This window comes from Agromyces sp. NPDC058126, from assembly GCF_042884595.1.
In the GTDB taxonomy this organism is placed as follows: Bacteria; Actinomycetota; Actinomycetes; order Actinomycetales; family Microbacteriaceae; genus Agromyces.
In genome coordinates, this window is record NZ_JBHVTS010000006.1 from 1 (window position 1) to 55,162 (window position 55,162).

General features: G+C 70.8%; 54 protein-coding genes, 3 tRNA genes and 1 pseudogene (1 of these 58 cut by a window edge). 19 read left to right on the forward strand and 39 right to left on the reverse strand.

Annotation, left to right across the window (positions count from 1 at the left end):
• Positions 1–176 precede the first annotated feature (176 nt).
• The gene (locus ACFVTR_RS16770; RefSeq protein WP_387039168.1) at positions 177–1,187 is read right to left on the reverse strand and encodes an agmatine deiminase family protein; all 1,011 of its coding nucleotides are present in this window, start codon (positions 1,185–1,187) and stop codon (positions 177–179) included.
• A 339-nt stretch (positions 1,188–1,526) separates the two neighbouring features.
• Positions 1,527–1,649, reverse strand: coding sequence for a hypothetical protein (locus ACFVTR_RS16775; protein ID WP_376942031.1), 123 nt, complete (start codon positions 1,647–1,649; stop codon positions 1,527–1,529).
• A 148-nt stretch (positions 1,650–1,797) separates the two neighbouring features.
• Between ACFVTR_RS16775 and ACFVTR_RS16780 the strand changes: the two genes are divergently transcribed.
• Entirely contained in the window at positions 1,798–2,028 is a 231-nt protein-coding gene (locus tag ACFVTR_RS16780) for a hypothetical protein (protein ID WP_387039169.1), read from the forward strand.
• Between the two features lie 114 nt (positions 2,029–2,142).
• Here the strand turns inward: ACFVTR_RS16780 and ACFVTR_RS16785 are convergent, their stop codons facing one another.
• The 4 genes from ACFVTR_RS16785 to proC all read right to left on the reverse strand — a co-directional run bounded on the left by ACFVTR_RS16785 (position 2,143) and on the right by proC (position 6,152).
• Positions 2,143–3,450 (reverse strand): DUF6596 domain-containing protein, encoded by a 1,308-nt coding sequence (locus ACFVTR_RS16785; RefSeq protein WP_387039170.1) that lies wholly within the window; start codon positions 3,448–3,450, stop codon positions 2,143–2,145.
• A complete protein-coding gene (locus tag ACFVTR_RS16790) occupies positions 3,447–3,836 on the reverse strand; it encodes a YciI family protein (RefSeq protein WP_387039172.1) in 390 nt (129 codons plus the stop codon). The genes ACFVTR_RS16785 and ACFVTR_RS16790 overlap by 4 nt, the downstream gene beginning before the upstream one ends.
• A gap of 130 nt (positions 3,837–3,966) precedes the next feature.
• Complete coding sequence (locus ACFVTR_RS16795) at positions 3,967–5,292, reverse strand: beta-N-acetylhexosaminidase (protein WP_387039173.1); 1,326 nt, start codon at positions 5,290–5,292, stop codon at positions 3,967–3,969.
• Entirely contained in the window at positions 5,289–6,152 is an 864-nt protein-coding gene (proC, locus tag ACFVTR_RS16800) for a pyrroline-5-carboxylate reductase (RefSeq protein WP_387039174.1), read from the reverse strand. The genes ACFVTR_RS16795 and proC overlap by 4 nt, the downstream gene beginning before the upstream one ends.
• A gap of 81 nt (positions 6,153–6,233) precedes the next feature.
• On the opposite strand from proC, the gene ACFVTR_RS16805 reads away from it, so the two are divergent.
• Both ACFVTR_RS16805 and ACFVTR_RS16810 read left to right on the forward strand, forming a co-directional pair.
• Positions 6,234–7,196, forward strand: a complete 963-nt coding sequence (locus tag ACFVTR_RS16805) for a cation diffusion facilitator family transporter (RefSeq protein WP_387039175.1) — start codon at positions 6,234–6,236, stop codon at positions 7,194–7,196.
• A complete protein-coding gene (locus ACFVTR_RS16810; RefSeq protein WP_387039177.1) occupies positions 7,193–7,930 on the forward strand; it encodes a gamma-glutamyl-gamma-aminobutyrate hydrolase family protein in 738 nt (245 codons plus the stop codon). The genes ACFVTR_RS16805 and ACFVTR_RS16810 overlap by 4 nt, the downstream gene beginning before the upstream one ends.
• 79 nt (positions 7,931–8,009) lie before the next feature.
• Here ACFVTR_RS16810 and ACFVTR_RS16815 read toward each other — a convergent pair whose 3' ends face one another.
• Complete coding sequence (locus tag ACFVTR_RS16815; RefSeq protein WP_387039179.1) at positions 8,010–8,795, reverse strand: SDR family NAD(P)-dependent oxidoreductase; 786 nt, start codon at positions 8,793–8,795, stop codon at positions 8,010–8,012.
• Between the two features lie 117 nt (positions 8,796–8,912).
• On the opposite strand from ACFVTR_RS16815, the gene ACFVTR_RS16820 reads away from it, so the two are divergent.
• Positions 8,913–9,554, forward strand: a complete 642-nt coding sequence (locus tag ACFVTR_RS16820; RefSeq protein WP_387039181.1) for a TetR/AcrR family transcriptional regulator — start codon at positions 8,913–8,915, stop codon at positions 9,552–9,554.
• A 4-nt stretch (positions 9,555–9,558) separates the two neighbouring features.
• On the opposite strand, the gene tadA is transcribed toward ACFVTR_RS16820, so the two are convergent.
• Entirely contained in the window at positions 9,559–10,050 is a 492-nt protein-coding gene (tadA, locus tag ACFVTR_RS16825) for a tRNA adenosine(34) deaminase TadA (protein WP_387039183.1), read from the reverse strand.
• Positions 10,051–10,094: 44 nt separating this feature from the next.
• Between tadA and upp the strand changes: the two genes are divergently transcribed.
• From upp to ACFVTR_RS16850, 5 genes are all read left to right on the forward strand, one after another.
• On the forward strand, positions 10,095–10,727 hold the full coding sequence (gene upp, locus ACFVTR_RS16830) for a uracil phosphoribosyltransferase (RefSeq protein ID WP_387039185.1): 633 nt from the start codon (positions 10,095–10,097) through the stop codon (positions 10,725–10,727).
• Between the two features lie 500 nt (positions 10,728–11,227).
• Positions 11,228–12,025: a winged helix-turn-helix domain-containing protein gene (locus ACFVTR_RS16835; protein ID WP_387039186.1), complete on the forward strand. Its 798-nt coding sequence runs from the start codon at positions 11,228–11,230 to the stop codon at positions 12,023–12,025.
• A 295-nt stretch (positions 12,026–12,320) separates the two neighbouring features.
• Positions 12,321–12,764: a MarR family winged helix-turn-helix transcriptional regulator gene (locus ACFVTR_RS16840; RefSeq protein WP_376942056.1), complete on the forward strand. Its 444-nt coding sequence runs from the start codon at positions 12,321–12,323 to the stop codon at positions 12,762–12,764.
• Positions 12,765–12,898: 134 nt separating this feature from the next.
• Positions 12,899–14,350 carry an anaerobic C4-dicarboxylate transporter family protein gene (locus ACFVTR_RS16845; protein WP_387039188.1) on the forward strand — a complete coding sequence of 484 codons (1,452 nt, stop codon included), beginning with the start codon at positions 12,899–12,901 and terminating at the stop codon, positions 14,348–14,350.
• A gap of 94 nt (positions 14,351–14,444) precedes the next feature.
• A complete protein-coding gene (locus ACFVTR_RS16850) occupies positions 14,445–15,794 on the forward strand; it encodes a M20/M25/M40 family metallo-hydrolase (protein WP_387039189.1) in 1,350 nt (449 codons plus the stop codon).
• A 327-nt stretch (positions 15,795–16,121) separates the two neighbouring features.
• Here the strand turns inward: ACFVTR_RS16850 and ACFVTR_RS16855 are convergent, their stop codons facing one another.
• From ACFVTR_RS16855 to ACFVTR_RS16900, 10 genes are all read right to left on the reverse strand, one after another.
• The gene (locus ACFVTR_RS16855) at positions 16,122–16,421 is read right to left on the reverse strand and encodes a GNAT family N-acetyltransferase (RefSeq protein WP_387039191.1); all 300 of its coding nucleotides are present in this window, start codon (positions 16,419–16,421) and stop codon (positions 16,122–16,124) included.
• Positions 16,418–16,783 (reverse strand): Hsp20/alpha crystallin family protein, encoded by a 366-nt coding sequence (locus ACFVTR_RS16860; RefSeq protein ID WP_387039192.1) that lies wholly within the window; start codon positions 16,781–16,783, stop codon positions 16,418–16,420. The genes ACFVTR_RS16855 and ACFVTR_RS16860 overlap by 4 nt, the downstream gene beginning before the upstream one ends.
• Positions 16,671–18,113, reverse strand: a complete 1,443-nt coding sequence (locus ACFVTR_RS16865) for a DUF998 domain-containing protein (protein ID WP_387039193.1) — start codon at positions 18,111–18,113, stop codon at positions 16,671–16,673. Before ACFVTR_RS16865 ends, ACFVTR_RS16860 begins: the two co-directional genes overlap by 113 nt.
• 200 nt (positions 18,114–18,313) lie before the next feature.
• Positions 18,314–18,386: transfer RNA gene (locus ACFVTR_RS16870), tRNA-Arg, on the reverse strand.
• A gap of 140 nt (positions 18,387–18,526) precedes the next feature.
• Entirely contained in the window at positions 18,527–18,925 is a 399-nt protein-coding gene (locus tag ACFVTR_RS16875; RefSeq protein ID WP_387039195.1) for an MmcQ/YjbR family DNA-binding protein, read from the reverse strand.
• An 89-nt stretch (positions 18,926–19,014) separates the two neighbouring features.
• On the reverse strand, positions 19,015–19,926 hold the full coding sequence (locus ACFVTR_RS16880; protein ID WP_387039508.1) for a carbohydrate ABC transporter permease: 912 nt from the start codon (positions 19,924–19,926) through the stop codon (positions 19,015–19,017).
• A gap of 68 nt (positions 19,927–19,994) precedes the next feature.
• A complete protein-coding gene (locus ACFVTR_RS16885) occupies positions 19,995–20,978 on the reverse strand; it encodes a carbohydrate ABC transporter permease (protein ID WP_387039197.1) in 984 nt (327 codons plus the stop codon).
• A gap of 130 nt (positions 20,979–21,108) precedes the next feature.
• The gene (locus tag ACFVTR_RS16890) at positions 21,109–22,470 is read right to left on the reverse strand and encodes an ABC transporter substrate-binding protein (protein WP_387039198.1); all 1,362 of its coding nucleotides are present in this window, start codon (positions 22,468–22,470) and stop codon (positions 21,109–21,111) included.
• 71 nt (positions 22,471–22,541) lie between these two features.
• Positions 22,542–24,215: a glycoside hydrolase family 13 protein gene (locus ACFVTR_RS16895; protein WP_387039509.1), complete on the reverse strand. Its 1,674-nt coding sequence runs from the start codon at positions 24,213–24,215 to the stop codon at positions 22,542–22,544.
• 272 nt (positions 24,216–24,487) lie between these two features.
• Positions 24,488–25,513 carry a LacI family DNA-binding transcriptional regulator gene (locus ACFVTR_RS16900; protein ID WP_387039200.1) on the reverse strand — a complete coding sequence of 342 codons (1,026 nt, stop codon included), beginning with the start codon at positions 25,511–25,513 and terminating at the stop codon, positions 24,488–24,490.
• A 124-nt stretch (positions 25,514–25,637) separates the two neighbouring features.
• Between ACFVTR_RS16900 and ACFVTR_RS16905 the strand changes: the two genes are divergently transcribed.
• Entirely contained in the window at positions 25,638–26,351 is a 714-nt protein-coding gene (locus ACFVTR_RS16905) for a DUF6766 family protein (RefSeq protein ID WP_387039202.1), read from the forward strand.
• A 28-nt stretch (positions 26,352–26,379) separates the two neighbouring features.
• A complete protein-coding gene (locus ACFVTR_RS16910) occupies positions 26,380–26,703 on the forward strand; it encodes an ATP-dependent DNA ligase (RefSeq protein ID WP_387039204.1) in 324 nt (107 codons plus the stop codon).
• A gap of 9 nt (positions 26,704–26,712) precedes the next feature.
• On the opposite strand, the gene ACFVTR_RS16915 is transcribed toward ACFVTR_RS16910, so the two are convergent.
• The gene (locus ACFVTR_RS16915; RefSeq protein WP_387039206.1) at positions 26,713–26,931 is read right to left on the reverse strand and encodes a hypothetical protein; all 219 of its coding nucleotides are present in this window, start codon (positions 26,929–26,931) and stop codon (positions 26,713–26,715) included.
• Positions 26,932–27,198: 267 nt separating this feature from the next.
• Between ACFVTR_RS16915 and ACFVTR_RS16920 the strand changes: the two genes are divergently transcribed.
• Complete coding sequence (locus tag ACFVTR_RS16920; RefSeq protein WP_387039207.1) at positions 27,199–27,618, forward strand: SRPBCC family protein; 420 nt, start codon at positions 27,199–27,201, stop codon at positions 27,616–27,618.
• Positions 27,619–27,762: 144 nt separating this feature from the next.
• On the opposite strand, the pseudogene ACFVTR_RS16925 reads toward ACFVTR_RS16920, so the two are convergent.
• Positions 27,763–28,065 (reverse strand): annotated as a pseudogene (locus tag ACFVTR_RS16925) (hypothetical protein); the annotation flags it as partial.
• 116 nt (positions 28,066–28,181) lie between these two features.
• Entirely contained in the window at positions 28,182–28,346 is a 165-nt protein-coding gene (locus ACFVTR_RS16930; protein ID WP_387039209.1) for a hypothetical protein, read from the reverse strand.
• 192 nt (positions 28,347–28,538) lie between these two features.
• On the opposite strand from ACFVTR_RS16930, the gene ACFVTR_RS16935 reads away from it, so the two are divergent.
• Genes ACFVTR_RS16935 through ACFVTR_RS16945 form a run of 3 tightly spaced genes read left to right on the forward strand, consistent with a single transcriptional unit; the run spans position 28,539 to position 30,721 of the window.
• On the forward strand, positions 28,539–29,420 hold the full coding sequence (locus ACFVTR_RS16935) for an SDR family oxidoreductase (RefSeq protein WP_387039211.1): 882 nt from the start codon (positions 28,539–28,541) through the stop codon (positions 29,418–29,420).
• 37 nt (positions 29,421–29,457) lie between these two features.
• Positions 29,458–29,724 carry a Rho termination factor N-terminal domain-containing protein gene (locus ACFVTR_RS16940; RefSeq protein WP_387039213.1) on the forward strand — a complete coding sequence of 89 codons (267 nt, stop codon included), beginning with the start codon at positions 29,458–29,460 and terminating at the stop codon, positions 29,722–29,724.
• Positions 29,725–29,746: 22 nt separating this feature from the next.
• Positions 29,747–30,721 carry a DNA topoisomerase IB gene (locus ACFVTR_RS16945; protein ID WP_387039214.1) on the forward strand — a complete coding sequence of 325 codons (975 nt, stop codon included), beginning with the start codon at positions 29,747–29,749 and terminating at the stop codon, positions 30,719–30,721.
• 31 nt (positions 30,722–30,752) lie between these two features.
• Here ACFVTR_RS16945 and ACFVTR_RS16950 read toward each other — a convergent pair whose 3' ends face one another.
• On the reverse strand, positions 30,753–33,185 hold the full coding sequence (locus tag ACFVTR_RS16950) for an ATP-dependent DNA ligase (protein ID WP_387039216.1): 2,433 nt from the start codon (positions 33,183–33,185) through the stop codon (positions 30,753–30,755).
• An 82-nt stretch (positions 33,186–33,267) separates the two neighbouring features.
• Between ACFVTR_RS16950 and ACFVTR_RS16955 the strand changes: the two genes are divergently transcribed.
• Positions 33,268–34,143: a Ku protein gene (locus ACFVTR_RS16955; protein WP_387039217.1), complete on the forward strand. Its 876-nt coding sequence runs from the start codon at positions 33,268–33,270 to the stop codon at positions 34,141–34,143.
• A gap of 84 nt (positions 34,144–34,227) precedes the next feature.
• On the opposite strand, the gene ACFVTR_RS16960 is transcribed toward ACFVTR_RS16955, so the two are convergent.
• The 9 genes from ACFVTR_RS16960 to ACFVTR_RS17000 all read right to left on the reverse strand — a co-directional run bounded on the left by ACFVTR_RS16960 (position 34,228) and on the right by ACFVTR_RS17000 (position 43,698).
• Positions 34,228–34,665 (reverse strand): hypothetical protein, encoded by a 438-nt coding sequence (locus tag ACFVTR_RS16960; protein ID WP_387039219.1) that lies wholly within the window; start codon positions 34,663–34,665, stop codon positions 34,228–34,230.
• An 88-nt stretch (positions 34,666–34,753) separates the two neighbouring features.
• Positions 34,754–35,542 (reverse strand): sulfite exporter TauE/SafE family protein, encoded by a 789-nt coding sequence (locus ACFVTR_RS16965; RefSeq protein ID WP_387039221.1) that lies wholly within the window; start codon positions 35,540–35,542, stop codon positions 34,754–34,756.
• Between the two features lie 72 nt (positions 35,543–35,614).
• Positions 35,615–37,198 (reverse strand): gamma-glutamyltransferase family protein, encoded by a 1,584-nt coding sequence (locus ACFVTR_RS16970; RefSeq protein WP_387039222.1) that lies wholly within the window; start codon positions 37,196–37,198, stop codon positions 35,615–35,617.
• 5 nt (positions 37,199–37,203) lie between these two features.
• Positions 37,204–38,103: an ABC transporter ATP-binding protein gene (locus ACFVTR_RS16975; protein ID WP_387039224.1), complete on the reverse strand. Its 900-nt coding sequence runs from the start codon at positions 38,101–38,103 to the stop codon at positions 37,204–37,206.
• Positions 38,100–38,942: an ABC transporter ATP-binding protein gene (locus ACFVTR_RS16980; RefSeq protein ID WP_387039226.1), complete on the reverse strand. Its 843-nt coding sequence runs from the start codon at positions 38,940–38,942 to the stop codon at positions 38,100–38,102. Before ACFVTR_RS16980 ends, ACFVTR_RS16975 begins: the two co-directional genes overlap by 4 nt.
• Positions 38,939–39,808: an ABC transporter permease gene (locus ACFVTR_RS16985; protein ID WP_387039227.1), complete on the reverse strand. Its 870-nt coding sequence runs from the start codon at positions 39,806–39,808 to the stop codon at positions 38,939–38,941. The genes ACFVTR_RS16980 and ACFVTR_RS16985 overlap by 4 nt, the downstream gene beginning before the upstream one ends.
• The gene (locus ACFVTR_RS16990) at positions 39,805–40,755 is read right to left on the reverse strand and encodes an ABC transporter permease (RefSeq protein ID WP_387039228.1); all 951 of its coding nucleotides are present in this window, start codon (positions 40,753–40,755) and stop codon (positions 39,805–39,807) included. The genes ACFVTR_RS16985 and ACFVTR_RS16990 overlap by 4 nt, the downstream gene beginning before the upstream one ends.
• A 54-nt stretch (positions 40,756–40,809) precedes the next feature.
• A complete protein-coding gene (locus ACFVTR_RS16995; RefSeq protein WP_387039230.1) occupies positions 40,810–42,456 on the reverse strand; it encodes an ABC transporter substrate-binding protein in 1,647 nt (548 codons plus the stop codon).
• Between the two features lie 102 nt (positions 42,457–42,558).
• Positions 42,559–43,698 carry a M24 family metallopeptidase gene (locus ACFVTR_RS17000; RefSeq protein ID WP_387039231.1) on the reverse strand — a complete coding sequence of 380 codons (1,140 nt, stop codon included), beginning with the start codon at positions 43,696–43,698 and terminating at the stop codon, positions 42,559–42,561.
• A 211-nt stretch (positions 43,699–43,909) separates the two neighbouring features.
• Here ACFVTR_RS17000 and ACFVTR_RS17005 point away from each other — a divergent pair, with 211 nt between their 5' ends.
• Positions 43,910–44,668, forward strand: a complete 759-nt coding sequence (locus tag ACFVTR_RS17005; protein ID WP_387039233.1) for a FadR/GntR family transcriptional regulator — start codon at positions 43,910–43,912, stop codon at positions 44,666–44,668.
• A 109-nt stretch (positions 44,669–44,777) separates the two neighbouring features.
• Positions 44,778–45,611 carry a CPBP family intramembrane glutamic endopeptidase gene (locus ACFVTR_RS17010; RefSeq protein WP_387039235.1) on the forward strand — a complete coding sequence of 278 codons (834 nt, stop codon included), beginning with the start codon at positions 44,778–44,780 and terminating at the stop codon, positions 45,609–45,611.
• A gap of 46 nt (positions 45,612–45,657) precedes the next feature.
• Here the strand turns inward: ACFVTR_RS17010 and ACFVTR_RS17015 are convergent.
• The 6 genes from ACFVTR_RS17015 to serS all read right to left on the reverse strand — a co-directional run bounded on the left by ACFVTR_RS17015 (position 45,658) and on the right by serS (position 50,910).
• Positions 45,658–45,746, reverse strand: a tRNA-Ser gene (locus tag ACFVTR_RS17015).
• A 142-nt stretch (positions 45,747–45,888) separates the two neighbouring features.
• Positions 45,889–47,181 (reverse strand): LCP family protein, encoded by a 1,293-nt coding sequence (locus ACFVTR_RS17020; RefSeq protein ID WP_387039237.1) that lies wholly within the window; start codon positions 47,179–47,181, stop codon positions 45,889–45,891.
• 28 nt (positions 47,182–47,209) lie between these two features.
• A tRNA-Ser gene (locus ACFVTR_RS17025) sits at positions 47,210–47,294 on the reverse strand.
• Positions 47,295–47,419: 125 nt separating this feature from the next.
• Entirely contained in the window at positions 47,420–48,760 is a 1,341-nt protein-coding gene (locus ACFVTR_RS17030; RefSeq protein WP_387039238.1) for an LCP family protein, read from the reverse strand.
• 51 nt (positions 48,761–48,811) lie between these two features.
• Entirely contained in the window at positions 48,812–49,645 is an 834-nt protein-coding gene (locus ACFVTR_RS17035; protein WP_387039239.1) for an HAD family hydrolase, read from the reverse strand.
• Positions 49,642–50,910: a serine--tRNA ligase gene (serS, locus tag ACFVTR_RS17040; RefSeq protein WP_387039240.1), complete on the reverse strand. Its 1,269-nt coding sequence runs from the start codon at positions 50,908–50,910 to the stop codon at positions 49,642–49,644. Before serS ends, ACFVTR_RS17035 begins: the two co-directional genes overlap by 4 nt.
• Before the next feature lie 92 nt (positions 50,911–51,002).
• Here serS and ACFVTR_RS17045 point away from each other — a divergent pair, with 92 nt between their 5' ends.
• Positions 51,003–52,013, forward strand: a complete 1,011-nt coding sequence (locus ACFVTR_RS17045) for a diacylglycerol/lipid kinase family protein (RefSeq protein ID WP_387039241.1) — start codon at positions 51,003–51,005, stop codon at positions 52,011–52,013.
• A gap of 24 nt (positions 52,014–52,037) precedes the next feature.
• On the opposite strand, the gene ACFVTR_RS17050 is transcribed toward ACFVTR_RS17045, so the two are convergent.
• Both ACFVTR_RS17050 and ACFVTR_RS17055 read right to left on the reverse strand, forming a co-directional pair.
• The gene (locus ACFVTR_RS17050; protein WP_387039242.1) at positions 52,038–53,621 is read right to left on the reverse strand and encodes an MFS transporter; all 1,584 of its coding nucleotides are present in this window, start codon (positions 53,619–53,621) and stop codon (positions 52,038–52,040) included.
• 130 nt (positions 53,622–53,751) lie between these two features.
• Positions 53,752–55,162: the 3' portion of an alpha-N-acetylglucosaminidase TIM-barrel domain-containing protein gene (locus ACFVTR_RS17055; protein WP_387039244.1), read on the reverse strand. Its footprint extends 1,337 nt past the window's final position; the window shows 1,411 of its 2,748 coding nt (coding positions 1,338–2,748); the start codon falls outside the window, past its right edge; its stop codon occupies positions 53,752–53,754.

Below are 55,162 nucleotides of genomic sequence, written 5' to 3' on the forward strand. Positions count from 1 at the left end.
GGGCAGGGGCAGGGGCAGGGGCAGGGGCAGGGGCAGGGGCAGGGGCAGGGGCAGGGGCAGGGGCAGGGGCAGGGGCAGGGGCAGGGGCAGGGGCAGGGGCAGGGGCAGGGGCAGGGGCACGATGCATGCCCCCGGCCCCGCCGTGGAACCGGCGCCCGCCTGTCAGCGACTCGAGGTCACTCCTCGGGCTCGCCCGGCAGGTCGTGCGTCGCGCAGTGGATGCCGCCGCCGCCCGACGCGATGGTGTCGATCGCAATCGGGACGATGTCGCGGTCGGGGAACTGCTCCTGCAGGATGTCCTGCGCACGACGGTCGGCGCTCCGGTCGCCGAACTCGGGGAGGAACACTGCGCCGTTGGCGACGTAGAAGTTCACGTACGACGCGAGGAAGTCGTCGCCCTCGCCCCGGATCTTCGCGAAGTCGGGCTGCGGCAGCTCGATGACCTCGATGGCGCGCCCCGTGGCATCCGTCGCCCCGCCGAGCACCGAGCGAGCCTGCGCGCTCGAACGCGACCACACGTCGTCGGGCGCGCCGGGGCCGGGTACGTCGAGCAGCACCACGCCGGGCGCGACGAAGCGCACGAGCGAGTCGACGTGGGCGTCGGTGATGTCCTCGCCGTAGACGCCGTCGAACCAGATGACCTTCCGCATGCCGAGGAGCTCGATCAGCTCGGCCTCGATGTCGTCGCGAGAGAGACCCGGGTTGCGGTTGTCGTTCACGATCGAACTCTCGGTGACGAGGAGGGTGCCCTGCCCGTCGGTCTCGAGCGAACCGCCCTCGGCGACGAGCGAGGCGACGATGCGCGGGATCTCGAACTCGGCGAGGACGGCTGCCGCGACCCCGGCGTCATGGTCGTGAAACTGCTTGTCGCCCCAGCCGTTGAAGTTGAAGTCGACCCCCTCGAGGCCGTTCGGCCCCTCGACGAAGACCGGCACGGTGTCGCGCGCCCAGAGGTCGTCGACGGGCACGGTCAGGATCTCGACGTCGGACCCCGCCTCGTACGCGGCATCCTCTTCGTCGCCCGGCGAGGCGAGCAGCACGACCGGCTCGTAGGCGGCGATCGTCGCCGCGAGCGTCGCGATGTCGTCGCGCACGTACTGCAGGTCTTCGCCCCAGATCGCCTCGGTCGGCCACGACATGACGGTGAGCTCGTGCGGCTCCCATTCGGCTCCGAGCCTGCGGGCCATGGCGGCGTCTCCTTCGGTCCGACCCGGCGTCTTCGCGCCGGGTTCGTCGTCGGGGCGCAGCCGGCAGCGCCGACGCCGAGCAGGCCGATGCCCGCCGCGGTGAGCACCCCTCGTCGAGAGATCAGGAATCCCGACATGCTCCACCTCCTAGAATTGGATGTTATCCAATATAGGTGGAGGCGTGGCCTCGCCCTCGCTGAACGATCCGTTCCATGGCGCATTCACAGCGTGGCACACGGGCCCCACGGGCGACAGCCGTCGACCGCCGCACGCCCGGCGGAGCAGAGCTTCGCGACCGGCGCCCGCGTCGACCGGATCACCCGGTCGACGCGGCGCGGGTCACCGCTTCCGCGGCTTGATCAACCCCTCGTCGAGCTTCTCGCGCTTCTGCGCGCGCTTCTCCTTGAGCGAGAGCTGGGCGGTCTTCTTCGCGCCGTTTCCGCGCGGGGACTTCTTCGACATTCGAGCTCGCTTCCCTTCATCAGCTGGCGGGCTTCCGAAGACCATAGCCCGGTTCCGCGAGGAAGTCACTTCGGGTGGAAATGGCACCTGTTCAGGAAATTTCCTGCGGCTCGGGCTATGCTGGAAGGTCATGCGAAAGGAGGTGGACATGCGAAGGATCCCCCTGATCCCCGCCATCATGATCGTCGCGACCTGGCTGTTCGCGGTCGGGTTCGTGCTCGCATACGAGCTGCGCCAGGGCGAGTCGCTCGAGGCCGACGCCGTCGCCGGCGCGGTCGGCATCGGTGCCGCCACGGTCGCCGTGGTCGGCGTCGTCGCCGGCATCGCGTGGCTCGCCGCCGGGCCCGCACGCCGCAGGCTCGCCGCAGCCCGCGGCTGAGCGCGCAGCCGTGACCGTCCGTCGGCATCGAACGACGACACGCCGCCGCCGGAACCGGAAGGCGGCGTGTCGCACGCCGAGCGCCGACGGAGCGTCACGGATGCGACGGTGCGGCTAGGCCCCCGACCCGGCGCCGGCGCCGGCGCGCGCCAGGCAGAACCGGCGCACGGGTTCGGTCGGCACGAGCCCGGCGAGTCGCGAGTACTCCGCAGATGCCTCGTCGCGACGCCCGGTGCGCCACGCGAGATCCGCCAGCGCGAGGCTCGCGTCGATCGCGGCGTACGGCGCCGCCCCGTCGGCGAGCGCGCGCAGCTCGTGTTCGACGGCACGGAGCCGAGCGGTCCGCTCCCCCGACGGCGGTGCGAGCAACGCGCGGTGCAGCTCGGCCGACAGCCGCGCGACCGTGACCGACGGCGCACCCCACACCCGCTCGAGGGCACGGTAGAAGTCGACGACCCGGGCCCAGTCGGTCTCCGCGAAGCTCGGCGCGGTGCTGTGCAGGCCCGCGATCGCCGCCTCGAGCACGAATCGGCCGTCGCCGCGCTCGGCGGCGGCCGCCGCGTCGTCGAGCCCCGCCTCGATGAGCCGACGATCCCAGCGACGTCGGTCGACCTCGTCGAGGGGCACGGCGGCACCCGTCTCGTCGAGTCTCCCCGGCCTGCGGGCGAGCCCCAGCCGGATCACGGCCCGGAGACCGCGCACCTCGGGGTCGTCGGGGTACTCGGCGACGAGCGCGTCGGCGATCGACAGCGACTGCCGCCCGAGGTCGTCGAGCGGGGTCTGCGGGTCGAGCACGTCGCGGTGCGCCACCGTGAACATCCCGGCGACGCTCGCGAGCACGACCGGCAGCCGCACGCGCCGCTCGGGCGCCTCGGGAACATGGAACCGCCCGCGCGCCTCGGCGAGCGCGCGCTTCGCCCGCGTCAGTCGCGCCGCGGCCGCCGAGGGCTGCACGCCGAGGTGAGCGGCGATGCGCGGCACGTCCAGCCCGCACACGAGTCGCAGCGCGAGCACGAGTCGCGCCTGCTCGGTGAGCGCGGGATCGCACGCCACGAAGAGGAGGGCGACTCGGTCGTCGAGCGCACCGCTCGTGCGGGTCCCGCCCATCGAGGATGCCTCGTCCGAGACGTCCCCGTCGTCGTGCAGCCCGGCCGCCTCGGCGGCGAGCTGCTGCGCGTGCCGCTGCTCGGTCGCGGCCCTGCGGCGGTCGTCGATGAAGGCCCGCTTGCCGACCGCGATGCACCAGGCTGCAAGCGAACCGAGCGGCGGGCCGTCACCGGCCTGGGCGACGGCCCGCGCGACGGCCTCGGCCGCGTACTCCTGCGCGTCGTCGACGCTGCCCGTGTAGGCGGCGAGCGCACGCACGATCCGCGGCCAGGCGTCGACGAAGTCCTCGCCCAGGTCGGCGATGGGGTCGGTCACGAGACCGGGAACACCTTGCGCCACTCGATGTGCCCGCCCGTGGGCACGAGCGCCGCGATCTGCCGGGCGAGCTGCTCGTCGTCGGTCTCGACGAGGTAGTAGCCCGAGACGACCTCGCTGGTGTCGGGGTACGGCCCGTCGGAGTAGACGGCGTCGTCGAACGCGCGGTCGCCGTCGCCCGGGGTGACCTGTCCGCCGTGCCGCGCGTTCTGCAGTGCGGCGCCGCCGACGAGGCGGGCGCCCAGCTTCACGACGGCCTCCTGGAAGGCCTGATGCGCGGGGAAGTTGCTCTCGGGCGCACCACCGGGAACGCCGTCGCGCGCGCCCAGGTACGCGTCGCTGTCCCAGTCGGGCTCGTGGATGAGGTACATGTACGTGTCGGTCATGGCGTCTCCTTCGTCGGGCCCGTCACGGGCCTGTGACGACGTTCGTCACACCATGGTGACGAACTCGGCCACTCGAAATCGACACCGTCGGCAGAATTCCCGTCCGCCGAGGAGTTCGCAGCGCGGTGCGCTACTCGACCGGCCGCTGCGAGCGCAGCGTCGCCGTGAGGCGCTCGAGCTCGGCGAGCCGGTCGGCGCGGTCGCGCGGCACCCCCGGAACGCCGGGCCGCTGCTGCTCGGGGCGGGGGCCTTCGAGGGGCCGGAAGTCGACGCCCTGCTCGTCGAGCCAATCGAGATAGCCGGGCAGCCGCTCCGCGAACGATGCCCACTCGAGCGGCTCGCCGTTCCAGGCGATCTCGGCGAAGGCCCCGAGCCGCGGGAAGACCGCGTAGTCGAGCCGTTCGCGCGAGTCGAGGTGCTCGGTCCAGACGTTCGCCTGCACCCCCGCGATGCGCTCGGCGTACCACTCGGGCGCATCGGCCGGCACGGGGTCGAAGGTCGCGACATCCTCGAGCGAGAGCACGGTGCCGACCGGGATCGGCTCCTCCGCCGAATCCGACTGCCGGTAGTCGAAGTAGGTCCACAGGTCGGGGCAGAGCACGACCTCGTGCCCGAGCCGCGCACCGAGCTCGGCGCCGACGGGCCCACGCCACGAGGCGACGACCGCGTCGGGCGCGGGGTCGCGGCCCTCGAGCATCTCGTCCCAGCCGACGACGCGGCGTCCGTGCCCGCGCAGCCGGTCGGCGATCCGCGCGAGGAACCACGCCTGAAGCTCCTCCTCATCGGCCAGGCCGCGCTCGGCCATGAGCTCCTGCGTGCGCGGGTCCTCGCTCCAGAGTCGCTTGCGCGCCTCGTCGCCGCCGATGCCGATGAACTCCGAGTCGAACACCTCGCACAGCTCGTCGAACACGGTGCCGATGAACTCGAGGGTGGCCTCCTCGACGTTCAGCACCTCGTCGCTGATCCCGTAGCGCGTCCACGGCTCGACGACCCGTGCGCGCACCGCGTCGGCGCCGCCGACGCCGAACTCGGGATACGCGGCGAGAATCGCCTGGGCGTGCCCCGGCACGTCGATCTCGGGCACGATGCGGATGCCGCGCTCCGCCGCGAACCGCACGAGCCCCCGCAGCTCGTGCTGGGTGTAGGAGCCCTCGTGAGGCACGCCGTCGAGCGTCGAACGCGGCCCGTGGCCGAGCTGCGACTGCGAGCGTCGCCCGCCGATCTCGGTGAGGCGCGGGTAGGCGCGCACCTCGAAGCGCCAGCCCTGGTCGTCGGTGAGGTGCAGCTGCAGCACGTTGAGCCCGTGCGCGGCGAGCAGTTCGACGAAGCGCTCGAGCTCGGCGATCGGGCGGAACCGCCGGGCGACGTCGAGCATGACGCCGCGCCAGGCGAAGCGCGGCTCGCCGTCGAGCCTGAGGCCGGCGGCGGGGCTCACCTGGACGTCGGCCGCGCTCACGCGCCGGCCGCCATCTCGCGGGCGCGGGCGAGCGCCGCGTCGGTGGCGCGGTCGAAGGTCTGCTTGAGCGCGGCCTCCTCGAGCACGGCGACGGCCCGCTCGGTGGTGCCCTTCGGGCTCGTCACCCGGCGGCGCAGCTCGGCCGGCTCCTCCCCCGAGGCCGCGAGCAGCTCGCTCGCCCCACGGAAGGTGCCCTGCACCATGGTCGCCGCCTGCTCGGGCGTGAAGCCCTTGTCGATCGCCGTCGCGGTGAGCTGCTCGATCAGGTAGAAGACGTACGCCGGGCCCGAGCCCGAGATGGTCGAGAGGGCGTCGAGCTGCGACTCGGGCACGACGAGCACCTCGCCGACGGTCTCGAACATCGTCACGGCGAGCGCGAGGTCGTCGTCGCTCGAGCGGGTGCCGGCCGAGACCCCGGTGACGGCGCGGCCGACGACGGCGGGGGTGTTCGGCATCGAGCGGATGACCGAGACCCCGCCGGGCAGCAGCGCCTCGAAGGTCGCGACGGTGACGCCCGCGGCGACCGAGACGACGACGGTGCCGGGTTCGAGGGCGTCGGCGATCTCGCGGAGGAGGTCGGGCACCATCGCGGGCTTCACGGCGACGACCACGAGCTTCGCGCCGGCCACGGCCCGGCGGTTCGCCGCGGCATCCGCCTCGGTGGCGTACGCGGTGACGCCGTCGACGCCCGCGAAGGCGGCCGCCTTCTCGGCGGTGCGGTTCGTGGTGCGGATGCCGCCGTCGACGACGACGCCCGGCTGGAGCAGCCCCGAGATCACGGCGCCGGCCATTGATCCGGCGCCGAGGAAGGCGATGGGGGGAAGGGTCACGGTCGCTGACTCGGATGCTTCGGGGGTCATGGCGACCATCCTAGGATTGTCGCCATGACCGCATCCGGCGAGATGCGCGGAGCCAATCTCGGCCATCCTAGGATTGTCGCCATGAGCGCATCCGGCGGCACCAAAGCAATCATCGCGGCATTCCTCGCCAACACGGGCATCGCCCTGACGAAGTTCATCGCGTGGTTCTTCTCGGGTTCCGCCTCGATGCTCGCCGAGGGCGTGCACTCGCTCGCCGACGCCGGCAACCAGCTGCTCCTCATCCTCGGCGGACGCAAGGCGAAGAAGGCCGCCGACCAGGAGCATCCCTTCGGCTACGGCCGTGAGCGGTACGTGTACGCGTTCGTCGTGTCGATCATCCTGTTCTCGGTCGGCGGCATCTTCTCGATCTACGAGGGCGTCGACAAACTGACGCACCCGCACGAGCTCGAGAACGCCTGGCTGCCGATGCTCGTGCTGACGATCGCGATCGTGCTGGAGTCGTTCTCGCTGCGCACGGCCGTGAAGGAGTCGAACCACGTGCGCGGGCGGCAGAGCTGGGTGCAGTTCGTGCGCCGGGCGAAGGCCCCCGAGCTGCCCGTCGTGCTGCTCGAGGACATCGCCGCGCTCATCGGCCTCGTCTTCGCCTTCCTCGCCGTCGGCCTCACGGTCATCACGGGCAACCCGCTGTTCGACGCGATCGGCACGCTCATGATCGGCACGCTCCTGGTGCTCGTCGCGATCGTCCTGGGCATCGAGACCAAGTCGCTCCTCGTCGGCGAGGGCGCGAACGACGACGATGTCGCGAAGATCGAGGAGGCCATCACGGCGGGCCCCGAGATCGAGCGCATCATCCACATGAAGACCCTCTACCTCGGGCCCGACGAGCTGCTCGTCGCCGCCAAGCTCGGCTTCGCCGCCGACCAGCGCCTGCTCGAGGTCGCCGCCGCGACGAACGTGATCGAGCAGCGCATCCGCCACGCGGTGCCCGCCGCGCGCGTCATCTACATCGAGCCCGACGTGTACGTCGAGCCGAACCAGCCGGCACCGCCGACCGACGCGATCGTCATCAAGGGGCTCGAGTGAGCGCTGCCGCCGGCGCCCTCGGGCGCCGCGTCGCGCTCGTGCTGCGGCACGACTCGGCGATCGCCCTCGGCAACCTCGGCGAGACGCTCGAGGGTCGCGGCTACGAGATCGTCACCGTCGACGCCCCCACGGCGGATGTCTCGGCGCTCGACCCGCTCGACGCCGACCTCGTGATCGTGCTCGGCGGCGACGAGGCGGCGTACGAGACCGACCGCTACCCCTACCTCGCCGACGAGATCGCGCTGCTGCGCGAACGGATCGCCGCCGAGGCGCCGATCTTCGGCGTGTGCCTCGGGGCGCAGCTGCTCGCCGAGTCCCTCGGCGGACGCGCCTACAAGGGCGACGGCAAGGAGGTCGGCTGGCTGACGGTCGAGCCGACCGAGGCGGGCGCCGCCTCCCCCGTGCGGCACTTCGCCGGGGTGCCGACCGTGCAGTGGCACGGCGACAGCTTCGAGCTGCCCGACGATGCGGGGCTCACTCGCCTCGCCTCCTCGGCCCGGTACGAGAACCAGGCGTTCGCGAAGGGCGACTGGCTGCTCGCGGTGCAGTTCCACCCCGAGGTCGACGACGCGATCCACGAGGACTGGCTCGAGGCCTGGGGCGACGAGCTGCCCGACTACGGGCTCAGCCGCGAGCGGCTGCGCGCGGAGCGCGCCGTGCACGGGCCGCGCGCGCAGGAGGCATCCGCCCTGCTGCTCGGCGAGTACCTCGACGGGCTGGCCGCCCGCGACTGAACCCCGCTCACGCCACTGAACCCCGGACATCCGGGGTTCAGCCACGCAGACGGGGTTCAGTGCCGGCGAACGGCGACGATCAGAAGTGCGTGCCGCCGTCGATGCGCACCTCGGTGCCGGTGATGAAGGCGCCGTCGGCGCTCGCGAGCATCGCGACGACCGAGGCGACCGTCTCGGGGCCGGCGAAGCCCTGGCCGAGCGCGGGCTGGAGCTTCATGAAGAGCATCATGTCGGCGTCCTCGGGCAGGCCGGGGCCCTGGCTCTGCTTCGACTGGCCCGACCCGTCGGTCATGCCCGACGAGATGGAACCGGGCTGCACCGAGTTGAAGCGGATGCCCTGCTTCGCGTACTCGGCGGCGAGCGCGTGGGTCATCGACTGCACGCCGCCCTTGCTCGCGGCGTAGGCCGCCATGTAGGGGTGCGCGAACGTCGCCGAGGTCGAGCTGAAGTTGACCACGGCCGCGCCGTCGCCCTCGAGCAGGGTGGGGATCGCCTCGCGGATCACGAGGAACGTGCCGACGAGGTTCACGCGGACGACCTGCTCGAAGGCGTCGAGCGTGGTCTCGTGGGTGTGCGAGGAGCGCAGGATGCCCGCGGCGTTGACGAGCGCGTCGAGTCCGCCGAGCGCGGTGACCGCCGCGGCGACGCCCTCGCGAACGGATGCCTCGTCGGCGATGTTCATCGTCACGGTGGTGAGCCGCTCGGCGGCCTCGCCGGCCTTCGCGACGGTGTCGGCGAGGCCGGCCTCGCTGACGTCGGCGGCGACGACGCGGCCGCCTTCGGCGAGCATGCGCAGCACGGTCGCCTGTCCGATGCCCGATCCGCCGCCGGTGACGAGTGCGCGGCGACCTTCATAGCGGTTCATGTGTTCGACCTTTCAGTGTGTGTCGGCAATTTCTGTTACACGCTACGCCTGTATGGCACACTGTGCCACTCTGTCCAACATCGGACATGGAGCGGGCATTTCGCGTACGCTGCGATCGTGGAACCCAGCATCCCGAGCCCCACGCTCACCGAGCGCCGCAAGGCCGCCACCCAGCTCGAGATCGCACGCACGGCTGCGGTGCTGTTCGCCGAGCACGGAGCCGACCGCGTCACGGCCGAGGCCATCGCGGCGCACGCCGGAGTGTCGTTGCGCACCTTCTACCGCTATTTCCGCACAAAGGAGGACGCGATCGGCCCGCTGCTCGCGATCGGGGCGGGCGCCTGGCAGAGCGCCCTCGCGGCCTCCGAGCGCGGCGACCCGATCGCCTCCGTCCCGGCGATCATCGCGCAACAGCTCACCCCCCGCGACGACGAGGCCCGCGAGGGCCTGCGCTGGACGCGCGGCGTGCTCCGCGCCGCCGAAGGCGATCCGGCGCTGCTCGGCGTGTGGCACCGGGTGAACCACGACTCGGAGTCGCGCCTCCGCCAGATCATCGCCGAGCTCGTCGACGACGCCGACCCGTTCGAGGTGCGCCTCACCGCGGCGGCCGCGACCGACGCGATCCGCGTGGGCCTCGAGGCTTGGGCGACGGGCGACGGCCCCGACGAGGGACCCGGGTCGCCCGCCGACCTCGCCGTGCGCGCGTTCGCGCAGCTGTCGCACGGCATCGCCCTCGTGCCCGACGCGAGAGGCCGGTAGCCCCTTACCCGGCGGGCGCGGGCGGCCGCCGCAGCGGATCCTCGAAGAAGTCGAGCAGCAGGCGGGCCGACGCCTCGGCCTCGATCCCGGCGAACACCTCGACGCGGTGGTTGAGCCGCCGATCGCGCAGCACGTCGTAGAGCGAGCCCGCGGCGCCCGCCTTCTCGTCCCACGCGCCGAACACCACGGTCGGCACCCGGGCGGCGAGGATCGCCCCCGCGCACATCACGCACGGCTCGAGCGTGACGACGAGCGTGCACCCCTCGAGCCGCCAATCGCCGGTGGCCTCGGCGGCGGTGCGCAGGGCGAGCAGTTCGGCGTGCGCGGTCGGGTCGCCGTCGCGTTCGCGTTCGTTGCGTCGCGCCGCGATGACCGAGCCCGCGGCATCGACGACGATCGCGCCGACGGGCACGTCGCGGGTCGCGGGCGCCTGGGCGGCCTCGGCGAGCGCGAGCCGCATCCACTCGCGATGGAGCGACGAACCCGGTGCATCCATGCCGCTCTCCCCTCGCGAGACCCCCGCAAACTAGAATCGAGCCTATGCGAGTCCACGTTGCCGATCACCCGCTCATCACCCACAAACTGACGGTGCTCCGCGACGTGAACACCCCGTCGCCCGTCTTCCGCTCGCTCGTCGAAGAACTGATGACGCTGCTCGCCTACGAGGGCACGCGGAACGTGCGCGTCGCCCCGGTCGACATTCAGACGCCGGTCGCCCCGACGACGGGCGTGCGCATCGCCGAGCCCAAACCGCTCGTCGTGCCGATCCTCCGGGCCGGCCTCGGCATGCTCGAGGGCATGGTCAAGCTGGTGCCGACGGCCGAGGTCGGGTTCCTCGGCATGGCGCGCAACGAAGAGACCCTCGAACCGGCGACGTACGCCGAGCGCCTGCCCGACGACCTCTCGGGCCGCCAGTGCTTCGTGCTCGACCCGATGCTCGCGACGGGCGGCTCGCTCGCCGCGGCGATGGAGTACCTCTTCCAGCGCGGCGCCGACGACGTGACGGCGATCTGCATCCTCGGCACCCCCGAGGGCCTCGAGGCGGTCGAGAAGGCGATGCACGGCCGCGAGGTCACCATCGTGCTCGGCGCGGTCGACGAGCGCCTCAACGAGCACGGCTTCATCGTGCCGGGCCTCGGCGACGCGGGCGACCGCCTCTACGGCACGGTATAAGGGCGCCCCGAAGCCTCCCCTTCGCAGATTCTTCGCCCCTCGACACGCCGAGGCGCAGTTCGACTGCGGAAGATTTTCGAGATTCGCATCTGATCGCAGAATCTTTCATGCGAGGCATCCGGTCGTCTGATTCCTCCGGATGCCTCGCGCTGACGCGCACCCACTGCGACGTCACACCCCGTCATCCGACGGACATGAATTGACACATGCTCGACCGTCGGATTTACTCGCACCCATGACTGACAACGCACGCACCCTGACCGCCCTCGGCGCTCTCAGGACGAACGACATGATGATGTCGTCGCGTGCACCCATGTGTTGTCGAATGTGCCGCTGACCGCGACCCCTCCGCCGAGTCACGCAGCCGATCAGCATCCCGATCGGCACGGACTCCACTGAACCCACCGAGTCTCGGGGGTTCGCCAGGCCGATCGGCCGTTCGTTCACGACCCCGCAGACCGGGGTCTCCTGCAGCACCCTTCGACACAAGGATTCCCGTCATGTCTCTCGCACTCGCTCCCGTCCGCACCGCTTCCGTCCGTCCCGTGCAGGCACGCACCGCTCCGTCGCTGTCGGCCGCGACCTCGGCCGCGCCGCTCCGCTCGCTCTCGAGCGTCGCCGCCGCCGACCGTTCCTCCGCTCCCGCCGCCGCGCCGGCCGCGCCGACCGGACCCCGCGTCCGCGCCGTGCCCGAGGGCACCGAGGCCCGCGGCTTCGTGCTCTACGTCGGCATCGACGAGGCGAAGGCCGCCGAGGACGGCACGACCCTCCACCGCATCGTCGAGGCGCTGCGCGCCCTGACGGCCGAGGTCTCGCCCTCGTCCGAGACCTACGCCGCCGTCGCGCTGGCCCCCGAGGGCGCCGGCGGCCGCGACGTCGACGTCGTGCGCCTCGCCCTGCAGGACCCGTCGGCGCTCGCGAAGCAGCGCGACGGCCAGGGCGTCCGCAACGACGCCGACCGCCACCCCAACGGCGTGATCATCGACATCTCGCGCAAGCGCGTGCTGCTCGACGGCGAGGCCGCGGGCCTCACCTACAAGGAGTTCGAGCTGCTCCAGTACCTCGTGCTGCGCGAGGGCCGCACGATCGACCGGCACGAGCTCATCGAGAGCCTCTGGGACGCCGATGACGAGGCCCCCAGCGAGCGCACGATCGACGTGCACGTGCGTCGCCTGCGTTCGAAGCTCGCGCACTACCAGGACATCGTCCGCACCGTGCGCGGCATCGGCTACCGCTTCGACCGTCACGCCGACGTGTCGATCCGCCAGGCCTCGACGCCCTCGCCCGACCTGTACTGACGCGCCGGCCGCCGCCGCGACGAACGCCGTCGGCGGCAGTTCCGAAAAATCACGAAACGATAACTAGCGCCTGTTACCGATCCGTTATATATTCGGAAGTGCGCCGAACGTTTGCTGTGGCGGACGGCGCGGAATGTGATTGCAGGACACTCTTGGTGCAAGGGCGAGGGCCGGTCGTCAGCCTCTACGACCGGCCCTCAACCGTTTCCGGAGTGCCTCGTTTTTCCCCTGCCGAGTCCCTCCTTCCTCCGCCGATTCCCTAATGTTGGTTGAGTCGAAGACGAAGGGAGCCCCGATGGCCGAACGCGCACTCACGGTCGCTGCATGGGAGGCGCTCTTCCGCACCCAGGTGACGACCATGCGAGAGCTCGCAGCGGAGTTCCCGACCGAACTCATGTCGCTGAACGAGTACGACGTGCTCTTCAACATCTCGCGTGCGCCAGGCCGACGGCTCCGGCTGAAGGAGCTCAACCGGAACTCGCTGATCACCCAGCCGAGCATCAGCCGGCTGATCGACCGGCTCACCGCACGCGGGCTCGTCGTGAAGGAGCCCGACCCCGACGACGGGCGCGGCACGATCGTCGGAATCACCGACGTCGGCTTCGCGCTGTTCCGGCGGGTGGCCATTCAGCACATGGACGCCATCCACCGGCAGTTCGGCGCCTCGCTGACGGAGGACGAGCTGCACACGCTCGCCGATCTCAGCGTCCGCGCGCGCCCCGAGTCCGCGCGCGACTGAGGCCGGTCCGGCCGACTTCTGGCGCGCGGCCTCCGGTACTGGACTCAGCCGCTCAGCGCGCAGTACTGTCTGGACAGGAGTGAGCGCCTTGCGACTCCGGGAGTGAGTTCCAGTCCATCCTGTGGGGGGATTCCATGGACATCGTGCTCGTGATTCTGCAGGCCGCCGTCGTCATCGGCGCGATCGTGCTCGGCGTTCGGACCGGAGGGCTCGGCCTCGGCCTCTGGGGCGTCGTCGGCACGGTCATCCTCGTCTTCGTGTTCCAGCTGCCACCGGGCTCCATCCCGATCGACGCCTTCTTCATCATCATCGCGGTGATCACGGCGTCGTCGGCCATGCAGGCGGCCGGCGGCATCGACTACCTCGTGTCGATCGCCTCGAAGATCATCCAGCGCAACCCGAAGCGGCTCACCTACGTCGCGCCGATCGTCGCGTTCGTCTTCACCGTGCTCTCGGGCACGTCGAACATCTTCTTCGCCCTGATCCCAGTGATCTACGAGACGGCGTACCGCAACGGGCAGCGACCCGAGCGAGCGCTGGCCTCCTCGACGGTGACGTCCGGCCTCGGCATCACCGCGAGCCCGGTCTCCGCTGCGATGGCCGCGTACCTCGTGCTCATGGACGGCACCGGCTACGGGCTGCCGCAGATCCTGCTCATCACCGTTCCGGCGGCGATCGTCGCGTGCATCGCCACCTCGGCGGTGCAGCAGCGCATCGGCAAGGACCTGCTCGACGACCCGGTGTTCATGAAGCGGGTCGCCGAGGGAACCGTCGCGGTGCCCGCTTCGCTCAAGGCCCGCTACGAGGCGAAGGTCGGCGGCACCGCAGTCGCCACGGGCACCGGCGGTGCTGCGACGGCCGGCGAGGGAGCCGGCGCGTCCGTCACCGCGACCGATGTCCCGCCCGCCCGCATCGAGCACCCGGTCCCGCCGGGCGGTGCGACCGCCGCGTGGATCTTCGTCACGGGCACCCTGCTCATCGTGCTGCTCGGGCTGTTCCCCAGCCTCCGCCCGGCGTTCCCCGACGAGTCGGGCGAGCTCGTGCCGATCGGCATGGCGACCCTCATCGAGATGGTCATGTTCTCGGTCGCGCTCGTCATCATCCTCGTGCGCAAGGTCAAGCCGGCCGTCGTCGTCGAGCAGCCGCTGCTGCGGGCCGGGTTCGTCGCGGCGGTGGCGCTCTTCGGCATCGCGTGGATGGCCGACACCTTCATCTCGGCGAACGAGGAGACGATCATCGAACCGCTCGGCGCGATGATCGAGGCGAACCCGCTGCTGCTCGCGGTCGCGCTGTTCGTCGTCTGCGGTCTCACGACGAGCCAGTCGGCGACCACGAACACGATGATCCCGATCGCCCTCGCGGCCGGGTTGGCACCGGGCGTGATCACGGCCATGTGGCCCTCGCTGATCGGCGTCTGGCTGTTCCCGGCGAACGGCTCCCAGATCGCCGCGGTCGAGACCGACCTGACCGGGTCGACCAAGCTGACCCAGGTGCCCGTCTGGCACTCGTTCACGATCCCGATGCTCGTCTCGTGGGTCGCCGTCGTGGCCTCCGGCCTGCTGATCCAGCTCGTCGTCCCCGTGTGATCCGTCCGGCGCCACTCGGCGCACGTCGACCGTCTCGCCGCCCCGCCGGCGAGCACCCAACCGTCCGTCCGTCCGTCGATCCGAGGAGGAACCAATGAACGACCCCGGAAACGTCTCGTCCGCTGCGGCGGCGCTCATGCCCGAAGTGATCGAACGCCTCGAGGCCCTCGTGCGCATCCCATCGGTCGCCTTCCCCGGATTCGATCCCGAACCGGTGCACCGCATGGGCGAGGCCGTGGTCGAGCTCTTCGAGGCGGCGGGCGCCGAGGGGGTGCGCCTCCTCGACGTGCCGGGCGGGTACCCGTGCGTCTACGCCGACCTGCCGGGGCCCGCAGGCTCGCCGACCGTGCTCATCTACGCCCACTACGACGTGCAGCCGGCGCCCGAGAGCCAGGGCTGGTCGAGCAGCCCCTTCGAGCCGGTCACGAAGGAGGACGGGCGCATCTACGGGCGCGGCGCCGCCGATGACAAGTCGGGTCTCGTCATCCACTACGGCACGCTGAAGCTCATCGGCCCCGACCGCCCCTGTCGCATCAAGATCCTCGTGGAAGGCGAGGAGGAGACGATCTCGCACCTCGAGGACTTCGTCGAGGCCAATCCCGAGCTGTTCGCGGCCGACGCCTACGTCATCGGCGATATCGGCCCGCAGAAGGTCGGCCGCCCGGGGCTCACGACCGCGCTCCGCGGTGACGTCGCCTGCACGGTCACCGTGCGCACCCTCGCGAACCCGGTGCACTCGGGAATGTTCGGCGGGGCCGCGCCCGACGCGATGACCGCGATGGTCCGGATCCTCGACACCCTCCACGACGAGCACGGCGACACCGTGATCCCCGGCGTCGACACCTCCTCGTGGAGCGGGGCCGACATGGACGAGGACGTCTACCGCGAGGGGTCGGCGATCCTCCCCGGCGTCGACTTCCTCGGCACGGGCTCCCTCTCCGACCGCATCTGGGCGAAGCCCTCGGTGACCGTGCTGGGCATGGACCTACCGAACACCGCCGAGGCGTCGAACGTGCTGCTGCCCTCGGTCACCGCGAAGCTCTCGATGCGCATCGTGCCCGGCTCCGACGGCGATGCCCAGCTCGAGGCCCTCATGTCGCACCTGCGGTCGCAGCGCCCCTGGAACTGCGAGGTCGAGGTCGAGAAGGTGAAGGTGGGTCACGCCTTCGCAGTGGATGCCTCGAACCCGGCGATCGTCGCGGCGGAGTCCGCGCTCGAGCAGGCCTACGGAGCCGCCGTCGAGAACATCGGCAGCGGGGCGTCGATCCCGCTCGTCGCGTCGCTGCAGAAGGTCTCCCCCGGCTCCGCGATCATCCTCTGGGGCGCGGAGGACACCGCGCAGTCGCGGATCCACGCCTCCGACGAGTCGGTCGACCCGGGTGAGATCGAGCGCATGATCGCGGCGCAGACGCTCTTCATCCGCGGGTTCGCCGAGCGGGCCTGACGCGCGGGCCGGCAGACCGAGCGCGTGACGATGGGGTGGGAACCCTACCTCCCACCCCATCGCGGTCTCCTGAGGAGACCCTCTCGCCGAGCGACCCGAACTGAGCTCGGCGAGCCTGACCCGAGCGATCGATAGGGACATTCCGATCGCTCGGCCGTCGAGGCATGACCGGCCGGTCCGGTCGGGTCGGACTCGGGTTGTGCTCGAAATGGTAATCCTGTGCCGGGCTCGACGCACCGCCCCCAACTGGGGGTGATTCCGTTCCAGAACACGGCGACGGCCGGTGATCCTCCGATCACCGGCCGTCATCACCGTCACGTCACGGGCTCAGGGCCAGTCGACGGAGGTCTCGTACTCGTCGTGCCTCCGGAGGTACGCCGCGATGAACGGGCATTCGGGCACGATGCGCTCCCCGCTCGCCACCGCGTCGTCGAGCACGTGACGCGCGAGGCGGCTTCCGAGACCACGACCCTCGTACTCGGGCTTGATGACGGTGTGGGTGAAGACCACCTTGCCTGGTTCGCGGCGGTACTGCGCGAACCCGGCGCGCTCGCCGTCGACCACGAGCTCGTAGCGGTGCCGCTCGTCGAGTCGCGTGATCTCGACGACCCCCGCCTCGGCGGTCACAGCTCGACCGGCTCGACGCGGTCGCCCGCGGGCGACGGCGCGGACGAGGCATCCGAGTGCTCGACCGCGATCTTGCGCGGCTTCGCCTTCTCGCTGACGGGGATCGTCACGCTCAGCACGCCGTTCGTGTAGCTCGCCGAGATGCGCTCGGTGTCGACGCCCTGTCCGAGGCTCAGCTGGCGCAGGAACGAGGCGGCCTCGCGCTCGCGCGTGATCCACTTGACGCCGTCGCCGGCGGCGAGGGTGCGCTCAGCCCGGATCGTGAGCAACTGGCCGTCCACGTCGATGTCGACGGAACCGGGGTCGATGCCCGGCAGGTCGGCGGTGAGGACGTAGTGGTCGCCGTCGCGGTAGAGGTCCATCGGCATGCGACGCGGCCCGCGGCGGGGCTCGAACAGCGCGGACGCGACTCGGTCGAGATCGCGGAACGGGTCGTAGGCGGTGGGCATGTTTCCTCCTGATCGGTGCTCTTGAGTCATCTCGACTCAACTCTCTACCGAACATAACGTCGAGCGCGTGGGAGGATTCCGGGTCACCGTGCGCCGACAGCGAACGACCGTGCGAGTGGTGGCGGCCCGACGTCGTCGCGACGAGCGCGATGAGCCAGGCGAACACGAGCGTGAACGCGATGATCTCGAAGACCGTGAGGTTGAACCAGCCGAGCGCGTCATAGCCCGCCATGGCCACGAGCTCGAGCGTCAGCGCCGTGTACGAGAACACGAGGAGCCGTCGGGGAATCCGCCGCGCGTACCAGCGCGCCCCGATGCAGAGGAGCGCGAACGCGAGCGCCGCCCCGAGCGCGAACGCGTTGTGCAGGTCGGTCTCGCGGTCGATCGGCACCGTGCCGACCCCCATCAACCCGAAGCCGACGAGCCCGATGAGCACGCGCATCGTCGTGCGGGCCCCTCGGCGGATGGCGAAGCCGCCGAACGCGAGCGCCCGCGTGAGCGCGCCCGACAGCCCGGCCATGCCCGCGCCCGAGACGACCACGGCGACGTTGAAGCACGCCGCGGCGAGGTCGTTCGAGGTGCCGAGCGTGCTGAAGTTGTGCGTCCACCAGTCGCCCGTCGGGGTGATGCTCATGCTCGCGAGGCTGCCGGCCGCGAGCAGCATCGCGACGAGGTTGAAGGTGCGGTACGCCTCGTGCTCGAGCGCATGCCGGTGCAGGCGGAAGGTGCCGAAGCCGAAGACCGCCCCGAGCAGGCAGCCGATCGCGAGCGGTCCGCCCGGCAGCGGTTCGAAGGCGGCCGAGGTGAAATGCACCGCGAGCAGGGCGAGTGCCGCCCAGGCGAGTCCGTTCGCGGCGGCGCGCGGCCTCGGGGCGAGGCCGGGCAGGCGCAGGTGCGCGATCGAGGCGATCCCGGCGTGCGACGCCGAGACGGCGATGAGCCCGGCGCACACCGCCACCCCACCCGCGAGCGCGGGAACGAGGCCGACGACGTCGAGTGCGCTCGCGGGATCGAGCGCGGCGGGCGCGAACGCGCGAGCGAGCACGACCGAGATCGCCATCGCGATCAGCAGGGCGTAAAGCCGGCGCACGAGTGAGACCAGGCGGCCCGAGCGGCCCGCGGGCTCGATCGTCGGCCGACCGTGCCCCTCACGGTCGGCTGCACTCGGATGCATCGTGTCGAAACGCGACGCGAACCCCGAGTCGAACGAGACGGGGATCGCCCCCGCGCACACACCCCTCATAGGTCGAACCCTCGATCAACGGGAACCAGGCCTGAAGCGAGCCTACTGACGGCCGGCGATCCGTGTCATCCCGGGGATGGCATCGCTGCCATGATGCGCGGTGGATTCCCAGCCGCCGCGCTGCCCGGAAATGCGGGGCCCCGAAGCGGCCCCGGAAAACGACGAAGGCGGCTCGCAGAGCTGCGAACCGCCTTCTTCCGTGCGCCCGGAGGGACTCGAACCCCCAACCTTCTGATCCGTAGTCAGATGCTCTATCCATTGAGCTACGGGCGCATGGCTTGTCGCCTGCCGCATCATCTGCGATCAGGCAACCACGTAACTCTAACGCACCGTTCGCGTTCGCGCCAATCGAGCGACCTGGAGCATCGGCGAGACCATTCCGCGACCCTGCCGAAGCGAGCGACGCGTCACGCTCACCGGCCCGCGTGCTCGGGCCGCTGCACGTCGAGCGCGGCGAGCTGGCGGCGGTTCGCGACCTGCCGATACGAGGTCTCGACGAGTTCGGCGAGGAGCGCCCAATCGGTGTCGGGCCCGTCGAGATCGGTCGCGACCCAGCGCGCGCGGTCGTAGTAGGGCGGCCCGAAGAACCGCGCGTCCTGCACGAGCGCGAGGTGCTCGTCGGGGTCGGTCTTCAGGACGATCGAGAACGGCCGCTCCATGCTCGCCGAGACGTGCACGAAGATCGGCTTCGCCGCGCGGAACGTCGGGCGGCCCCACGCCTCGACCTCGACCGCCTCGGGCAGGTCGAGGCAGAGCGCGCGCACGCGCTCGATGAGCGGGTGCGCGGGGTCGACGACGCGGGGGTGCTCCATGCGCGTCACCCTACCCGCGGGCGCCGACGCCCACCACGGCGGGGCGCCCGAGCGGCTGGGCGCCCGAACGGCGCCCAGCCGCGGCATCCTCAGCCCTTGACCGCGCCGCCGAGCCCGGCGCCCCGGAGGAACAGCCGCTGGAACACCAGGAACAGCGCCACGGGGATGAGCGTCGAGATCGCGAGCGCGGCGAGGAACACGTCGAGCTCGGTCTGCGACTGCACCGCCGGAAGTCGCACCGACAGCGGCTGCACCGCGGGGTCGGGCAGCACGAGCAGCGGCCAGAGGAAGTCCTTCCAGGCGGCGATCACGGCGAACACCGAGACGACGCCGAGGATGGGCTTCGACATCGGCAGCACGATCGACCAGAACACGCGGAAGGGTCCGGCGCCGTCGGTGCGGGCGGCCTCGAACACCTCGCGGGGCAGTCCGTCGAAGAATCGCTTCACGAGCAGGATGTTGAACGCGTTCGCCGCCGCCGGCAGCCACACCGCCCAGTAGGTGTTGAGGAGGGACGTGTCGATGAGCGGCGGGTGCAGGATCGTGAGGTAGAGCGGCACGAGCAGCACGACCGCGGGGATGAAGAGCGTCGCGAGCACGAGGGCGTTGAGCACCGGAGCGTACTTCGGCCGCAGGATCGACAGCGCATACCCGGCCGTCGTCGCGATCAGCAGCTGGAAGAACCACGATCCGGCCGCGACCCAGATCGTGTTCAGGAAGTACTGGTCGATGTGGATGTCGTTCCACGCCTGCTCGAGGTTCGCCCAGTCGATGCCGTTGGGCCAGAGCGCGAACGGCTGGGAGAGCGTGTCCTGGGTGGGGGTGACCGCCGCCTTGGCCAGCCACAGCAGCGGCCCGAGGCCCGCGACGACGAGTCCGACGAAGAGGAACACGTGGATCGCGCCCATCGACGCACGGACGCCGCCGCGCCCCCGTTCGTGCTCGGAGACGATGCCGCGGTCTCCGCCGTCCTCCGGGGCGCCCGGCCGGCGTCGCGTCATCCGCGACAGGCGGGCGCGCAGCGTGATGGAATCCGCCGTCGTGGCGGGGGCGGTGCCCTGCGCGGTGGTCAATTCGTGCTCCAACGGTCGGTCAGCTTGAAGTAGAGCCAGCTCAGGAGGCCCAGGAAGACCGCGAGCATGAGGCTCAGGGCGGTCGCCTCCCCGTAGTCGCCGCCGAGGCTGTTCTGGAACGCGTAGCGGTAGATCAGCAGCAGCACGGTGAGGGTCGAGTTGTTCGGCCCGCCGCCGGTGAACAGGTACGGCTCGAGGAAGACCTGCGCGGTGCCGATGATCTGCAGGATCAGCATGATGAAGAGGATGCCGCGCAGCTGCGGCAGGGTGACGTGCCAGATCTTGCGCCAGATGCCGGCGCCGTCGACCTCGGCGGCGTCGTAGAGCTCGGGCGGCACCGCGATGAGCGCCGCGAGGTAGATGATGATCGACCCGCCGGCGGCGGCCCACGTCGCCTCGATCACGAGCGACGGCATCGCCGTCGCCGACGACTGCAGCCACGGTTGCGGCGGGATCCCGACCCAGCCGAGCACGGTGTTGAAGACCCCGTCGGGGCTCGCGTTGTAGAACACCTTCCAGAGCAGCACGGCGACGACGGGCGGCACGACCACGGGCAGGTATGCGAGGGCGCTGTAGAGGCCCTTGCCGCGGCGGACCTCGCTCATCAGCACGGCCATGAGGATCGGCAGCGGGAACCCGAACACGAGCGCGAGGCCCGCGAAGTACAGGGTGTTGAGCACCGCGGTGCCGAGGTTCGGGTCGCTCAGCACGCGGGCGAAGTTGTCGAGCCCGACCCACACGGGCGGCGTGATCAGGTTCGTCTTCTGGAAGCTCATGACGACCGCCTGCGCGATCGGCCCCCAGCTGAAGATCCCGAACACGATGAGCATGGGCGCGAGGAACGCGAGGTTCCAGAGCCCGCCGCCGCGCAGCCAGGTCACGGGGGTGCGGCGATGCCGTCGGGCCGCCTTCGGCGCGGGGGGCGAGGGATGCCGCGGGGCGACGTCGGTCGCGGCATCCGGGTCGATGGTGGTGGTCATGATGGTCCTTCCTCGGCCTGACGGTCTCGTCGGTCGAGCAGCGCGGAGCGCGGAGCGCGTATCGAGGCCTCGGGGGCGGCCTCGATACGCATCCTGCTCCGTCGGGCGCTCCTCGACCGACGAGGGTGCACTACTGGTCGAGCAGGGCCTGCGCGTCGACGTCGACCTGCTTCAGCAGCGCGTCGATGTCGGCGTTCTCATCGGTCAGCACGGCCTGCACGAGGTTGTCCATGAGGGCGTAGATCGGCTGCGTCTGCCCCTTGAACTCACCCACCGGCGTCTGCTCGAAGATGCCGTCGAAGAAGCCGGTCATCTGGTCCTGCGGCACGTTGACGTAGGGCGCGATCCACTCCTGCTGCTGGTCCCAGGTGTCCTTGTCGAGCACCGGCAGCACGGGGGTGCCCACGGCCTGGTCGGAGGCGGCGAGCGCCTTCGCATCGGCGACGGCGGCGCCCTCGTTCAGGAGCTTCTGCATGTAGTACCAGTCGATCCACTCGACGGCCGCGGCCTTGGTGTCGTCGTCGAGCGTGGGCGGCATCACGGCGATGTCGCCGCCGCCGAGCACGCCGCCTTCGTTCTCCGTGGGGATCACGGTGAGGCCGTAGATGTCGGGGCTCATGCCGAAGTCGCGCACGAGCGCCGTGTACACGTCGGAGCCCGAGGTGTACATGCCGACGTTGCCGGCGGCGAACTCCTGGTTGATGCTGCCCCAGTCGAGGTCGAAGGTCGCCCCCATCGAGTCGTCCTCCCAACGGAGGTCGTGCAGGTACTCGAGCGTCGCCTTCGTGGCGTCGTTGTCGATCGTCGAGGTGTAGCTGCCGTCGTCGTTCGCCTCCTGCAGCGACGCCCCGCGGGAGTCGGCCTGCACCGACAGCTGCCAGCCGCCGGTGTTGCCGGCGGCCATGGTCGCGTACCCGGCCTTGCCCGTCTTCTCGGCGATGGTCTTCGCGGCCGCGCGCACCTCGTCCCAGGTGGTCGGCGGGCTGTCGGGATCGAGGCCGGCCTCCTCGAAGAGCGCACGGTTGTAGTGCAGGCCGTTGGCGTACGCCTGGCGCGGGAAGCCGTAGAGCTTGCCGTCACCGCCCGTGACCTCGTTCAGGATGATCGGATTGAACTTGTCGGAGTAGCCGAGGTCGTCGATCTCCTTCGTGACGTCCATGAGCTGGCCGTTCTCGAGGAGCGTCTTCGAGTCGGTGAACGGCACCGTGAAGACGTCGGGCAGGCTGCCGCCTGCGAGCTGGGCGGCGAAGGTGGGCGCCGTCCATTCGTACTCGAGGCCGACGACGTCGATGTCGGGATTGGCCTTCTCGAACTGCTTCTCCTGCTCGGCGAAGGCGTCGTAGGCGGCCTGGTCGGCGCCGGGCGGGAAGGTGGCGACGCGGAGTTCGAGCTTGCCGTCGTCGCCGCCCGAATCGGCGCTGCAGGCGGCGAGCGAGCCGGCGACCACGAGCGCGGTGAGCCCCGCGATCGCGATGCTGCGTGATGACTTCATTGTCCTGTTCCTTTCGGTGCTGTGCTGGGTGGTGCGGATGGTGCGGTCTCGGGGTGGTGTGGCGGTGCGGTTCAGGGATGCCTCGGCGCCGGTGCGATGCGCAGCCAGGCCGTCGCATCGCTCGGGAGCAGACCGGCCTCGAGCGGGGCGCTCGCGAGCAGGATGCTCTCGTGCTCGGGCAGGGCGATCGGCGCCCCTCCGAAGTTCGTGATCGAGACGAGGTCGTCGCCGCGGCGGAAGCCGAGCACGTCGGCGCCCGCGTCGATCCAGCTCATGGGCCCGTCGCCGAGGGCGGCCTCGCGCTTGCGCAGGCGCAGGGCCTGGCGGTAGAGCCAGAGCATCGACGAGGGGTCGGCCTGCTGGGCCTGCACGGTGAGCGCCGCCCACTCGGCGGGCTGCGGCAGCCACGGGGTCGCGACGTCGGGGCCGAATCCGAACGGGGCCGTCGTGCCGCGCCACGGCAGCGGCACGCGGCAGCCGTCGCGGCCGGGGTCGACGCCGCCCGAACGGAAGTGCATCGGGTCCTCGAGCACCGCGCGCGGCAGCTCGACCTCGGGCAGGCCGAGCTCGTCGCCCTGGTAGAGGTAGAGCGAGCCGGGCAGGGCGGCGGTGAGCAGCGCCGCCGCGCGTGCCCGCCGGCCGCCGAGGGCGAGGTCGCTCGGCGTGCCGAACCGCTTCTTCGCGAACGCGAACGACGAGTCGTGGCGCCCGTAGCGGGTGACCGGCCTCGTGACGTCGTGGTTCGACAGCACCCAGGTGCTCGGCGCCCCGACGGGCGCGTGCGCGGCGAGCATGAGGTCGATCGAGGCGCGGAGCTCGTCGGCCTGCCAGGGGCGCGACATGAAGTCGAAGTTGAACGCCGTGTGCATCTCGTCGGGCCGCAGGTAGGCCGCGAAGCGGGAGGCATCCGGCACCCAGACCTCGCCGACGAGCACGCGGGTGCCGTCGTACGAGTCGGCGATGCGCCGCCACGAGCGGTAGACCTCGTGCACCTCGTCGCGGTCCTCGGTGGGGTGCTGCCCTGGCGCGACCGACTCGGGCACCTCGCCGAGCTCCGGGTCCTTGATGAGCAGTCCGGCCGAGTCGATGCGCACGCCCGCGACGCCGCGGTCGAACCAGAATCGCAGGATGTCCTCGTGCTCGGCGCGCACCTCGGGGTGGTTCCAGTTGAGGTCGGGCTGCTCGGGGGTGAAGAGATGCAGGTACCACTCCCCCGGCGTGCCGTCGGGGTTCACCGTGCGGGTCCACGTGTCACCCTGGAAGTTCGACACCCAGTGCGTCGGCATCTCGTCGCCGTTCGGCCCCTTGCCCGGGTGGAACCAGAAGCGCTCGCGCTCGGAGCTGCCGGGGCCGGCGGCGAGCGCCTCGCGGAACCACGGGTGCTCGGAGCTGACGTGGTTCGGGACGATGTCGATGATGGTGCGGATGCCTCGCGCCGCCGCCTCGGCGATGAGCTCCTCGGCGTCGGCGAGGGTGCCGAAGGCCGGGTGGATGTCGCGGTAGTCGGCGACGTCGTAACCGCCGTCGGCGAGCGGAGAGGGGTACCAGGGGTTGAACCAGAGGGCGTCGACGCCGAGGTCGGCGAGGTAGTCGAGGCGGCTGAGCACGCCCCGCAGGTCGCCCGTGCCGTCGCCGTCGGAGTCGGCGAAGCTGCGCACGTACACCTGGTAGATCACGGCGCTGCGCCACCAGAGCGGGTCGCGGGTGAACGCGGTCGGCGCGGCGGGGGTGTCGGTGAGCGGCATGGTCACGCGGTCGCTTCTCCTCGAGTCGGGCGGGCTTCGCGCCGGACCGTTCGAGACGCCGGCGTCGATGCGGCTCAACGTAATGAGAGCAACAGAATGATGCAACTATTCAACAATCGAGCATCAGTTTGCGACAGTTTGCGGTGACTTGCGGCAGCGGCTTGCAGAAACCGTGCGCATCGTCAGTTGCACAGGGTGGAGCGACGTCGTCGGTCGAGTCGGCGCGCAGCGCGTATCGAGACCACGCGAGGCCTCGATACGCTCCTTCGTCGCTACTCGACCGACGGGGCCGGGGCCGGGGCCGGGGCCGTCGAGGCGCGCACGACGAGCTCGGGAGCGAAGAACACCTCGTCGCCGATCGCCCGTTCGCTCGACATCTGGCGCATGAGCAGTTCGATGATCATCTTGCCCATCGACTCGATGGGCTGCCGGACCGTCGTGAGCGGCGGCTCGGTGCAGTTCATGAGCGCCGAGTCGTCGAAGCCGATCACCGACACGTCCTCGGGGACGCGGAGGCCGGCCCGCCGGGCCGCGCGCACGGCGCCGAGCGCCATCGGGTCGCTCGCGCAGACGATGCCGGTGACGCCCGCGGCCAGGAGCTTCGAGGCCGCGGTCTGCCCCGATTCGAGCGAGTAGAACGAGTGCACGACCCGCTCGTCGGGGAGCTCGAGTCCGAGTCGTGCCGCCATGGCGATCGCCGCGGCGTGCTTGCGCCGCGACGGCATGTGATCGCTCGGCCCGAGCAGGATCCCGATGCGTTCGTGCCCGAGCTGCGCGAGGTGCCCGAGCGACTGCTCCATCGACATGGCGTCGTCGCACGAGACGGTCGCGAAGTCGAGGCCGTCGATGGGTGCGTTGACGAGCACGGTCGGGAGCCCGAGCTCGCGGAGGCGCTCGTAGTGGTCGTGGTTGACGTCGGCCTGCGCGTACGCCCCGCCGGCGAAGATGACGCCCGAGACCTGCTGGTGCAGCAGGAGCTCGACGTAGTCCGACTCCGAGATCCCGCCCGCGGTCTGGATGCAGAGCACCGGCGTGAAGCCGTTCTGTGCGAGGCCGCCGCCGATGACCTCGGCGAGCGCGGGGAAGATCGGGTTCTGCAGCTCGGGCATCACCAGTCCCACGAGGCGGGCCCGCTCACCGCGGAGCTTCGTCGGCCGCTCGTAGCCGAGCACGTCGAGCGCCGTCAGCACGGCGTCGCGGGTCGAGGCCGAGACGCCGGGCTTGCCGTTGAGCACCCGGCTGACGGTCGCCTCGCTGACTCCGACCTTGCGCGCGACATCCGCCAGCCTTCTCGACATGGCGGCAATGCTACGCGAGGCGATGCAAGAACTCGACAATCGCCCGGCACCCGGCCGCACCCTCAAGCCCTTGCCACCCGGCTCCCGACGGGGCCAGCATCGGAATGGCACGAAGGGAGCACCGATGACCCACGACGCCGACAGCAGCTCGGAACGAGGCCCGGCGCGCGGCGGTGCTGCCCGCTGGTTCCACGCGCACGCCCTGTTCCTCGTCTGCATGGCGGTCTTCGTGCCGTGCCTCGCGGGCATGGCCGCGAGCGGATTCCAGGTTGCGAACGAAGCGCGGCTCGACCACGGCGCCGGTCCCCTCCCGTTCGCCGACTACCTGCGGTCCGGGCAGTTCATCGAGGCGACCTTCGAGAACTGGGAGTCGGAGTTCCTGCAGATGGGCGCCTACGTGGTGCTGACGGTCTTCCTCTTCCAGAAGGGATCGAGCGAGTCGAAGCCGATCGGCCGGCGCACCCCGCAGGACGACGACCCCAGGGCCGCCGAGCTCGGCCCCGACACCCCGTGGCCCGTTCGCCGCGGGGGATTCGTGCTCGTGCTCTACGAGAACTCGCTCGCGCTCTTCTTCCTCGTGCTGTTCGGCCTCTCGTTCTGGCTCCACGCCGTCGGCGGCGCCGAGGCGTACTCGGAGGAGCAGCGTCTGCACGGCTTGCCCGGGACTTCGGCGTGGGAGTACCTCGGCACCGCGCAGTTCTGGTTCGAGTCGATGCAGAACTGGCAGAGCGAGTTCCTCGCCGTCGCGGCGATCGTGGGAGCCTCCGTGTACCTGCGCCAGCGAGGCTCGCCCGAATCGAAGCCCGTCGCGACCCCGCACCACGAGACCGGTGCCTGACGGCACGGCATCGGACTACAGTGCAGCCATGGGCAAACTGATCTACAACTCCTCGACGCGGGAACTCGACATCGACGACCGCACCCTCGCCCACCTCCGGATCGCGATCCTCAACAAGCTTCGGCGCTCGGAGAGCTTCGCGCTGACGTGGGAGCACGGCGTCGAGAACGGCAGCGGCCGCACGACGCTGTGGCTGAACGAGTCGATCCCGTTGCAGTTCGTCTTCAGCGGCAATCGCCCGCCGACGCTCAATCGCCTCTGGATCGAGCAGCTGCTGCTGACGGCCAACAGCACGAGCGGCCTCCACTACGTGCCGGAGCCCGACGAGAGCGAGGAGCTCGAGAACGACTGAGCGGTCGCCTCAGTCGACCGGTTCGATCTGCGTGAGCACGAACCGGCGTTCGTCGTGCGTGAGCAGGTCGGGTGCGTGCGCCCCCGTGATGCGTTCGATCTCGGCCGCGACCTCTTCGTGGAGCGGCGCCTCGAGGTCTTCGAGAACGCGATGCTTCGCGCGGATCGAGAGCTTCGGCCACCAGTCCTCGATCGCTGGTCGTGATACCTGCGATTCATCGGCGCCCATCGAAACCACCTCCCGGATTTCCGGAGCCGGAATGCTCCCCCACCTCCCGTTTACCAGCCGAGGCGTCGGCTGACAAGCCCCTCGCGATCAGGGCGTCGCGCTGCGTACGGTGGCCACCGGGCGCCGACGGTGCGCCCGGAACGGGAGGATCATCATGAGCACGACCGTGACCGCATCGACCGACGTCGACGTCCCCATCCGCGTCGCGTACGACCAGTGGACGCAGTTCGAGACGTTCCCCGAGTTCCTGAGCGGTGTGGGGATGAGGTGACGCAGCTCGACGCCGACCTCACCCATTGGGTGGTCTCGATCGGCGGAGTGCGTCGCGAGTTCGACGCCGACATCAGCGACCAGGTTCCCGACGACCACATCGCGTGGCGGAGCGCGGGCGAAGTGCTGCACCGCGGTCGGGTGCAGTTCGCCCCAGAGGGACCGGACCGCACCCGAATCGACCTCGAGATCGAGTGGCAGCCGGAAGGGTTCGTCGAACAGGCCGGCGCCGCGCTGCAGATCGACGACCTGCAAGTGAAGCGCGACCTGCACCGATTCAAGGAGTTCGTCGAGGATCGCGGGGCGGAGGGCGGCGGATGGCGCGGCGAGATCCACCGGGGCGGAGCGACGCCGGTGCCCCCGCGCGCAGACCGCGCCGACGGTGCCGTCGGCGCGGACCCCGATCTCAATGTGTGAAACGGGTGATTCGGGCCTCGGGCAGGCCAGGGCTCAGGCGGGGCGCGCCCCGTCGCCGGCCGGCGTAGGGGACCTTCCCTGCTCGACCTCCTGCACGTCGACGCCCACCTGCACCGGCTGCTCGACGACGGTCGGGATCGCCGAGGTGTCGAGCTGCTCGGGCACGAGTTGCACGCCCCCGGTGCTGTTCGCCGACCGCATCAGGTCCTCGATCCACTTGCGGCTGAGCTCGGGCGTCTCGGGCTCGTCGAACACGAAGCGGAGCGGAATCGACTGATGGAGCCAGAGCGTGCTCCGCCCACGCGGCTGGTCGTCGGTGTGACGCCACGAGAGGGTGAAGCTCTCGCCGCGCCGCAGCTTGGTGATGATCGCGACCTTGAGGTGCGCGAGCGCCCGGTCCTCGATACCGATCGGCGTGCCGGAGTCACCGTAGTAGAGGGTTCCCACTTCGTCAGCCTATGCCTCTCCGGCGCACACGTCGCCAGTCATGGGACGAGCGGTCCGCTCGCCGATCGAGCGGGAGACCCGGTGGGCCTCCCGCTCGATGCACGTTCGCGTGGGTCTCATACCGCGCGGTTCCCACCGATGTACCGCACCAGGAACACGATGACGGCGATGATGGCGAGTGCCAGGCCGACCCAGAGCAGGAAGTTCAGTGTCGGCACGACTCCGCCCGTGATGAGCAGCGCGACGGCGGCGATGGCGATGATGACGACGAGGATGTTCATGATTCCTCCTTCACGTCTCCGACGCTACGGGTCCCCGGCCGCCCATGCGAGGGGTTGACCTCACAGCGGAACCACGTGTAAGCGCGTGCACGAGCACGTCGGCGAGGACGGTCTCGCGCCGCTGTCAATCCCCTCCCGCCCGCCATGGGCCCGGCGTACCGTGGCTCGCGTTCGAGGGGGCGAATCACCATGATGAACGACCGACTGATCGATCCGACGACCAAGCACACCACCGACCGATTCCCGCGCCAGGAACAGGCGCCTCCCGGGCTCACCGAGGCGATGTCGCCGCTCCCCGACCACGGCGAGCAGAGCTACCGCGGCAGCGGCCGCCTCGAAGGGCTCCGCACGCTGATCACCGGCGGGGACTCGGGCATCGGTCGTGCGATCGCGATCGCATTCGCCCGTGAGGGAGCCAAGGTCGCGATCTCCTACCTGCCCGAGGAACAGCCCGACGCCGACGAGACGGCGAGCTGGATCACCGACGCCGGCAGCGACCCGTTGCTGCTGCCCGGCGACCTCCGCAGCGAGGCGCATTGCAACGAGCTCATCGAGCACACCGAGCAGGCGTTCGGCGGCCTCGACGTGCTCGTCCTGAACGCCGCCCACCAGCGCGACCGCGAGGGCATCGAAAACGTGCCGAGCGACGACTTCGAGACGGTGATGCGGGTCAACCTGTTCGCCCCGGTGTTCCTCGCCCGCGCAGCCGTGCCACTCATGGAGCCGGGGGCGAGCATCATCACGACCGCCTCGATCCAGGCCACCGAGCCCTCGCCGGCGCTCGTCGACTACGCGATGACCAAGGCGGCGCTCGTCGCGTTCACCAAGGCCCTCGCCGAAGAGCTCGGGCCCCGGGGCATCCGCGTGAACGCCGTCGCACCCGGACCGGTCTGGACGCCGCTCATCCCCGCGACGGGCTGGCCCGACAAGATCACCGACTTCGGCAAGGACACCCCGCTCGGCCGAGCCGGACAGCCGGCCGAGCTCGCCCCCGCCTACGTCTACCTCGCCTCCGACGACGCCTCGTACGTGTCGGGGGCGGTGCTGCCGGTGACCGGCGGACGGCCGTTCTGAACGGCCGGATCGACGAACGATCAGGAAGGAGCGCACCATGCCCGGACGCAGGAACGCCTCGCTCAAGGACCCGGAGCTCTACGAGGAGCTCCGCGAGGACGGCGCCTCGAAGGAGAAGGCGGCGCGCATCTCGAACGCCGCGGCGGCGCAGGGTCGGAGCGCGATCGGCCGTAAAGGCGGCCAGCACGGCGACTACGAGGACTGGAGCGTCGACGAGCTGCGCCGGCGCGCGAAGGAGCTCGGCCTCACCGGGTACAGCGGCAAGCGCAAGGCCGAGCTGATCTCGGCGCTGCGCAACCACTGAGCCCGGCTTACGGGATCGCGCGATGCCGCGGCTGAAGCGGGTCGTGCCCTACGTCTCACCTGGCTACGCGCGGGTGAGACGAGGGCGCGGCTTCGGGTACGTCCACAGCGACGGTGGGTCGGCGGGTCGCGCCGAGCGGGCACGCATCGCCGAACTCGCCGTGCCGCCCGCCTGGCAGGAGGTCTGGATCTCGGACTCGGCGAACGCCCACCTGCTCGCGGTCGGCGTCGACGCGGCCGGACGTCGCCAGTACCTCTATCACCCCTCATGGCGGGAGCGGCAGGACGTCGAGAAGTTCCAGCGGATGGCCGAGCTCGCGCGGGCCCTGCCCGCGGCGAGACGAAGCGCACGGCACGACCTCTCACTCGACGGGATGCCTCGCGCCCGCGTGCTCGCGGCCGCGTTCACGACGCTCGACCTCGGCGCGATCCGCATCGGCTCGGAGGAGTCGCTCGCCGGATTCCGCAACCGCGGGCTGACGACCCTGCTCGTGCGCAACGCGAGCCTCGAGGACGAGGAGACGGTCCGCCTCAGGTTCCGGGCGAAGGGCGGCGTCGCGCAACAGCTGCGCATCATTGACACCGGACTGGCCGGTTACGTCGAAAGTGCGGGCGAACGGTCGCGAGCCGCACGGCTCTACGCCTGGACCGAGGGCCGAGCCCACCGCGCGGTCGCGCCGGTCGACGTGAACGACGACATCCGCGAGCGCACGGGTGGCGAGTTCACGGCGAAGGACTTCCGCACCCTGCGCGGCACCCTCGTCGCCGCGGAGCATCTGGCGCTGATCGGCCCGGCGGGCACGGTGCGGGCCCGCGCGACCGCAGTGCGCGACGCGGTCGAGGCGACCGCCATGGCCCTCGGCAACACGCCCGCGATCGCGAAGGGGAGCTACATCGATCCACGGGTCGTCGCGGCGTACGAGCGGGGCGCGGTCGTGGCATCCGGTGCCGACCGAGAGCGTCGCCTGCTCGAACTGCTCGCCTCCGACGGCGAGTGAGCAGGCGTCTCCGCCGGGGCGAGACCGCTGCTCATCCCTCGTCCTCGCGACGCACCTCGTCGGGCGACTTGTCGGGCCTGAGGCCGCGCCAGCGCGGGTGGCGGGCGACGCCCGTGCCCGTCCATTCGCTGAACTCGATCTCGCCGACGAGCTCGGGGTGCACCCAGACGGCGTCGACGGCGTCCATGGCGGGCACCTCGACGAACGGCGGATCGGGTCGCACCGTCGCGTCGAGCCGGGCGAGCAGCTGCTCGAGCTCGCGCTCCCGGAACCCCGAGCCCACGCGCCCGACGTACTCGAGCACCCGCTCCCCCTCGGTGCCGTCGCCCTCGACCGGGATGCCGACGAGGAGCGACCGGATGCGCCCGGCCCGGCCCCCGACCCCGCGCCGGTAGCCGCCGACGACGACCTCCTGCGTGCGGGTGAGCTTGAGCTTCACCCAGTCGTCGGAGCGCACGCCCGGGCGGTACACCGAGCCCGGACGCTTCGCCATGATCCCCTCGAGGCCGAGCACCCGGCTCTCCTCGAGCGCTTCCTCAGGGCTCCCCTCGGCGAGCGCCGGCACCTCGACGGGCACCCCGCGCCGCGGCCGCACGAGTGCCTCCAGGCGGGCGCGTCGCACCCGGTACGGCTCGTCGACGAGCGACTCGCCGTCGGCCTCGAGCACGTCGAAGAGCAGCAGGCGCACCGGCACGGATGCCGCGACCTCGGCGATCTCGCGCGGCTTGGTGAGTCCCATCCGCTGCTGGAGCACGCCGAAGTCGGGCCGACCTCCGGCGTCGAGCGCGACGATCTCGCCGTCGAGCAGGGCATCGCCGTCGAGCAGCTCGGGCAGGCGGTGCAGCTCTGGATACCGGGCGGTGACGTCGATCCCGTTCCGGCTCGACAACCGCACCCGACCCCCCTCGACCCTGGCGAGCGCGCGGATCCCGTCCCACTTCCACTCGAACGCCCAGTCCTCGCCGCGCAGCAAGCCGAGCGTGCCGGGCGTCGCGAGCATCGGCGCCTCACGCACGGGCGACGCCGTCGACCCCGCACCGCTCGTCGAGCCGCTCGAGCGCGGCGCCGCCCGCGCCGGCGAGCCGCCCTGCTCCTTCATCCGGTGCAGCAGCCACGAGCTCTTCTCTCCGCTGCCGTCGGTGCGGATGAGCACGAGTCGCACCCGGCCGAGCGGCCCGCCGGTCGACCCCGCGAGCGTGAAGATCACCTCGTCGTCGCGCCACTTCTCGACGTCGTAGGTGCCGGTGTCCCACACGGTCATCGAGCCGGCCCCGTACTCGCCTGACGGGATCGTGCCCTCGAAGTCCAGGTACTCGATCGGGTGGTCCTCGGTCTGCACGGCGAGGTGGTTCCTCCCCGAGCTCTCGGGCACGCCCTTCGGCACGGCCCAGCTCTTCAGCACCCCGTCGCGTTCGAGCCGCAGGTCGAAGTGGAGTCGCCGCGCGTGGTGCTCCTGGATGACGAATCGCGACTCCTCCCCCACGCGCCCGTCGCCGGGGCCGCCCGGCATCGGCTCGGGAGTGCGGCCCTCCCGCCGCATCGAGAGGTACGTCGCGAGCGGGCCGGGCCCCGAGGCATCCGCGAGCCCGGCCATCGGGTCGCCCCGCTCGGCGACCTGTGCCAGCACCTCGTGCGCCTCGAGGTGGCGCAGCCCCGGGTCCTCGAGCTCGTCCCAGGTGCGCGGCGCCGCGACCGTCGGCCGCAGCCGGCCGCGCAGCGAGTACGGGGCGATCGTGGTCTTCTTGCCGTTGTTCTGGCTCCAGTCGATGAGCACGCGGCCGCCCCGCAGCGACTTGCGCATGCTCGAGACGACGAGCTCGGGGTGATCGGCCTCGAGCGCGCGGGCGAGTTCGTGCGCGACCTCCGACACCTGCTGCGAGGTCTGCGCACCGTCGAGCTCGGCGTAGAGGTGCAGGCCCTTGCTGCCGCTCGTCACCGGCATCGCCTCGAGGCCCATGCCGGCGATGAGATCGCGGACGAGCCGGGCGACCTCGGCGCACTCGGCGAGGCCCATGCCGGGCCCGGGATCGAGGTCGAAGACCATCCGATCGGGATTCGACGCGCTGCCGTCGGGCGCGAAGCGCCACTGCGGCACGTGCAGCTCGAGCGCGGCCTGCTGGGCGAGCCACACGAGCGTCGCCCGGTCGCCCGCGATCGGGTAGGTCTTCGGCCCGTCCGAGTGCTCGATCACGCCGCGCCGGATCCAGTCGGGGGCATGGTCGGCGAGCTGCTTCTCGAAGAAGGGCGCCTCGGGGTCCTCGGCCGTGCCGACGCCGTGCACCCAGCGCTTGCGCGTGATCGGTCGCCCGGCGACGTGGGGCAGCATGACGGGGGCGATCTCGGCGTAGTACGAGATCACCTCGCCCTTGGTCATGCCCGACTCGGGATACATGACCTTGTCGAGGTTCGTCAGCCTGAGCCTCCGGCCGTCGACCTCGACGAGTTGCCGCTCCCCATCGGCCATGCCCCCATCTTGGCGTCTCGCGCCCGCGGTGTCGAAGGTCCCGGGGTTCCCACGAGGCATCCCCGGGTGTGTACTAGGGGGTATGCGAGCCGTCTGGAAGGGGGCGGTCACATTCGGCCTCGTCAATGTGCCCGTCAAGTTGTACAGCGCCACCGAGGATCACGACGTGTCCCTGCATCAGGTGCACGACGAGGACGGCGGGCGCATCAGGTACCAGCGCAAGTGCGAGGTGTGCGGCAAGGTCGTCGCCTATCAGAACATCGACAAGGCCTACGACGACGGCGAACGCACCGTCGTCATCACCGACGCCGACCTCAAGGCGCTGCCTGCCGAGCGCAGCCGCGAGATCGAGGTCGTCGAGTTCGTGCCGAGCGAGCAGATCGACCCGATCATGCTCGACCGCAGCTACTACCTCGAACCCGACTCGGCGTCGAACAAGGCGTACGTGCTGCTGCGCGAGACGCTCGAGTCGACCGACCGCACCGCGATCGTGCAGATGGCGCTGCGGCAGAAGACGCGCCTCGCGGCGCTCCGCGTGCACGGCGACGTACTCGTCGTGCAGACCTTGCTCTGGAGCGACGAGGTGCGCGCCGCCGAGTTCAAGTCCCTCGACGAGCCCGTCAAGATCTCGGCGAAGGAGCTCGACCTCTCGAAGCAGCTCGTCGAGAGCCTCGTCTCCGACTTCGATCCCGAGCAGTACGTCGACGAGTACCAGCAGGAGCTGCGCACGCTCATCGAGGCGAAGCTCGAACAGGGCGAGGCACTCGACACGGCGGCGACGTTCGGGGAGGAGCCCGAGGAGGAGCAGGGCGGCGAGGTCATCGACCTCATGGAGGCGCTGCGCCAGTCGATCGCCGCGAAGCGCGGAGGCAAGGGCGACGAGGCGGCGGCCACCGCGAAGAAGGCGGCTTCCAAGAAGGCGCCCGCGAAGAAGGCGGCGAAGTCGAAGTCGGCGTGAACCCGCGATTCCGGTCGGTGAAACGCGAAGCACGCGGCATCCGACGATGGGATGCCGCGTGCTCGCGTACTGGGGATGCCCCGATTACTCGGCCGAGCACACCTCGGTGACGGTGACCGCAGCGGCCTGGATGTCACCCGTGGCCGCGGCCTGCGCGTCGGCGTCGGCCTGGAAGTCCTCGGTCTCGGTGGTCGGCAGCGTGGCCGCGTAGGTCTCAGCGGCCTCGATCTTCTCCTGGAGGCCGTCGAGCGCCTCGGCGAGCTTGGTGTCGTCGGCAGCCTGCTCGTCGAGCTCGTCGACGCGCTCGGAGTAGCCGTCGAGCTTCTCGAGGAGGGCAGCCTGCTCGGTCGAGGTGAGGATGGCGTTCTGCGCGCCGTTCGAGATGTCGCGCACGGCGACCCGGACGACCTCGCAGTCGTCGCCGCCCTGGGCGGTGGTGCTGTCGTCGCTGCTCGCGGCGCACCCGGTGAACAGCAGGGCGGCGGCGAAGACGAGCGCGGTGGACGTGATGATTCGTTGCATGGTGCAGTTCCCCCTGAATTCAGTGACCCGAAGAGTCTAGCGACGGCCTCGGACACCCGCCGGGGGTCGCGCTGCCCGGGCCCTCCTGCTACCCCCGACGGGCGCGGACGTCCTTGATGCGGCGCCCGAGCATCTGCGCGAAGACGAACACGAGGAAGATCGAGAAGACGACGTTCGACCAGAACGGATCGATCCCCGCCGCGATCAGCGTGCCGAGCGGCGACATCACGCTCGCCGCGATGCCGACGATCGCCGCAGTGCGCAGGTCGACGTTCCGCCGGCGCCAGTTCGCGAGCGTGCCCGAGATCGATCCGGGGATCATCATCATCAGGGAGGTGCCCTTGGCGACGAGGTCGCTCGCGCCGAAGAAGAACATCAGCACGGGCACGACGATGATGCCCCCGCCGACGCCGAGCACGCCCGAGAGCACGCCGGTCACGAAGCCCGTGACCACGAGCAGCGCACCCGAGAGCCACGTCATGTCGATCTCGCTGTCGCGCTGCGGGACGACGAACCAGAGGCTCACGATGACGACGAGCAGGAACGCCAGGAAGAACCAGTGCAGGGTGCGCACCGGGAGCTTCGCGAGGAGCGCACTGCCCACCTGGGAGCCGAGGATCACGCCGGCCGCGAGCAGGAGCGCGGCGACCCAGTCGACCTGGCCCTGGATCGCATAGCTCACGGCGCCCACGACGGCGGCCGGCAGGATGGCCGCGACCGAGGTGCCTGCCGCGAGCCGTTGCGGCATCCCGAGCAGCAGCACGAGGGCCGGCACGATGACGAGGCCGCCGCCGATCCCGAAGAGCCCCGAGAGGAGTCCCCCGAGGAGGCCGACGAGGATGAGGGGAAGGAGGGCTGGGCGGTGGTTCTCGGTCATCGATTCCGGTTTCGTGGTCGTGGACACGGCGGCGCGGTCGGCGCCGCCATGGTTCTGGTGCATCATTTCAGGTCAGTCCTCCGGGCCGATGACGACGGCCGAACCGTCCGAGCGCGGATCGCTCGCGGCAGCGTAGCCGCCGCGCTCGACGCGTATGAGGTTGGAGTGGCCGAGCAACTCGTCGCGACTCGGCACGATCTTGACGTCGAACCCGGCGTCCGCGATCGCGGCACGCACCGCGTCGGGCACGTCCGCCTCGACCGTCGCCGTTCGCCGGGTGTCGCCGACGTCCTGCACCCCGACGACCCAGCGCGGCGCGCAGGTCGCGTCCTCCGGCGTGGCGCCCGCGAACGAGCGCAGGAGCAGGTGCGCATGGATCTGGGGCTGCGCCTGGCCGCCCATCGTCGCCGACACCCAGGCCACCTCCTCGTCGCGGAGCACCAGCACCGGCATGAGCGTGTGGCGGGGCCGCTTCCCCGGCGCGAACGCGTTCGGCGAGGCCTCGTCGAGCGAGAACGACGTGCCCCGATTCTGGAAGAGGATTCCCGTGGTCGGCTCGAGCACGCACGACCCGAACCCGAAGTACACCGACTGTACGAGCGAGACCGCCCACCCGTCGGCGCTGACCACGCTCAGGCCGACGGTGTCGCCGGTCGCGAGCCGCGAGGGCTCGGCGATCCCGGCCGCCGCATCGGCCCCGACGAGTTCGTCGCCGCCGCGTCCGCCGAACGCGGGATCGGCGAGCAGCGCGTCGCGGACGGCGTTGTTGCGCTCGAAGACCGCGGCGGTGCGGCCCGCCCCGACGCCGAGCGGGTCCGAGCACGCCTCGGCCTGCACGGCGTGGAGTGTGCGCAGCAGCGAGAACCCCTGAGTGTTCGGCGGGCTCGTCAGCACCCGGTACGGACCGAAGGGCGCCTCGATCGGCTCGGCGGTCTCCGCCTCATAGGCCGTGGTGTCGCCGAGCACGATGCTCGAGCCGAGAGCTCGGAGCCCCGCGACCCAGCGTTCGGCGAGCTCGCCCGAGTAGAACTCCTCTGCGCCGCCGGCCTGGAGGCGGCGGAGCGAGTCGGCGAGCTCGGGCTGCACGAGCGGGGCTCCCTCTGCCAGCGGCTCGCCGCCGGGGAGGAACACGGCGCGGCACCCCGCGTCGGCCTCGAGGTCGGCGCGCTCGTCGCGGATCGCCGCGGCCACCGAACGGGCGGTCGGCACGCCGTCTGCCGCGAAGCGGACGGCGGCCTCGAGATGCTGCCCCCAGCTACGGCTGGCGCCGAGCTCATGCAGCGTCTCCCAGCCGCGGATGCCGCCGGGGACCGTGACCGTGTCGACGCCGCGCGCGGGCAGGGCGTCGCCGTGACGCTCGCGCAGCTCGGCGAGGCTCGACGCGGCGGCCGCCGGGCCCGTCGCGTTCACGAACACGACGGTGCCGTCGGGCTTGCGGACCAGGGCGACGAGATCGCCGCCGAGGGCGACGTTGTTCGGATAGACGACGCAGAGCGCCGCGGCCGCGGCGAGGGCTGCGTCGATCGCGTTCCCGCCCGCCCGAAGCGCGTCGGCGCCGGCCTCGGTGGCCAGGTGGTGCGAAGTCGCGACTGCGCCGCGGGCGGGCGCGGAGGCCCGGGAATTCTCGTCGTTCACGGCGTTCGGTGCGGTCGTCATCGCTCTCACTGATTCCCCTCGATGGCGGATGGGACGGCCATGCCCGTGGTCGCGAACTCGCCGCGGGGGCCGACCCGTCGGGCGACGGCCTCCAGGGCGCCGGGCGTCCGCCAGTCGAGCGACGGCACGCTGTCGCGGAGGATCCGCGTGTACTCGTCGACGGGATCCGTCAGCACCCGGGCGGTCGGGCCCTGTTCGACGATCCGGCCGTTGCGCATGACCACGACGTCGTCGGTCAGGTGGCCGACCACGGCCAAGTCGTGCGAAATGAGCACGTAGCCCGTCCCGGTCTCGCGCTGAACGTCGACGAGCAGGTTCAGGATCTGCGCCTGGATCGAGATGTCGAGCGCCGCGACGGCCTCGTCGAGCACGACGATCTCGGGCTGCACCGCCAGCGCGCGTGCGATCGCCACGCGCTGGCGCTGGCCGCCCGAGAGGTCCTTCGGACTCCGTTCGCGTTGCACGGACGTCAGGCCGACGAGGTCGCACAGCTCGGCGATCCTCCCCTCCCGCTCCGCGCTCGACGCCGGACCGTGGATGCGCAGCACCTCGCGCAGGCACGAGGCGACGCTCTGCCTGGAGTCGAGCGAGCCGAACGGGTCCTGATAGACCATCTGCGTCAGCTTGGCACGGCGTCGCCGGGCACGCGCCGAGCGGACCGGCACGGTCATGTCCTCGCCGCACACGGTGACGCTCCCGGACGTGGCCTGCTCGAGCCCCATGATCATGCGCGCGGTTGTGGACTTGCCGGAGCCCGATTCGCCCACGATGCCGAGATTGCGCCCGCGCAGCATCTCGAAGCTCGCGCCCTCGACGGCGACGAGCTCGTGTCCGCCGCGGTGGAACACCTTGCGGAGATCACGGACCTCGATGAGGACGTCCGTTCCCGTGTCCGCGGTCGTCATCGTCGACCCACCTCCTCGTCGATCTCGGCCCGGAGCTCCTCGGTGATGGTCGCCAGGCGCTGCCGGCCGCTGCCGAGGCTCGGCCGGGCGCGGAGCAGCGCCATCGTGTACGGATGCCTCGACTCGAAGATGCGGTCGGCCGCGAAGCCGTCGACGATGCCGCCGCGGTACATCACGTAGACGCGGTCGCAGAGTGCGGCGGCGAGCTCGAGGTCGTGGGTGATGAACATCATGCCGATGCCGCGTTCACGGACCTGGCTGCGCAGCAGGAAGGCGACCTCGGCCTGCCTGGTCACGTCCAGGGCCGTCGTCGGTTCGTCGGCGAGGATGAGCCTCGGGTCGGTGGCGAGTGCCGCGGCGATCACCGCGCGCTGCAGCATGCCGCCCGAGAACTGGTACGGGTAGGCGCTGAGCTGCGTCTCCGGCTCGGTGATGCCGACCTCCCGGCAGAGCTTCGTGATGCGGGCGACGGCGTCTCGACGGCTCATCCGCCGGTTCACCAGGAGCGCCTCGGTGAGGAAGTCGCCGACGGTGTGCACCGGGTTCACGTGGGCCCGGGGATCCTGGTAGACGATGCCGAGCTCGCGGTCGCGGAACGCCCGGTAGGCGCTCCGCGACAGCGTCGTCAGCTCGGTGCCCTCGTAGGCGATCGAACCGCTCGCCTCGATGCCGTTGGGCAGGAGGCCGGCGATCGCCTTCAGGGTCATCGACTTGCCCGACCCCGATTCGCCGATGACGCCGACGATCTCGCCGTGGCCGATCGTGAGGTCGATGCCCGAGACGATGGGATCGCCCGCGCTCGTGCGGAGCGAGAGGTCCGCGACCGTGACGAGGCTCATATGCGGATCTCCTTCACCTTGCCGACGCGATCGGCGAGCCGGTCGCCGATGAGCGAGACGGCGCACACGGAGACCACGATCGCCGCGCACGCCACTACCGACTCCTCCCAGTAGCCCTGCATGACGCCGCTCTGCCCCTCGGAGACCATGAGGCCCCAGTCCGCCGTCGGGGGCTGCACGCCCATGCCGAGGAACGACATCGCCGCGAGGTCGACCATGGCGTAGCCGTACGACACGGTCATCTGCGCCATCGCCGTAGGCAGGACCGCGGGCAGCACGTGGAACACTGCGATGCGCCAACGGCTCTGCCCGACGCTGAGCAGCGCGTCGATGTACGGCAGGACCATCTCGCCGACCGCGACGTTCCGTACTATGCGGCCGATGTAGGGCACATAGGCGATGGCCAGCGCGATCACGACGGGCGCGAGGCCCGCACCGAACATGGCGACGGCGAGGATCGCGAGCAGCATGCCGGGGAACGCGAACCCGATGTCGAGGAGGCGGCTGAGCACCCGGTCGACCACTCCCCCGGCGACGGCCGAGACGATGCCGATGAGGGTGCCGAGCACGCCCGCGACGAGCACGATCACGGCCGGCGCCACGAGGCTCACCCGCGCGCCGTAGAGGAGGCGGCTGAAGATGTCGCGTCCGGAGCTGTCGGTGCCGAGGATCGCTCCAGGCTCCATCGGCCGATAAGTGCGGCTGAAGTCCGACGCGGTCGGGTCGATCGGCGTGAGGAGCGGCGCGAACACGGCTGCGAGGACGAACACGGCCAGGACGATCACCGCGACGATCAACGGGATGTCGCGCCGCGGGCGCACGACCGGCGCCGCCTCCTGCTTCGAGCGGAGGAGCGTGGCGGTCATCGGCGCACCACCCTCGCCCGGACGCGAGGATCGACCGCGACCTGGAGGATGTCGACGAGGAGCGCGACGACGACCACGATGGTGATGAGGAGCAGGGTGATCGCCTGGACCACGGCGAAGTCCTTCCTGAGGACGGCGTCGGTCAGGAGGAGTCCGATGCCGTCGAGGGCGAAGGCCTTCTCGATGACGATGGATCCCACGACGAGGCTGGTGAGGGTGACGCCGACCACGGTGGCGATCGGGGTGAGCGCGTTCCGGACGACATGCTGGGCGATGGTGCGACCGCGCGGCAACCCACGACCGATCGCCGTCTGCACGTGGTCTCGCTGCGCCTCCTCCCGGAGGGCGGCGCGGGTGACCCGGACGACGTAGGAGCCCGAGGCGATGGTGAGGGCGATCACCGGCAGGGTCAGATGGTAGACCCTGCTGCCCAGGTCGTCGCCGCCGGAGCCGAAGGTCGGGAACCATCCGAGCCCGACGGCGAAGAGCGAGATCAGCACGAGCGCCGCGACGAACGAGGGCACTGCGACGCCGACCGAGGTCGCGCCGAGGAGCACGTCGCCGAGGCGGCGCCCGCCGAGCGCCGAGACGACGCCGAGGCCGACGCCCACGATGATGATGACCACGAGGCTCATCGCGAGCAGGAGGGCTGTGGTGCCGAGCCGGGGCTCGAGCAGGTTCCACACGTCGTCGCGGTAGGTGATCGACTGGCCGAGGTCGCCGGTGACGACGTCGCCGAGCCAGGCGAACCAGCGGATGAGGAATGGGTCGTCGAGGTGGTACTGCTCGCGGAGCGCCTCGACGGTCTCGGGGCTCACCGTTCTGTTGCCGATGAGGATCGCGATCGGATCGCCGGGCGCGAGGAAGAGCGCGCCGAAGATCAGCAGCGACGACAGGAGGAGTGTCGCGCCGCCCTCGGCGACCCGGATCAGGATGAATCGAAGCATTGTCGTGCTCCAGGTGGGGCGGGCTCGCGCCCGCCCCGTCCCGGATCGTCCTTCCTAGGGGGTGCCGATCTTCGCGGCCCACGGGTAGTAGAGCGCGGCACGTGATGCGGTGGCACCCGTGATGCGGTCGTTCATGTACACGCGGTGCTCGGGGTTCACGACGGTGATGAGCGGGAGGTCGTCGACCATGCGGGTCTGGCCCTCGATGAGCACGGCCGCGCGAGCCTCGTCGTCGGTCGTGGCGAAGCCCTGTCGGACGCTGTCGGTGAGGACCGCGTCGTCGTAGGCGCCGTAGTTGTAAGCGCTGAGCGGGGTGAACTCGCTCATCGAGACGATCGGGTCGGAGACGCCGGCACCGTACTCCTGCACGAGGAAGGCGTCGTACCCGGCGCGCGCGGCCGCATCGAAGTAGAGCTCGGTGAACGAGGTCTGCGGCAGCGTCGTGATGTCGATCTCGAGCCCTGCCTGCTTGGCCGCCGAGGTGAGGATCTCGGCCGTCTTGGCCTCGGCCTCGCTGTCGGCCGGGATCGCGATGGAGATGCCGGTGCCGGCGAGGCCGTTCTCGTCGATGAGCTGCTTCGCCGCTGCGACGTCGAACACCGGCGCGGGGATCTCGTCGTAGGCGGCCTGCCAGGTGTCCGCCGCGTAGCCCCAGGCGCCGGGCTGGATCGGCGTGAGCGACGGCGTGGCCGTACCCCGGAACACGGTCTTCGCGATCGCCTCCCGGTCGAGCAGCAGGCTGAGCGCCTGTCGCACGGCGAGATCCTTCATCGGCCCCTCCTTCTCGGTCGGCCGGATGGCCATCCAGTCGGTCGAGGTGCCGAGCGAGAGCGTGCCGTTCTCGGAAGACGCGAGCGTCTCGGTCGCCGAAAGGGGCGTCGCATAGGCGCCGTCGATGTCACCCGAGACGAGGCTGTTCGTGATGGTGTTCTCATCGGCGACGAAGGTCAGGGTGAGCTCCTGCACGAGCGGCACGAGCTCGGCATCCCAGTACTGCGCGTTCTTCGTCATGGTGATGCTGGAGCCCGAGCGCCACTCGCCGAAGGCGAAGGGCCCGGTACACATGACCCCTCCCTGGGCCGTGCCGTACGCGGCGCCCTGCGACTCGACGAACGCCTTGCTTCCGATGATGCCGGCGGCGGTACCGAGCATGCGCTCGAAGAGCGAGTCGGGCTGCGAGAAGCGGACGGTCACCTCCGCATCGCCCGTCGCGGCGATGGATTCGACGCTGTCGTAGAAGGGAACGCCCCAGTACGAGCCGGCGTCGGCGTCCCGGTGGCGCTCGAGGCTGAAGACGACGTCGGCGGCCGTGAGCGGCGTGCCGTCCCAGAAGGTGACGCCCTCGCGGAGCGTGAACACCGTCGTCAGCTCGTCGGGGTGGTCGATACGCTCGGCGAGCGCAGGACTGAGGCTCAGATCCTCGTTCTGCCGCACGAGCCCCTCGCACATGTTGGCAAGCGTCAGGTTGCTCGAGTCGTCGTAAGCGTAGATCCAGTCGAGCGATGCGGGCTCGCCCGTCTGGATGTTCCAGGTGACGGCGTCGACCTCCCCGGTGCCCGGCGGAGTCGAGGCGAGGCCGCGCGGGATGTCGGCTGCGGCAGCATTGCCGTCGGGCCGCGGGGCTCCGGTGCAGCCGACGAGGAACAGGGTGGGGACGACCAGGCCGGCGACCGCCAGCTTGGCTGCGCGCGAGCGTTTCATGGGGGTGGTTCCTCTCATCGCTGGAGTGGGGGTGGTGCGGATGCGTGCGGGGTGTGCGCGCGTGCGGACGTCGGTCGGACGTCGTCCGCCGGGAGGAGCGCGTCAGTCCGCCCAGAAGTCGCGGACCGCGACGAGGTCCTCAGCGCCGTCCTCGGTGATCACGAGATTGCGCTCGAAGGTGGCGCCCGTATCGCCGACGAAGCAGAACTGCTCGACTGAGACGACCATCCCGGGCTCGAGCACGAGCGTTGAGTCGTCTCGGATCCACGGCGCCTCGAAGCCGAGTCCGAGGCCGTGCCCCCGTGCGGTGAACTCGGCTCGCTCGGGGTCGACCCCGGCGGCGCGGAGGAGGTCGGATCCGGCACGGGCCGCATCGCCGAGCACGACCCCGGGCCGGAACGCGTCGACGACCGCATCGACGGTGGCCCGGGCGAGTTCGTACGAGGCTGCCTGATCGGGGGTCGGATGCCCGCCGACGACCACGCTGCGGGCGAGGTCGAAGAAGTATCCGGCGTAGCTGCCGCTGAGGTCGACGGTGAACAGGTCGCCGTCTGCGAAGACGCGGCTGCTGTGGATGGGCAGGCGATTGTCCTCGCTGCCGCCGGCCGACTGGAACGTGTAGACGAACGCGTTGGCGAGCACCGCCTCACGACGGGTGACGACCCCGGCCATCGCTGCCACGACATCGGCCTCGCGGGCGCCGGGGCGGATCGCCGCGAAGCCGGCCTCGAGGGCCTCGTCCGCGATCGAGGCCGCCTCGCGGAGGAGCGAGATCTCGGCCGCGGACTTGCACAGGCGTAGGCCTTCGACGATGTCGTTGTCGTCCGCGACGGCGAGTTCGGCGAACGCGGGCTCGACTGCGAGGGATCGGGCCTGCTTGCCCGACATGGCGTCGGTGGCGACGAGCAGCAGCGAGCGGACCCGGGGTCGCTGGGCGAGCGCCCCGACGACGTCTCCGACGAGGGTGCGCGACCCCGAACCGTGCCGACCGATCCACGTGGTGACTCCCGACGCGGAATCGTCGACGCCGACCTCGTCAGCGAAGAGCACGACTTCGTCGGCGGTGACGAGCACGGCGGCGAGGCCGCGGTCGCTCCAGACGCCGTCGAGATCGCGGATCGTCGGGAACACCGGGTAGTAGCCCGTGAGGTACCGCAGGTCGGCGTATCGGTCGACCGAGCCGCCGCCGCGCGCCCAGACGAGCGCGGCGTCGTGGCCGCGCTCGTGCAGCAGAGTGCGCAAGGCGGAAATCCGTGCGGCGTACTCGTCTGAGCCGATGAGGTCTCGGGGCATGCGGTCCATCTCGCTTCCTTGCGTGTGTGCCGTGACTCGATTGGTTAGTCCAACAGTCGATTAGTTGAGTAATCTAGATGATGATCGGTGACGCGTCAACGTCATCCGGCTACGCTCGCAAACGAAGAAGCCGCCGAATGGCGGCGAGGGAGGAACGCCAATGGTCGACTGGAGCCAAGTCCGCCCTGCCGGGTCGATCTCCCTGCCAGACCGGATCTCCATCGACATCGAGCGACTCATGCTCGACGGGCAGCTGAACGAGGGCGATCGACTCCCGTCCGAGCGCGAGCTCGCCGAGATCTTCTCGACCTCGCGCGTCTCGCTCCGCCAGGCCCTCCGCGAGCTCGAGATCCGCGGGCTCATCGACCGCAAGCCCGGCCGAGGCACCACGATCCTCTCCCGCGGGCATACCGCGACGTCGGAGTCGGTGCAGCTCGCGAATCGCCTCACGAAGCTCGAGCCTGAGATCGCGCAGATCATGGAGTTCCGCTTCGTCGTCGAACCACCGACGGCCGCGCTCGCGGCGGCCAGGGCGACCCCTCGCGACATCGTGCAGCTCGAGGAGCTCCTCGTGGAGATGACCGCCGACATCTCGACCGAGCGCTACGGCGAACTCGACAAGGCGTTCCACCAGGCGATCTCGCGTTCGAGCTACAACCCGCTGCTCGCCGCCATGAGCGAGCGACTCGCCCACGACATCGCTCCGGTCCGCGATGCGCGCATGCAGTCCGAGCGCCGACGGGCCAACTCGATGCGCGAGCACCAGGAGATCCTCGACGCGATCCGGGCGCACGACGCCGAGCGCGCCGAAGCCGCCGCACGCTTCCACATCGAGTCGATCTCAGCCGAGATCTCGCAGCGCCTCATGGCACCTCCGGCCGAACGCGGCGCATCCGGCCCCGGCGACTCGGACTCCTGAGCTGCGGCATCCCGACGACCTCGGCGCGCTCTCGCGGGTCGCCCCGAGCGGCGGACTGAGAGGCCCCCCGGATATGGGATGCTTCAGGTTGCCGAGCACCAGGGGGCACATGACCGACGCCGAGACGACCGCAGCGAGACCGACCGGCCGCGACATCGTGCCCCGCCGCTTCTGGGTGGGGCTCGTCGCCGTCGCGGCGTACGTGCTCATCGCCGGCGTGGGCGCGAACCTGCTGCTGGAGCTCGTCGCACCGAGCGACGAGCTCGTCGACTTCGCGCTCGGCCATTTCATCTCGGTCCCGATCCTCATCGTCGCCGGGCTCGCCTTCGTACGCCGCTCGGGATGGTCGCGCGACGTCTGGCGCGCCCCGGCCTCATGGGAGACCCGGCCTCGGCGCTGGTGGCTCCTCGCCATCCCGGCGCTCATGCTCATCCAGTCGCTCGTCCAGCTCGGCACCGCGCCCTGGGGCGACCAGCAGCTCGGCGCGATCGTCGTCGTCGCGGTGGGCCTCGCGCTCGTCGGCATCGGCGAAGAGCTCTACTTCCGCGGCATCCTGCGCGTCAGCGTCCGGGCCCACCACGGAGAGTTCCTCACGCTGCTCGTGACGGCCTCGCTCTTCGGCCTCGCCCACTCCTTCGGCTCGCTCATGCAGGGCTTCCCGCTCGGGACCATCGCCTTCCAGGTGAGCGTCACCGCGTTCACGGGCGTCTCCCTCTACGCCGCGTTCCGTGCCACGGGCCGGCTCTGGGTGCCGATGGCCCTGCACGCACTCGACGACTTCTCGATCTACCTGCACTCGGGCGAGCCGAGCAGCGTGCAGGCGCCCGGCACCCCGGTGACCGTCACGGTGCAGCTGCTCCTCGGCGTCCTCGCCGTCGTCCTCGTCGTCAGCACGATCCGCGAAGACGCGCACGCACGGAAGGCGGCCAGCGCGGGCGCGTGACCCGGAAACGGCGAAAGCCCCGCGAATGGCGGGGCTTTCATCAGTGCGGAGACGAGGGGATTTGAACCCCTGGTCCCCTTACGGGGACTCCACCTTAGCAGGGTGGTGCACTCGGCCGGACTATGCGACGTCTCCTTGCGTGTGCGCATGCGCTCACGCGACTGTCATCATAACCCGAGGACACCCCGAATGACGATTCGGGCCGGTTCGCGCAGTCGGCGAGCGGCACTCGGTCGGTCGCCGGACGCCCGCCGCACGGCCCGATCGGGCCGCCCGGCTACTGGTCTTCGAGGGTGCGACCCGCCGAGCAGCGCGTCTCCGCGGCCGTCTGGCCGGTGACGTCGGTCGGCAGCGCCTCGGTCGTGGGCGCCGGGGTCGCCGGGGTCTCGGCGGCCGGCTCCTCGGCGGCCGGCTCTTCAGCAGCCGCCTCGCCTTCGGCCGGTACGGCCGTGGGGTCGCCGGCCGACGCGAACGAGGCCTCGTCGGCGGTCGGATCGAAGACGACCGGGGTATCGCTCTGCAGCGCGAGGTTCACGATCTCGGCCGAGTCGCTCGGGATGACCCCGCCGTCGGTGGTGCCCGTCGGGTACTGGATGAACGCGATCTTCGAGAGGTCGATGTCCTTCATCGCCTTGGCGATCGAGACCATCGTCGTGGGGTTCGCGAGCGAGTCGGAGAGTTCCATGTTCGCGAGCGCGGCCTTGGCGATCGAGTAGAGCGCGACCGGGTCGCTGAGCGTGCCACCCGACTGCAGCTTGCGGGCGAGCGCCGACATGAACACCTGCTGGTTCGAGATGCGCCCGAGGTCGGAGCCGTCGCCGACGCCGTGGCGCGTGCGCAGGAACTGCAGCGCCTCGAGCCCCTTGAGCTCGCGCATGCCGGCTGGGAGGTAGAGGTCGGTGTGCTCGTCCTCGATGGGTTCTGCGATGCAGACCTCCACGCCGCCGACGGCCTCGCTCATGGCGGCGACGCCCAGGAACTGCACCGTGCCTGCGAAGGGGATCGTGACGCCGGTGAGCTGCTCGACCGTCTTGACGACGCAGCCGAGCCCGCCGTAGTCGAGCACCGAGTTGATCTTGACGCCGTACTGCTCGTAGAGCGGCTCGCCGGCGGGGTCTTCGGGGTCGGTGCACGCGGGCACGTCGACGAACATGTCGCGGGGGAAGCTGATGACCTCGACGTGCGAGTGGTCCTCCGAGATGTGCATCAGCATCGTGACGTCGTTGAGCACGGCGGTCTCTTCGTCGGGGTCGCCGAAGCCGTCGCCCTGGCCCTCGCGGCTGTCGCTGCCGACGAGCAGCAGGTTCACGCCGCCGGGCATGGCGCCGACGTCGGGCACGCCCTCGAGCACGTCCTCGTTGCCGAGCGAGACGGTCGGCTTCACGGTGCTCGCGAGGTCCCATGCCGCGTACGCTGCGACGGCGCCCCCGGAGACGAGGGCGACCGAGAGGCCGATGCCGACGACCTTCCCGAGCGTGCGGCCGATCGAACGGCGACGGAGCTTGCCGTGGTGCGCCACCGCGGGGTTCTTCGCGGCACGCCGCGAGCTGGGTCGCAACGCTTCGTTCACCGGGATCCTCTCGTGTGTGGTGGTCGCGCGGAGGGCGTGGGATTCGAACCCACGAGACATTTCTGCCCACTGGTTTTCAAGACCAGCTCCATCGGCCGCTCGGACAGCCCTCCTCGCCCGCGCGACGCCCCATCGAGGGGTTCATCGTGCAGGCAGGCCCCGATTCTAGCCGAATCGCGTTCCGTTCAGCCTCGCAGGCACTCCTGAGAGAGCGCTGAAGCGCGAGCGGATGCCTCCCTCAGCCGTCGTTCGAGGTGGCGCATCGCACCTCGTCGCCGGTGAGTCCGGTGACGTCGGGCGGCAGCTGCTCGGCGGGCGGCGCCGACGCGGTGGCATCCGGTGCGGGCGCCTCCGGCGTCTCCTCGGCAGGAGTTCCCGCAGGGGCCTCCGTCGCCGGGTCGGCGGGGGCCGTGCCGAACTCGGCGTTCTCGTTCGCCGTCGGATCGAGGACGACCGGTCGATCCTCCTGGAGGGCCAGGTTCACGGCCTCGCCCGAGTCGGCCGGGATCACGTGCTGGCCGTCGCCGTACTCGGCCGTCGGGTACTGGATGAACGCGATCTTCGACAGGTCGACGTCCTGCAGGGTGCGTGCGATCGACATGAGCACCGTGGGGTTCTGCAGGTAGTTCGACAGCTCCATGTTCGAGAGCACCGCCTTGGCGATCGAGTAGAGCTTCACCGGGTCGGTGAGCGTGCCGCTCGACTGCAGCGTGCGGGCGAGCGAGGCCATGAACGCCTGCTGGCTCGCGATGCGGGCGAGGTCGCTGCCGTCGCCGACCGAGTGGCGCGTGCGCAGGAACGCGAGCGCGTCGTAGCCGGCGATCGTGCTCCTGCCCGCCGGGAGGTGGAGCCCCGAGTCGATGTCGTCGATGGGATCGACGAGGCAGACCTCGACACCGCCGACCGCGGACGAGAGCGCGGCGACGCCCTTGAACTCGACGACCCCTCCCACGGGGATCTTCGTTCCGGTGAGCTGCTCGATCGTCATCACGACGCAGTTCAGCCCGCCGTGCTCCAGCACGCTGTTGAGCGGCACCTCCGACATCGCCGAGAGCGGGCCCGTCGCGGGGTCTTCCGGGTCGGGGCACTCGGGCACCGCGACCATCATGTCGCGCGGGAAGCTCACGACCTCGACGTGCGAGTGGTCCTGCGAGATGTGCAGCAGCATGTTGACGTCGTTGAGGATGCCCGAATCCTCTTCGGGGTCGCCGAACGAGCCGTCGGCCGGCCGCTTGTCGCTGCCGACGAGGAGGAAGCTGAGCCCGCCGTCCATCGCGCCGATGTCGGGCACGCCCTCGAGCATCTCCTCGTTCGCGAGCGTGACGCCGCTGCCGACGGATCCGACGAGGTCGGCGGCCGCGTAGGCGCCCACAGCGCCCGCGCTCACCAGCAGCACGGCGGCGGCGGATGCCACGAACTTCACCGCGGTGCGCGGCCCCGTGTGCCGGGGCAGGCGACCGTGACGGGTCGGAACGGGCGCCCCGCCCGCCGACTCGAGGGCGGTCGTCTCCGCAGTCTCGGGGGCCGCCGGCTCCGAATCGCTCGTCTCAGGCGCCTCCGGCGCCGCATCCTGCCCCATGTCGCCCTTCCCCTCGGCACGATCGATTCTATTCGTGCCCGGGTGCACGAATCAGGGAAGCGAGTCGAGCGCCGCGGCGAGTCCGGCCTCGGCGACCGGGCCGGTCACCTCGCCGGCGGCGGCCCGTACCTCCTCGGGAGCCTGCCCCATCGCGACGGCGCGCCCTGCGGCCCCGGCCCAGGCGAACATCTCGAGGTCGTTGCGACCGTCGCCGGCCGCGAACACGCGGTCGGCGTCGACGCCGAGCCATCCGCGGACCCGCTCGAGCGCCGTCGCCTTGTTGACGCCGTCGGGAGCGATGTCGAGCCACGCCGTCCAGCCGATCGCGTAGCTCACGTGGTGGAGGCCCATCTGGTCGACGATCTCGAAGAACTCGTCGAGCCCGTGTTCGAGGCTCGTCACGACGACGCGCGTGGCGCGCTGGTCGAGCAGCTCGTCGAAGACGACCTCGCGGGCGTTCTCGAGGTTCCACTCGGTCATGCCCTCGGTGTACAGGCGGTAGCCGTCGGGGAGTTCGACCATGAACTTGCCCGACGGGAGGAAGGCACGGATGCGCTCGAGCACCGCCGTCGGGTCGAAGGTCTCGACGTGCTCCCGCACGTACCCGTCGGGTGCCGTGTCGTCGCGGCGCATCGTGATGGCGCCGTTCGCGCACACCACGTACTCGGGCGCGAGTCCGAGCGCCTCGATCACCGGTCGCGTCGTCGACCACGAGCGACCGGTCGCGAGCGTGACGAGGTGGCCCCGCTCGACCGCGGCGGCGACCGACTCGGCGACGGCGTCGTCGATCGTGCCGTCCTCGTGCATGATCGTGCCGTCGACGTCGAGGGCGACGAACCACGCCTCGGTCGCGACCTCGGCCTCGCGCGCTCGCTCGATGCTCATCGTGCGACGGGCTCGAGTCGGTCGAGTCCGCCGAGGTAGCCGCGCAGCGCCTCGGGCACCACGACCGAGCCGTCGGCCTGCTGGTGCGTCTCGAGGATCGCCACGAGCCAGCGCGTCGTCGCGAGCGTGCCGTTGAGGGTGGCGACCGGCGCGGTCTTGCCGCTCTCGGTGCGGTGGCGGATGTCGAGCCGGCGGGCCTGGAACGTCGTGCAGTTCGAGGTCGAGGTGAGCTCGCGGTACGCGCCCTGGGTCGGCACCCACGCCTCGACGTCGTACTTGCGGGCCGCGCTCGACCCGAGGTCGCCGGCCGCGGTGTCGATCACGCGGTAGGTGAGGCCCAGGTCCTGCAGCATGCCCTCCTGCCAGGCGAGCAGGCGCTCGTGCTCGGCTTCGGCGTCGGCCGGGTCGATGTAGGTGAACATCTCGAGCTTGTTGAACTGGTGCACCCGGATGATGCCGCGGGTGTCCTTGCCGTGGCTGCCGGCCTCGCTGCGGTAGCACGTCGACCAGCCGGCGTAGCGGATGGGCCCGTTCGAGACGTCGATGATCTCATCGGCGTGGTACCCGGCGAGCGCGACCTCGCTCGTGCCGGTGAGGTAGAGCTCCTGCTCGGGCAGGTAGTAGACCTCGTCGGCGTGCGCGCCGAGGAACCCGGTGCCGTTCATGATCTCGGGGCGCACGAGCGTGGGCGTGATGAGCGGGGTGAAGCCGGCCGCGATCGCTCGGTCGAGGCCCATGTTCATGATCGCCAGCTCGAGGCGGGCGCCGACGCCCTTGAGGTAGTGGAACCGCGCGCCCGACACCTTCGCGCCGCGCTGCATGTCGATCGCGTCGAGGAGCTCGCCGATCTCGAGGTGGTCGCGCGGCTCGAACGCGAACGCGGGGATCTCGCCGACCTCGCGGAGCACGATGTAGTCGTCTTCGCCGCCGGCGGGAACGCCCTCGAGGACGACGTTGCCGAGCTTCTGCACGGCGAGCGTGAACTCGGCCTCGGCGTCGCTCACGGCCTGGTTCGCGGCCTTCACGCGGGCCGCGAGCTCCTGCGCCTGCGCGACGAGGGCGGCCTTCGCCTCCTTCGGCGCCTGCGCGACCTGCTTGCCGAAGGCGTTCTGCTCGGCGCGCAGCGCCTCGAAGACGGTGATCGCGGTGCGGCGGGCGGCGTCGGCGGCCACCGCGTCGTCGACGAGGTCCGAGGACTCGCCGCGGAGCTCCTGCGAACGCTTGATCAGGTCGGGGTTCTCGCGAAGCAGTACGGGATCGATCACCCGAGCAAGTCTAGCCCGGGGCATCCGACACCCTTCATGGGCGCGATGCACCCGTTCGCCGTGTTCTCGGGCGGATGCAATACGGTGGCAGCGTGTCGGACGATCTGAACGAGCGGCAGGGGGATGCCCCGCAGCCGCGGCTGCGCGCGGCCGTGATCTTCAACCCCAGCAAGCAGGGCACCGATGCCCTGCGCGCCGCGGTCGGCCGCGCCGAGGAGCGGCAGTCGTTCGCGCCGAGCCTCTGGATCGAGACCGCCGTCGACGACCCAGGCAAGGGCATGGCGCGCGAAGCGGCCGAGGCCGGCGTCGACCTCGTGATCGCCGCGGGCGGCGACGGCACCGTGCGGTCGGTCGCCGCTGCGCTCCGCGGCACCGGGATCCCCCTCGGCATCGTGCCGATCGGCACCGGCAACCTCTTCGCCCGTAACCTCGACATCCCCGTGAACGACATCGACGACGCGGTCGTGCTGGCCTTCGCCGGCGTCGACCGCGCGGTCGACGTCATCGTCGCCGACGTCACGCGCCCCGGGGGCGACGACGAATCCCACGTCTCGCTCGTGATGGCGGGCATCGGCATCGACGCCGAGATGATCCAGAACACGAACCCCGAACTCAAGAAGCGGGTCGGCTGGCTCGCCTACGTCGACGCGGGAATCCGGGCGCTGCCCGCCTCGAAGCCGTATCGGGCGATGTACCGCCTCGAGTCGCGGCGCCACCACCGGGCGCGCGTCGCGAGCATCCTCGTCGCGAACCTCGGCTACCTGCCGGGCAACATCGAGCTCATCCCCGACGCCGAGATCGACGACGGCCACCTCGACGTGGTCGTGCTGCAGCCGCGCAACCTGCTCGGCTGGCTGCTCATCTGGCGCACGGTCTTCTGGGAGAACCGGGTGCTGCGCAAGTCGGCCCTCGGCCGGCAGTTCATCGACCTCACGAGCGGCAACCGCAAACAGCAGATCGTCTACCGACGCGGCCGCTCGGTCGAGCTCGAGATCGAGGGCGACCCGCAGGAGTTCGAGATCGACGGCGACGAGTTCGGCAGCGTGGTGTCGGCGCGGTTCCGCGTCGACCCGGCCGCGCTCGTGGTGCGCGTCCCGCGCTGAGGCGAGCCGGGCACGACCGTCGGCTCAGCCGAGCATCGTGCCCTCGGCCGCCTCCGACGGCTTCGGGTCTGGCAGCCGCCGCATGCGCAGGGCGTTCAGGAGACCGAGCAGGCCCGCGAGGATCGGCACGAACAGGGCGACCTGCAGGGCGATGTCGCGCGAGTCGGTGTTGATGCGCAGGATCTCCTCCTGCACGTCTGCCGGCTCATCGGCGAGGAGTTCCGCGAGCCCCTCGTCGGTCATGATCTCGGCGTCCTCCTCGAGCACGGTCGAGACCTGCTGCGCCTCCTCGGCGCTCAGCACACTCGACGATTCGGCGCTCGCCGTGAAGGTGAACGCGAGCGTCGCGAGCATGATCGCCCCCGCGAAGGCCAGGCCGAACGAGAGTCCGAACGAGCCGGCCGCGGAGTTCACGCCGGCCGCCTCGCTCACCCGCTCGTCGGAGATCGGCGAGAGCGTGTAGTTGTTCAGCTGCGAGACGAGGAACCCGAGGCCGCAGCCCGCGACGATGAGCGGCACGGTCAGGTACCAGCCCGAGTCGGCGATCGGCACGATCGGGACGAGGACGCCGACGCCGACGACGACGAGGGCGAAGCCCCACAGGATGATGGTCGCCGGGCGCCGCTTGAGCCCCCGCCCGGCGAGCAGTGCGACGACGAACATGCTGAGCGACAGCGGCGCGATCGAGAGGCCGGCCTGGAGGGCGTTGTATCCGAACACCATCTGGAGGTAGATCGGGAGCACGATCATCGTGCCGCCGAGCGCGATCTGCTGCAGCAGCTGACCGCTCGCCCCGGTGCGGAACATCTTCGACTCGAAGAGCGCGGGGTCGAGCAGCGTCGGCTTGCCGCGCCGCTTGCGGTTGCGCAGCCAGAAGACGAGGAGCCCGAGCCCGACCGCGCCGATGCCGATGATGAGGCCGACGTAGCCGCCGCCCTCCTGCCAGACGAGGATGCCGGTGACCACGCCGCCCATGCCGACGATCGAGAGCAGGGCCCCGACGTAGTCGACCGATCGGTCGCCGTGGTACGGCACGTCCTTCACGAGGCCGATGCCGGCGAGCACGACCGCGATGATGACCGCCTCGAGCGCGAAGCCGACGCGCCAGGAGAGGAAGGTCGTGATGAAGCCGCCGAGGAGGGGCCCGACGGCGGCCGCGATCGCGGCCGACGCCCCCACGAGCGCATACACCCGCTTCTGGTGCGCGCCCTCGAAGTTGCCGTGGATGAGCGACTGCATCGCCGGCAGCAGCAGCGAGGCGCCGATGCCGCCGATGAACGCCCAGAAGACGATGATCGCCGTGAGGTCCTGGGCGAACACCATCGCGATCGCACCGACGGCGTAGCCGAGCAGACCGAGGATGTACGCGAGCTTTCGGCCGATCAGGTCGCCGGTCTTGCCGCCGAGCAGGATGAAGGCCGCCGACACGAGCGCCTCGAGCGCGATCGCCCCCTGCACGCCGCTCACCGTCGTGCCGAGATCGTGCACGACGGCGGAGATCGACACGTTCATGAGCGAGGTGTCGACGACGAGGACGAACATCGCCATCGCCAGGAGGATGGCGAGCTTGCCGTTGAACTTCACTTCACCGCCGCTGGGAGAGTCCATGGCTCAGCCAAGCACACTGCCGCCCCCTGCGGAAGTGTCCAGTTCGGGGCGCGTCCCGCCGCGGTCGACGGCGCGACGACGGGCGGAGCCGGCCGATGCCGGCCGGCCCCGCCCGAGCCTCATCCCGCGATCACTCGCAGCTCACCGCGGCGTCCGCCCAGTCCGCGCGGTCCCACCACTCGGCCTGACCGGCCGGCGAGCCGGCGGCGTTCGGGTCGACGACGAGCTCGAGCGTCTGCACGCCGGTGAGGTCGACGGCGACCTCCGCAGCGAGGCCCTTCGTCATCGCCCCGCTGTCGTAGAGGAGTTCGTCGTCGCCGAGGACCCTGAAGACGACGTTCGGCGACGCCCCCGCCTTGTTCATGACGTCGTCGATGCCGACCACGGCCTCGAAGGCCGAGCATCGCCCGCCGAGGTTGAAGCCGATGGTCGTGGGCGAGTTCACCCCGAGGCCCTTCGCGTACTGGACGCCGGCGAGCCGGATCGGCTTGCCGTCGCCGTAGGCCGCCTCGCCGATCTCGGTGTCGCGCTCGATCGGCCCGTAGGCCGCATTGAGCGACACGGTCGCGAACGGCAGGTCGGAGAGGAAGTGCTCCCCCGCCGCCGGCGGCTCGGGCACCTCGGGCACGGTCGCGTCCCACGCCTCGACCGCGAGCCCCGCCAGTTCGACGACGTCGCCCTCGGGCTCGGTCAGGAAGCCCGAGGTGTCGGTCGAGGCCGTGAACTCCGCCCCGACGGCGTACCAGTCGATCGCCGCGGGCGCCTTGCCGGTGTCGAACGAGGTCTGGATGCTCGCGAAGTAGCGCTCCCAGCGGTCCGCGTAGTACGTGCCGACGAGCCCCTGCCATTCGCGGTTCGCATAGTCGTTGAGGCCGGCGTTCACGGCGCTGCGATCACCCCACGTCGTGACGATGGATCTGGCGTCGAACTCGAGCCGATCGGCCTCGGCGGGGTCGGCGGCCGCGGCGCGGGCGTCGGCGATCCAGCGGCCGAAGAGCATCTGCGGCTGCGTCGCGACGAGGTCGTCGAGCAGCTCGATGTTGCCGAGCCACTCCTCGCTGAGCTGCGTGAAGGCCGCCCGATCGCGCATGCCGTACGCCTGCTGCAGCTGCGGCAGCAGCACGCGTGAGGTGTTCGAGGTCACCTGGCGCGCGACATCCATGAGGTCGTAGCGGTAGCTCGGCACCTCGGCCGCGGCGGGCGCCGCGGCGAGCAGGTGGTCGAGCGCCTCGGCGAAGCGGTCGGGGTCGTACGAGAAGGCGCCGGGCGACCAGCTCGCGGCGCGTCCGGCCGAGAGCGAGGGTCGTGCGCCGTAGAGCCCGTCGTGCGCCTCGCTGTAGCTGTCGTTGCTCGGCAGCGTGTAGGCCGTCTCGGCGAGGGCGCGCCACGCGGCCTTCAGCTCGGGGTCGTCGACGCCGTAGCGGCGCTCGGTCCACTCGTCGAACCAGGCGCTCACATCGACGGGGCCGTCGCGCCAGGCGAGGCCGGCGAAGAAGTCGATCGCGGCGGGGTTGTTGAGCCCGCCCTCGGGCATCGCGGCG

Bases quoted from the DNA above. Each gene is read 5' to 3' on its own strand.
- ACFVTR_RS16860 (WP_387039192.1), bottom strand. From the start codon at position 16,783: ATGGACCTCTACCGCGACGGCGACCACTACGTCCTCACCGCCGACCTG.
- ACFVTR_RS16775 (WP_376942031.1), bottom strand. From the start codon at position 1,649: ATGTCGAAGAAGTCCCCGCGCGGAAACGGCGCGAAGAAGACCGCCCAG.
- upp (WP_387039185.1), top strand. From the start codon at position 10,095: ATGCGAGTCCACGTTGCCGATCACCCGCTCATCACCCACAAACTGACG.
- ACFVTR_RS16975 (WP_387039224.1), bottom strand. From the start codon at position 38,103: ATGACGACCGCGGACACGGGAACGGACGTCCTCATCGAGGTCCGTGAT.
- ACFVTR_RS16875 (WP_387039195.1), bottom strand. From the start codon at position 18,925: ATGGAGCACCCCCGCGTCGTCGACCCCGCGCACCCGCTCATCGAGCGC.
- ACFVTR_RS16865 (WP_387039193.1), bottom strand. From the start codon at position 18,113: ATGAGGGGTGTGTGCGCGGGGGCGATCCCCGTCTCGTTCGACTCGGGG.
- ACFVTR_RS17030 (WP_387039238.1), bottom strand. From the start codon at position 48,760: ATGGGGCAGGATGCGGCGCCGGAGGCGCCTGAGACGAGCGATTCGGAG.
- ACFVTR_RS16835 (WP_387039186.1), top strand. From the start codon at position 11,228: ATGTCTCTCGCACTCGCTCCCGTCCGCACCGCTTCCGTCCGTCCCGTG.
- ACFVTR_RS17050 (WP_387039242.1), bottom strand. From the start codon at position 53,621: ATGGACTCTCCCAGCGGCGGTGAAGTGAAGTTCAACGGCAAGCTCGCC.
- ACFVTR_RS16900 (WP_387039200.1), bottom strand. From the start codon at position 25,513: ATGTCGAGAAGGCTGGCGGATGTCGCGCGCAAGGTCGGAGTCAGCGAG.
- ACFVTR_RS16780 (WP_387039169.1), top strand. From the start codon at position 1,798: ATGCGAAGGATCCCCCTGATCCCCGCCATCATGATCGTCGCGACCTGG.
- ACFVTR_RS16930 (WP_387039209.1), bottom strand. From the start codon at position 28,346: ATGAACATCCTCGTCGTCATCATCGCCATCGCCGCCGTCGCGCTGCTC.
- ACFVTR_RS16960 (WP_387039219.1), bottom strand. From the start codon at position 34,665: ATGCAACGAATCATCACGTCCACCGCGCTCGTCTTCGCCGCCGCCCTG.
- ACFVTR_RS16885 (WP_387039197.1), bottom strand. From the start codon at position 20,978: ATGACCACCACCATCGACCCGGATGCCGCGACCGACGTCGCCCCGCGG.
- ACFVTR_RS16935 (WP_387039211.1), top strand. From the start codon at position 28,539: ATGAACGACCGACTGATCGATCCGACGACCAAGCACACCACCGACCGA.
- ACFVTR_RS16895 (WP_387039509.1), bottom strand. From the start codon at position 24,215: ATGCCGCTCACCGACACCCCCGCCGCGCCGACCGCGTTCACCCGCGAC.
- ACFVTR_RS16815 (WP_387039179.1), bottom strand. From the start codon at position 8,795: ATGAACCGCTATGAAGGTCGCCGCGCACTCGTCACCGGCGGCGGATCG.
- ACFVTR_RS17035 (WP_387039239.1), bottom strand. From the start codon at position 49,645: ATGAGCATCGAGCGAGCGCGCGAGGCCGAGGTCGCGACCGAGGCGTGG.
- ACFVTR_RS16805 (WP_387039175.1), top strand. From the start codon at position 6,234: ATGAGCGCATCCGGCGGCACCAAAGCAATCATCGCGGCATTCCTCGCC.
- ACFVTR_RS16940 (WP_387039213.1), top strand. From the start codon at position 29,458: ATGCCCGGACGCAGGAACGCCTCGCTCAAGGACCCGGAGCTCTACGAG.
- ACFVTR_RS16985 (WP_387039227.1), bottom strand. From the start codon at position 39,808: ATGACCGCCACGCTCCTCCGCTCGAAGCAGGAGGCGGCGCCGGTCGTG.
- ACFVTR_RS16945 (WP_387039214.1), top strand. From the start codon at position 29,747: ATGCCGCGGCTGAAGCGGGTCGTGCCCTACGTCTCACCTGGCTACGCG.
- ACFVTR_RS16970 (WP_387039222.1), bottom strand. From the start codon at position 37,198: ATGACGACCGCACCGAACGCCGTGAACGACGAGAATTCCCGGGCCTCC.
- ACFVTR_RS16840 (WP_376942056.1), top strand. From the start codon at position 12,321: ATGGCCGAACGCGCACTCACGGTCGCTGCATGGGAGGCGCTCTTCCGC.
- ACFVTR_RS16965 (WP_387039221.1), bottom strand. From the start codon at position 35,542: ATGACCGAGAACCACCGCCCAGCCCTCCTTCCCCTCATCCTCGTCGGC.
- ACFVTR_RS16890 (WP_387039198.1), bottom strand. From the start codon at position 22,470: ATGAAGTCATCACGCAGCATCGCGATCGCGGGGCTCACCGCGCTCGTG.
- ACFVTR_RS16790 (WP_387039172.1), bottom strand. From the start codon at position 3,836: ATGACCGACACGTACATGTACCTCATCCACGAGCCCGACTGGGACAGC.
- ACFVTR_RS16990 (WP_387039228.1), bottom strand. From the start codon at position 40,755: ATGCTTCGATTCATCCTGATCCGGGTCGCCGAGGGCGGCGCGACACTC.
- ACFVTR_RS16845 (WP_387039188.1), top strand. From the start codon at position 12,899: ATGGACATCGTGCTCGTGATTCTGCAGGCCGCCGTCGTCATCGGCGCG.
- proC (WP_387039174.1), bottom strand. From the start codon at position 6,152: ATGACCCCCGAAGCATCCGAGTCAGCGACCGTGACCCTTCCCCCCATC.
- ACFVTR_RS16850 (WP_387039189.1), top strand. From the start codon at position 14,445: ATGAACGACCCCGGAAACGTCTCGTCCGCTGCGGCGGCGCTCATGCCC.
- tadA (WP_387039183.1), bottom strand. From the start codon at position 10,050: ATGGATGCACCGGGTTCGTCGCTCCATCGCGAGTGGATGCGGCTCGCG.
- ACFVTR_RS17010 (WP_387039235.1), top strand. From the start codon at position 44,778: ATGACCGACGCCGAGACGACCGCAGCGAGACCGACCGGCCGCGACATC.
- ACFVTR_RS16995 (WP_387039230.1), bottom strand. From the start codon at position 42,456: ATGAAACGCTCGCGCGCAGCCAAGCTGGCGGTCGCCGGCCTGGTCGTC.
- ACFVTR_RS16905 (WP_387039202.1), top strand. From the start codon at position 25,638: ATGACCCACGACGCCGACAGCAGCTCGGAACGAGGCCCGGCGCGCGGC.
- ACFVTR_RS17005 (WP_387039233.1), top strand. From the start codon at position 43,910: ATGGTCGACTGGAGCCAAGTCCGCCCTGCCGGGTCGATCTCCCTGCCA.
- ACFVTR_RS16950 (WP_387039216.1), bottom strand. From the start codon at position 33,185: ATGGCCGATGGGGAGCGGCAACTCGTCGAGGTCGACGGCCGGAGGCTC.
- ACFVTR_RS16915 (WP_387039206.1), bottom strand. From the start codon at position 26,931: ATGGGCGCCGATGAATCGCAGGTATCACGACCAGCGATCGAGGACTGG.
- ACFVTR_RS16980 (WP_387039226.1), bottom strand. From the start codon at position 38,942: ATGAGCCTCGTCACGGTCGCGGACCTCTCGCTCCGCACGAGCGCGGGC.
- ACFVTR_RS16955 (WP_387039217.1), top strand. From the start codon at position 33,268: ATGCGAGCCGTCTGGAAGGGGGCGGTCACATTCGGCCTCGTCAATGTG.
- ACFVTR_RS16910 (WP_387039204.1), top strand. From the start codon at position 26,380: ATGGGCAAACTGATCTACAACTCCTCGACGCGGGAACTCGACATCGAC.
- ACFVTR_RS16880 (WP_387039508.1), bottom strand. From the start codon at position 19,926: ATGACGCGACGCCGGCCGGGCGCCCCGGAGGACGGCGGAGACCGCGGC.
- ACFVTR_RS16770 (WP_387039168.1), bottom strand. From the start codon at position 1,187: ATGGCCCGCAGGCTCGGAGCCGAATGGGAGCCGCACGAGCTCACCGTC.